Origin of the sequence: Saccharothrix luteola (assembly GCF_020859565.1) — a bacterium.
In the GTDB taxonomy this organism is placed as follows: domain Bacteria; phylum Actinomycetota; class Actinomycetes; order Mycobacteriales; family Pseudonocardiaceae; genus Actinosynnema; species Actinosynnema luteola.
In genome coordinates, this window is sequence record NZ_JAJHUO010000016.1 from 11,269 (window position 1) to 68,000 (window position 56,732).

At 72.3% G+C, this 56,732-nt stretch carries 55 protein-coding genes and 2 pseudogenes (1 of these 57 running past the window's edge); 32 read left to right on the plus strand and 25 right to left on the minus strand.

What is annotated here, in order from left to right:
* Positions 1-74 precede the first annotated feature (74 nt).
* Positions 75-1,046 carry an arabinan endo-1,5-alpha-L-arabinosidase gene (locus LNK82_RS22195; RefSeq protein ID WP_230568966.1) on the minus strand — a complete coding sequence of 324 codons (972 nt, stop codon included), beginning with the start codon at positions 1,044-1,046 and terminating at the stop codon, positions 75-77.
* Between the two features lie 313 nt (positions 1,047-1,359).
* On the minus strand, positions 1,360-2,217 hold the full coding sequence (locus LNK82_RS22200; protein WP_230568967.1) for an alpha/beta fold hydrolase: 858 nt from the start codon (positions 2,215-2,217) through the stop codon (positions 1,360-1,362).
* Positions 2,218-2,348: 131 nt separating this feature from the next.
* Between LNK82_RS22200 and LNK82_RS47835 the strand changes: the two genes are divergently transcribed.
* The 5 genes from LNK82_RS47835 to LNK82_RS22225 all read left to right on the plus strand — a co-directional run bounded on the left by LNK82_RS47835 (position 2,349) and on the right by LNK82_RS22225 (position 6,086).
* Entirely contained in the window at positions 2,349-2,915 is a 567-nt protein-coding gene (locus tag LNK82_RS47835; protein ID WP_230568968.1) for a CGNR zinc finger domain-containing protein, read from the plus strand.
* Between the two features lie 90 nt (positions 2,916-3,005).
* Complete coding sequence (locus LNK82_RS22210) at positions 3,006-3,293, plus strand: hypothetical protein (RefSeq protein ID WP_230568969.1); 288 nt, start codon at positions 3,006-3,008, stop codon at positions 3,291-3,293.
* Positions 3,294-3,335: 42 nt separating this feature from the next.
* Complete coding sequence (locus tag LNK82_RS22215) at positions 3,336-3,899, plus strand: YdeI/OmpD-associated family protein (protein WP_230568970.1); 564 nt, start codon at positions 3,336-3,338, stop codon at positions 3,897-3,899.
* Between the two features lie 302 nt (positions 3,900-4,201).
* Positions 4,202-5,662, plus strand: coding sequence for a family 43 glycosylhydrolase (locus LNK82_RS22220; protein WP_230568971.1), 1,461 nt, complete (start codon positions 4,202-4,204; stop codon positions 5,660-5,662).
* Positions 5,663-5,669: 7 nt separating this feature from the next.
* Positions 5,670-6,086 (plus strand): RbsD/FucU family protein, encoded by a 417-nt coding sequence (locus tag LNK82_RS22225; RefSeq protein ID WP_230568972.1) that lies wholly within the window; start codon positions 5,670-5,672, stop codon positions 6,084-6,086.
* Between the two features lie 192 nt (positions 6,087-6,278).
* Here the strand turns inward: LNK82_RS22225 and LNK82_RS22230 are convergent, their stop codons facing one another.
* On the minus strand, positions 6,279-6,473 hold the full coding sequence (locus LNK82_RS22230; protein ID WP_230568973.1) for a hypothetical protein: 195 nt from the start codon (positions 6,471-6,473) through the stop codon (positions 6,279-6,281).
* 3 nt (positions 6,474-6,476) lie between these two features.
* Here LNK82_RS22230 and LNK82_RS22235 point away from each other — a divergent pair, with 3 nt between their 5' ends.
* A complete protein-coding gene (locus tag LNK82_RS22235; RefSeq protein WP_230568974.1) occupies positions 6,477-6,803 on the plus strand; it encodes a TetR/AcrR family transcriptional regulator C-terminal domain-containing protein in 327 nt (108 codons plus the stop codon).
* Positions 6,804-6,838: 35 nt separating this feature from the next.
* Here the strand turns inward: LNK82_RS22235 and LNK82_RS22240 are convergent, their stop codons facing one another.
* Both LNK82_RS22240 and LNK82_RS22245 read right to left on the minus strand, forming a co-directional pair.
* Positions 6,839-7,177, minus strand: a complete 339-nt coding sequence (locus LNK82_RS22240) for a VOC family protein (RefSeq protein WP_230568975.1) — start codon at positions 7,175-7,177, stop codon at positions 6,839-6,841.
* Positions 7,178-7,303: 126 nt separating this feature from the next.
* Entirely contained in the window at positions 7,304-7,471 is a 168-nt protein-coding gene (locus LNK82_RS22245) for a hypothetical protein (protein ID WP_230568976.1), read from the minus strand.
* A 268-nt stretch (positions 7,472-7,739) separates the two neighbouring features.
* Between LNK82_RS22245 and LNK82_RS22250 the strand changes: the two genes are divergently transcribed.
* On the plus strand, positions 7,740-8,090 hold the full coding sequence (locus tag LNK82_RS22250) for an Hsp20 family protein (protein ID WP_230568977.1): 351 nt from the start codon (positions 7,740-7,742) through the stop codon (positions 8,088-8,090).
* Positions 8,091-8,148: 58 nt separating this feature from the next.
* Positions 8,149-8,352: a DUF2795 domain-containing protein gene (locus LNK82_RS22255; RefSeq protein WP_230568978.1), complete on the plus strand. Its 204-nt coding sequence runs from the start codon at positions 8,149-8,151 to the stop codon at positions 8,350-8,352.
* A 6-nt stretch (positions 8,353-8,358) separates the two neighbouring features.
* On the opposite strand, the gene LNK82_RS22260 is transcribed toward LNK82_RS22255, so the two are convergent.
* Positions 8,359-9,579: a DUF6239 family natural product biosynthesis protein gene (locus LNK82_RS22260; protein ID WP_230568979.1), complete on the minus strand. Its 1,221-nt coding sequence runs from the start codon at positions 9,577-9,579 to the stop codon at positions 8,359-8,361.
* 4 nt (positions 9,580-9,583) lie between these two features.
* Positions 9,584-10,141 (minus strand): hypothetical protein, encoded by a 558-nt coding sequence (locus LNK82_RS22265; RefSeq protein WP_230568980.1) that lies wholly within the window; start codon positions 10,139-10,141, stop codon positions 9,584-9,586.
* Positions 10,142-11,493: 1,352 nt separating this feature from the next.
* Between LNK82_RS22265 and LNK82_RS22270 the strand changes: the two genes are divergently transcribed.
* Positions 11,494-12,222 carry a helix-turn-helix transcriptional regulator gene (locus LNK82_RS22270; RefSeq protein ID WP_230568981.1) on the plus strand — a complete coding sequence of 243 codons (729 nt, stop codon included), beginning with the start codon at positions 11,494-11,496 and terminating at the stop codon, positions 12,220-12,222.
* 428 nt (positions 12,223-12,650) lie between these two features.
* On the opposite strand, the gene LNK82_RS22275 is transcribed toward LNK82_RS22270, so the two are convergent.
* Positions 12,651-13,340 carry a TetR/AcrR family transcriptional regulator gene (locus LNK82_RS22275; protein WP_230568982.1) on the minus strand — a complete coding sequence of 230 codons (690 nt, stop codon included), beginning with the start codon at positions 13,338-13,340 and terminating at the stop codon, positions 12,651-12,653.
* Positions 13,341-13,822: 482 nt separating this feature from the next.
* Positions 13,823-14,086 carry a hypothetical protein gene (locus tag LNK82_RS22280; protein WP_230568983.1) on the minus strand — a complete coding sequence of 88 codons (264 nt, stop codon included), beginning with the start codon at positions 14,084-14,086 and terminating at the stop codon, positions 13,823-13,825.
* A gap of 1,058 nt (positions 14,087-15,144) precedes the next feature.
* Here LNK82_RS22280 and LNK82_RS22285 point away from each other — a divergent pair.
* From LNK82_RS22285 to LNK82_RS22295, 3 genes are all read left to right on the plus strand, one after another.
* Positions 15,145-15,891, plus strand: coding sequence for a helix-turn-helix domain-containing protein (locus tag LNK82_RS22285; protein ID WP_230568984.1), 747 nt, complete (start codon positions 15,145-15,147; stop codon positions 15,889-15,891).
* Between the two features lie 111 nt (positions 15,892-16,002).
* Positions 16,003-16,497 carry a hypothetical protein gene (locus LNK82_RS22290; RefSeq protein WP_230568985.1) on the plus strand — a complete coding sequence of 165 codons (495 nt, stop codon included), beginning with the start codon at positions 16,003-16,005 and terminating at the stop codon, positions 16,495-16,497.
* Positions 16,482-17,249 carry a helix-turn-helix transcriptional regulator gene (locus tag LNK82_RS22295; protein WP_230568986.1) on the plus strand — a complete coding sequence of 256 codons (768 nt, stop codon included), beginning with the start codon at positions 16,482-16,484 and terminating at the stop codon, positions 17,247-17,249. The genes LNK82_RS22290 and LNK82_RS22295 overlap by 16 nt, the downstream gene beginning before the upstream one ends.
* 169 nt (positions 17,250-17,418) lie before the next feature.
* On the opposite strand, the gene LNK82_RS22300 is transcribed toward LNK82_RS22295, so the two are convergent.
* Both LNK82_RS22300 and LNK82_RS22305 read right to left on the minus strand, forming a co-directional pair.
* The gene (locus LNK82_RS22300; RefSeq protein ID WP_230568987.1) at positions 17,419-18,483 is read right to left on the minus strand and encodes a cobalamin-independent methionine synthase II family protein; all 1,065 of its coding nucleotides are present in this window, start codon (positions 18,481-18,483) and stop codon (positions 17,419-17,421) included.
* Between the two features lie 25 nt (positions 18,484-18,508).
* A complete protein-coding gene (locus LNK82_RS22305; RefSeq protein WP_230568988.1) occupies positions 18,509-19,489 on the minus strand; it encodes a hypothetical protein in 981 nt (326 codons plus the stop codon).
* 448 nt (positions 19,490-19,937) lie between these two features.
* Between LNK82_RS22305 and LNK82_RS22310 the strand changes: the two genes are divergently transcribed.
* The 13 genes and pseudogenes from LNK82_RS22310 (at position 19,938) to LNK82_RS22370 (ending at position 37,247) form a co-directional block, all read left to right on the plus strand.
* Complete coding sequence (locus LNK82_RS22310; RefSeq protein WP_230568989.1) at positions 19,938-25,694, plus strand: type I polyketide synthase; 5,757 nt, start codon at positions 19,938-19,940, stop codon at positions 25,692-25,694.
* A 1-nt stretch (position 25,695) separates the two neighbouring features.
* Positions 25,696-26,154: an acyl-CoA thioesterase gene (locus tag LNK82_RS22315; protein ID WP_230568990.1), complete on the plus strand. Its 459-nt coding sequence runs from the start codon at positions 25,696-25,698 to the stop codon at positions 26,152-26,154.
* Positions 26,151-26,657, plus strand: coding sequence for a flavin reductase family protein (locus LNK82_RS22320; protein WP_230568991.1), 507 nt, complete (start codon positions 26,151-26,153; stop codon positions 26,655-26,657). The genes LNK82_RS22315 and LNK82_RS22320 overlap by 4 nt, the downstream gene beginning before the upstream one ends.
* Before the next feature lie 34 nt (positions 26,658-26,691).
* Positions 26,692-27,714 carry an SDR family NAD(P)-dependent oxidoreductase gene (locus tag LNK82_RS22325; RefSeq protein ID WP_230568992.1) on the plus strand — a complete coding sequence of 341 codons (1,023 nt, stop codon included), beginning with the start codon at positions 26,692-26,694 and terminating at the stop codon, positions 27,712-27,714.
* Between the two features lie 65 nt (positions 27,715-27,779).
* Entirely contained in the window at positions 27,780-29,318 is a 1,539-nt protein-coding gene (locus LNK82_RS22330) for an acyl-CoA carboxylase subunit beta (RefSeq protein ID WP_230569109.1), read from the plus strand.
* 332 nt (positions 29,319-29,650) lie between these two features.
* A complete protein-coding gene (locus tag LNK82_RS22335) occupies positions 29,651-30,244 on the plus strand; it encodes a hypothetical protein (RefSeq protein WP_230568993.1) in 594 nt (197 codons plus the stop codon).
* Between the two features lie 165 nt (positions 30,245-30,409).
* Positions 30,410-31,381 (plus strand): carotenoid oxygenase family protein, encoded by a 972-nt coding sequence (locus tag LNK82_RS22340; protein ID WP_230568994.1) that lies wholly within the window; start codon positions 30,410-30,412, stop codon positions 31,379-31,381.
* Between the two features lie 157 nt (positions 31,382-31,538).
* On the plus strand, positions 31,539-32,084 hold the full coding sequence (locus LNK82_RS22345) for a TetR/AcrR family transcriptional regulator (protein ID WP_230568995.1): 546 nt from the start codon (positions 31,539-31,541) through the stop codon (positions 32,082-32,084).
* A 181-nt stretch (positions 32,085-32,265) separates the two neighbouring features.
* Positions 32,266-34,365 (plus strand): FAD/NAD(P)-binding protein, encoded by a 2,100-nt coding sequence (locus LNK82_RS22350; RefSeq protein WP_230568996.1) that lies wholly within the window; start codon positions 32,266-32,268, stop codon positions 34,363-34,365.
* A gap of 379 nt (positions 34,366-34,744) precedes the next feature.
* Positions 34,745-34,864: pseudogene (locus tag LNK82_RS47840) on the plus strand (PEP-utilizing enzyme); the annotation flags it as partial.
* Between the two features lie 6 nt (positions 34,865-34,870).
* On the plus strand, positions 34,871-35,869 hold the full coding sequence (locus tag LNK82_RS22360) for a putative PEP-binding protein (protein ID WP_230569110.1): 999 nt from the start codon (positions 34,871-34,873) through the stop codon (positions 35,867-35,869).
* A 144-nt stretch (positions 35,870-36,013) separates the two neighbouring features.
* On the plus strand, positions 36,014-36,673 hold the full coding sequence (gene lexA, locus LNK82_RS22365; protein ID WP_230568997.1) for a transcriptional repressor LexA: 660 nt from the start codon (positions 36,014-36,016) through the stop codon (positions 36,671-36,673).
* 151 nt (positions 36,674-36,824) lie between these two features.
* Positions 36,825-37,247: a DUF6292 family protein gene (locus LNK82_RS22370; protein WP_230568998.1), complete on the plus strand. Its 423-nt coding sequence runs from the start codon at positions 36,825-36,827 to the stop codon at positions 37,245-37,247.
* A 6-nt stretch (positions 37,248-37,253) separates the two neighbouring features.
* Here the strand turns inward: LNK82_RS22370 and LNK82_RS22375 are convergent, their stop codons facing one another.
* The 3 genes from LNK82_RS22375 to LNK82_RS22385 all read right to left on the minus strand — a co-directional run bounded on the left by LNK82_RS22375 (position 37,254) and on the right by LNK82_RS22385 (position 38,702).
* Positions 37,254-37,484, minus strand: a complete 231-nt coding sequence (locus tag LNK82_RS22375; protein WP_230568999.1) for a hypothetical protein — start codon at positions 37,482-37,484, stop codon at positions 37,254-37,256.
* 92 nt (positions 37,485-37,576) lie between these two features.
* Entirely contained in the window at positions 37,577-37,987 is a 411-nt protein-coding gene (locus tag LNK82_RS22380; RefSeq protein WP_230569000.1) for an STAS domain-containing protein, read from the minus strand.
* Between the two features lie 85 nt (positions 37,988-38,072).
* A complete protein-coding gene (locus tag LNK82_RS22385; protein WP_230569001.1) occupies positions 38,073-38,702 on the minus strand; it encodes a hypothetical protein in 630 nt (209 codons plus the stop codon).
* Between the two features lie 42 nt (positions 38,703-38,744).
* On the opposite strand from LNK82_RS22385, the gene LNK82_RS22390 reads away from it, so the two are divergent.
* Entirely contained in the window at positions 38,745-39,476 is a 732-nt protein-coding gene (locus tag LNK82_RS22390) for a MerR family transcriptional regulator (protein ID WP_230569002.1), read from the plus strand.
* Between the two features lie 32 nt (positions 39,477-39,508).
* Here the strand turns inward: LNK82_RS22390 and LNK82_RS22395 are convergent, their stop codons facing one another.
* From LNK82_RS22395 to LNK82_RS22425, 7 genes and pseudogenes are all read right to left on the minus strand, one after another.
* Entirely contained in the window at positions 39,509-39,784 is a 276-nt protein-coding gene (locus LNK82_RS22395) for a hypothetical protein (protein WP_230569003.1), read from the minus strand.
* A gap of 166 nt (positions 39,785-39,950) precedes the next feature.
* Positions 39,951-40,883 (minus strand): DUF6461 domain-containing protein, encoded by a 933-nt coding sequence (locus LNK82_RS22400; protein ID WP_230569004.1) that lies wholly within the window; start codon positions 40,881-40,883, stop codon positions 39,951-39,953.
* A 48-nt stretch (positions 40,884-40,931) separates the two neighbouring features.
* Positions 40,932-43,541 carry a CHAT domain-containing protein gene (locus LNK82_RS22405; RefSeq protein ID WP_230569005.1) on the minus strand — a complete coding sequence of 870 codons (2,610 nt, stop codon included), beginning with the start codon at positions 43,539-43,541 and terminating at the stop codon, positions 40,932-40,934.
* A gap of 89 nt (positions 43,542-43,630) precedes the next feature.
* Positions 43,631-43,849, minus strand: a complete 219-nt coding sequence (locus tag LNK82_RS22410) for a hypothetical protein (RefSeq protein WP_230569006.1) — start codon at positions 43,847-43,849, stop codon at positions 43,631-43,633.
* A gap of 286 nt (positions 43,850-44,135) precedes the next feature.
* Entirely contained in the window at positions 44,136-45,368 is a 1,233-nt protein-coding gene (locus LNK82_RS22415) for a hypothetical protein (RefSeq protein WP_230569007.1), read from the minus strand.
* Positions 45,369-45,757: 389 nt separating this feature from the next.
* Positions 45,758-46,357: pseudogene (locus LNK82_RS22420) on the minus strand (RNA polymerase sigma factor); the annotation flags it as partial.
* A 176-nt stretch (positions 46,358-46,533) separates the two neighbouring features.
* Entirely contained in the window at positions 46,534-46,947 is a 414-nt protein-coding gene (locus tag LNK82_RS22425) for a hypothetical protein (protein WP_230569008.1), read from the minus strand.
* 108 nt (positions 46,948-47,055) lie between these two features.
* Between LNK82_RS22425 and LNK82_RS22430 the strand changes: the two genes are divergently transcribed.
* The gene (locus LNK82_RS22430) at positions 47,056-47,607 is read left to right on the plus strand and encodes a hypothetical protein (protein ID WP_230569009.1); all 552 of its coding nucleotides are present in this window, start codon (positions 47,056-47,058) and stop codon (positions 47,605-47,607) included.
* A 10-nt stretch (positions 47,608-47,617) separates the two neighbouring features.
* On the opposite strand, the gene LNK82_RS22435 is transcribed toward LNK82_RS22430, so the two are convergent.
* The 3 genes from LNK82_RS22435 to LNK82_RS22445 form a co-directional block, all read right to left on the minus strand.
* The gene (locus LNK82_RS22435; protein ID WP_230569010.1) at positions 47,618-49,201 is read right to left on the minus strand and encodes a lipase family protein; all 1,584 of its coding nucleotides are present in this window, start codon (positions 49,199-49,201) and stop codon (positions 47,618-47,620) included.
* 132 nt (positions 49,202-49,333) lie between these two features.
* Positions 49,334-49,741, minus strand: a complete 408-nt coding sequence (locus tag LNK82_RS22440) for an STAS domain-containing protein (RefSeq protein ID WP_230569011.1) — start codon at positions 49,739-49,741, stop codon at positions 49,334-49,336.
* A gap of 213 nt (positions 49,742-49,954) precedes the next feature.
* Complete coding sequence (locus LNK82_RS22445) at positions 49,955-50,629, minus strand: response regulator (protein ID WP_230569012.1); 675 nt, start codon at positions 50,627-50,629, stop codon at positions 49,955-49,957.
* 109 nt (positions 50,630-50,738) lie between these two features.
* Here LNK82_RS22445 and LNK82_RS22450 point away from each other — a divergent pair, with 109 nt between their 5' ends.
* The 5 genes from LNK82_RS22450 to LNK82_RS22470 all read left to right on the plus strand — a co-directional run bounded on the left by LNK82_RS22450 (position 50,739) and on the right by LNK82_RS22470 (position 56,103).
* Positions 50,739-51,926, plus strand: coding sequence for a PucR family transcriptional regulator (locus LNK82_RS22450; RefSeq protein WP_230569013.1), 1,188 nt, complete (start codon positions 50,739-50,741; stop codon positions 51,924-51,926).
* A 226-nt stretch (positions 51,927-52,152) separates the two neighbouring features.
* Positions 52,153-53,274, plus strand: coding sequence for a sensor histidine kinase (locus LNK82_RS22455; protein ID WP_230569014.1), 1,122 nt, complete (start codon positions 52,153-52,155; stop codon positions 53,272-53,274).
* Positions 53,267-54,376 (plus strand): hypothetical protein, encoded by a 1,110-nt coding sequence (locus LNK82_RS22460; protein WP_230569015.1) that lies wholly within the window; start codon positions 53,267-53,269, stop codon positions 54,374-54,376. The genes LNK82_RS22455 and LNK82_RS22460 overlap by 8 nt, the downstream gene beginning before the upstream one ends.
* Positions 54,358-55,035 (plus strand): response regulator, encoded by a 678-nt coding sequence (locus tag LNK82_RS22465; protein WP_230569016.1) that lies wholly within the window; start codon positions 54,358-54,360, stop codon positions 55,033-55,035. The genes LNK82_RS22460 and LNK82_RS22465 overlap by 19 nt, the downstream gene beginning before the upstream one ends.
* A 426-nt stretch (positions 55,036-55,461) precedes the next feature.
* On the plus strand, positions 55,462-56,103 hold the full coding sequence (locus LNK82_RS22470) for a hypothetical protein (RefSeq protein ID WP_230569017.1): 642 nt from the start codon (positions 55,462-55,464) through the stop codon (positions 56,101-56,103).
* On the opposite strand, the gene LNK82_RS22475 is transcribed toward LNK82_RS22470, so the two are convergent.
* Positions 56,084-56,732 carry the 3' portion of a hypothetical protein gene (locus tag LNK82_RS22475; protein ID WP_230569018.1) on the minus strand. The gene runs 1,400 nt beyond the window's last position, so only the last 649 of its 2,049 coding nucleotides appear in the window; the start codon falls outside the window, past its right edge; the stop codon is at positions 56,084-56,086. The genes LNK82_RS22470 and LNK82_RS22475 overlap by 20 nt on opposite strands.

Genomic DNA, 56,732 nt, shown 5'->3' on the forward strand with positions numbered 1-56,732 from the left:
GTGGCCGCGGAGCGGCCCCCCCCCCCCCCCCCCCCGCGGGCGGGGGGGCGGGGGGGCGGACGGCCGGTGGACGATCATCGGACGTACGGCCACCCTGCGGAATCGAAGGCCAGCAGGTTGATGCCCAGTCGAGACGCACCGTCGTCACCGTAGTAGTGGTAGACGAGGATGTCGCTGTCGACGTCCGAGAACACGTCCTGGTGCCCGGTGCCGTGGACGCTGCCCTGGCCGGCGAGGATCTCGGTGCCGCCGCCGGAGGTCATGGCCGTGCCGTTGCGGGCGACGTAGGGCCCGGTGACGCTGGTCGACCGGCCGACCATGACCCGGTAGGTGCTCTGCGCGCCGCGGCAGCAGTAGTCGAACGACACGAACAGGTAGTAGTAGCTGCCGCGCTTGATGATGTTCGGCGCCTCGATCGCACCGCCGTTGCGGCCGGCGATGGCGCGGACGGTGGAGTCGGAGCGCAGGCCCGTGGACGGGTTCAGCGCGATCATCTTGAGGCCGGACCAGAACGAGCCGAAGCTCAGCCACCAGCGGCCCTGGTCGTCCACGACGAGGTCGGGGTCGATGGCGTTGTAGTTGTCGCTGGTGCGCGTCTCGATGACCAGGCCGCGGTGGGTCCACGTGCCCGCGTTGCCGCTGGGGCTGGTGGCCAGGAAGATCGCCGACCGGTTCGAGCCGAACGACGAGGCCGAGTAGTACATGTAGTACTGCCCGTTGCGGTAGGAGATGTCCGGCGCCCAGAGGTTGCGGCTGCCGTTGGTGTAGGTGGTGGTCCAGGAGGCTCCGTTGGGGAAGGCGGCTCCCGCGTTGCGGAAGGCGGTGCGGTCGGTCGAGGTCTTCAGGCCGATGCCGTCCGCGGTGTGCGCGACCAGGTAGCTGCCGTCGGGCCTCTTGACGACGCTGGGGTCGTGCACCCGGATGTCGCCGGTGACCACGCCGGGTCCCGGGTAGGCCGACGCCGGCGGCGCGGCCACGACGGTCACGCCGGTGATGGCGAGCGCGGTGACGACGGTGGCGAGAACGCGTTTTCTCAATGCAGCCACGGGTTCCTCGAAACTCTCGGGGTGGACTGGACGCGGCGGCGTGGGTGTCCTGAGTGGACTACAGCGGTGCTGGGAACGGGGAGGCTCGGCGTCTCGACCCGGCAGCGGACGGCCTGCGCGGACTCATGCGTCGCCTCCTTGCGAGCAGGAATCGTGACGCGCCTCCGGTCACCTGCCGGATCGCCGGACCGGGAGCGCTTCCGGGGCACCGTAGCGCAGGCCGCTCACGGCGGGCAAGCCTGTCTGTTAGCGATAACAGGCAGGCTTGCCGAGTTGAGACGACTGTCGCTGTTAGCGCTCACAGGCCAGCTGATCAGCCCAAGACCCGGCCGAGGAAGCCGCGGATGTACCCGGCGATGGTGTCCAACTGGTCCTCCAACGCGAAGTGGCCCGAGTCGAGCAGGTGGATCTCGGCCTCGGGCAGGTCGCGCCGGTAGGCCAGCGCGCCGTCCGGGCCGAAGATCTCGTCGTTGCGCCCCCACACCGCGAGCAGCGGGACCTGCGTCTCGCGGAAGTACCGCTGGAACAGCGGGTACGCGTCGAGGTTGGTGCGGTAGTCCCGGAACAGGGCCAGTTGCACCTCGGCGTTGCCCGGCCGGTCGAGGAGGGCCTGGTCGTGCGCCCACGTGTCCGGGTCGATCCGGCTCGGGTCCTTGACGCCGTGGGTGTGCTGCCAACGCGTGGCGTCGAGCGTGAGCAGGGCCCGCACCGCCGGTTCGGTGTCCGGGCCGGGGTTCGTGGCGTAGGCGAACAGCGGCTCCCAGAACGGGGTGAAGCCCTCGGTGTAGGCGTTGCCGGACTGCGTGATGACGGCGGTGACGCGGTCGGGGTGCCGTGACGCGATCTTGAAGCCGATGGGTGCGCCGTAGTCCTGGACGTACAGCGCGTGCCGCCGCACGCCGAGGTGGTCCAGCAGGCCGAGGGTGATGTCGGTGAGCGCGTCGAACGTGTAGTCGAACTCGTCGACCGACGGCGCGGCGCTGTGGCCGAAGCCGACGTGGTCCGGCGCGATCACGCGGTAGCGGTCGGCGAGTTGCGGGATCAGCTCGCGGAACATGTGCGAGCTGGTGGGGAAACCGTGCAGCAGCACCAGGACCGGCGCGTCGGCGTGGCCCGCCTCCCGGTAGAACACGCGCTGCCCGTTGATGTCGGCGTACCGGTACGAGGTCATCGGCTGCTCCTGACTGGGTCGATCTAACTGTTCTAACTCATTTCAACGGTTAGGTATGGCGCCTAGGCAAGCACGCGCGTGTTAACCTGTCAAGCGACTCAGAACGGTTAGATCCGGGGGAGGTGCTCGCGGTGCTCGGTGCCGATGACGCCGTGACCGGCGCGTTGCTGGCCAAGGGGTGGCCCGCGCGCCCGCTGGTGGACCAACCGCTGGGCATCGACCTGCTGAACACCCGGTGGGTGGTCGGTGGTGTCGCCTACGACCTGCTCGACCACGACGACCTCACCGCCGCGTGGCTCGCGGACCGGGAGCTCGAGCCCGTCCGGCCCGTGCCGCGGCGGCCGTTGCGCGAGGCCCGTGCCGCGGTGGCCGCCGTGATCGCGGACCCGGCCGACCACACCGCCCTCAACGCCCTGCTGGACCACGGCCGGGTGCGGTTGACCGTCGACGAGCGCGGCCGGGTCGAGCACGACGACGTCCCCGACCCGCGGTGGCGTGCGGCCTGGGCGTGCCTGCGCGACTTCGTCGTGCTGCGCGAGGCGGCGCCGGACCGCGTCCGCAAGTGCGCGAACCCGGAGTGCGTGCTGCACTTCCAGGACGTCTCGCGCACCGGCAGGCGGCTGTGGTGCTCGATGACGGGCTGCGGCAACCGGCTGAAGGCGCGCCGCCACCACAACCGGGTCCGCGCCACGTCGTGACCGCAGTCGGTCCGCCCCCTGACCGCGGGGGTCCCGCAGCGTCGTGACCGCACGCGCGTCAACCGGCGGCCGTTGGGGTATGGCAAGGCCATGACGCACCAGGAACCGCTCGACCTCGGCGCGACAGACCTCCCGGAGGCCGAGGAGGCGCGCGTCAGGCGTGCGCACGACCTCGACCGGCCGGAGGTGTTCGACCGGCGCAACGACGTCGACCGCAGGTCCCGGACCAGGGCGAACCTCCTGCCCGAGGAATCGCGGACCGGCAGCGCCGACCCGCAGGCCCAGGCGCGCGAGGTGCTGCGCGACTCCGACGTGCGCACCGAGGTCCCCGAGTCCGCACCCGACACGATGGCGGAACGGCGCGAGTCCGATGCCTGAAAGTGCTCACTCGGTGAGCACTTTCACCCGCACGATGGGTCCATGAACGCGCTCACCGACACCCGGACCCTGGACTTCGCCGACGCCGCCGAGTGGGAGTCGTGGCTGGCCGGGCACCACGGCACGAGTGACGGCGTCTGGCTCAAGATCGCCAAGAAGGGGTCGGGCCGCACGTCGGTCACCATCGCCGAGGCGCTCGACGTCGCCCTCTGCTTCGGGTGGATCGACAGCCACCGCAAGGGCCTCGACGCCGACCACTACCTCCAGCGCTACTCGCCGCGCCGACCGGGCAGCTCGTGGTCGCGGGTCAACGTCGAGAAGGCCGAGGCGCTCATCGCCGCCGGGCGGGTGCGGGAACCCGGCTTCGCCGCGATCGAGGCGGCCCGGGCCGACGGCCGGTGGGACGCGGCGTACCAGCGGCAGCGCGACGCCACCGTGCCGGCCGACCTGGCCGAGGCGCTGGCGGGCGACCAACGCGCGCGCGAGCGGTTCGAGCGGCTCGACCGGACGGGGCAGTACGCGTTGTTTCTGCGGCTGATGAAGGCGAGGACGCCGGCCGCGCGCGCCGTGCGACTGCGGCGGATCGTCGACGAGCTGGCGGTCTGACCCGGCGAGTCCACAGTGGATCTCGAGTGGGGGCCGGGTGGGCGGACGGGGGAGAGTCGCGTCCGCTCACCCGGCAAGTCGGTGCTCGCGCTGTCGGCGAAGGTAGCGCAATGTTATCGCTAACACCAGCCCTGGCTGTCGATCAGGCCGGTCACCAGCCGCTTTGGCGTGCGAATGTCGCGCGGACGTGGTTCGACGGTTCGCAGACCTCAATCGTCTCGTAAAGAGGTATTGAGGCGCGAGGACCTGCGCTGTTAGCGTTAACAGCGCCGCATCCCGACGCGCCACGATGGAGTGGACCGATGAACAGTGCCGTTCCCCGGTGGGCAGCCCGCAGGCTGGCGGTGGTCGCGGTGGTGGCCGTGACCGCGCTGGCGGGCCTGGTCGTCACGCCCGCCGCTCAGGCCTCGCCGGCCGTGCAGTACACGAACCCGTTGGCGAACCAGCGGGCCGACCCGCACATCTTCAAGCACACCGACGGCTACTACTACTTCACCGCGACCGCGCCGGAGTACGACCGGATCGTCCTGCGCCGCGCGACCACGATCCAGGGCCTGGCCAGTGCCCCGGAGTCGGTGATCTGGCGCAAGCACTCGTCGGGTGAGATGGGCGCGCACATCTGGGCGCCGGAGATCCACTTCATCAACGGCAAGTGGTACGTCTACTTCGCCGCCGGCCGGACCGACGACATCTGGCGGATCCGGCCCTACGTGCTGGAGAACGGCAGCGCCAACCCGCTGACCGGCACGTGGACCGAGCGCGGCAAGGTCAACGTCCCGTGGGACAGCTTCTCCCTGGACATGTCGACCTTCGTGGTCAACGGCGTGCGGTACCTGACCTGGGCGCAGGCCGAGCCCGGCATCTCCACGAACTCCAACCTCTACCTCGCCCGGATGGGCGCCACCCCGTGGTCCATCACGGGGTCGGTGGCCAGGCTGACCGTGCCGACGCTGGCGTGGGAGACCCGCGGCGGGGTGAAGGTGGCCGAGGGGCCGTCGGTGATCGAGCGCAACGGCCGGGTCTTCCTGACCTACTCCGCCAGCGCCACGGACGCGAACTACTGCCTCGGCATGCTGACCGCGTCGGCGTCCGCCGACCTGCTCAACCCCTCGTCGTGGACCAAGAGCGCGAACCCGGTGTTCGCGTCCAACGCGTCGACCAGCCAGTACGGCCCGGGGCACAACTCGTTCACCGTCTCCGAGGACGGGCAGAGCGACATCCTCGTCTACCACGACCGCAGCTACCGCGACATCTCCGGCGACCCGCTGCGCGACCCGAACCGCCGCACCCGCGTGCAGAAGGTCTACTGGAACGCCGACGGCACGCCGAACTTCGGCATCCCGGTGGCCGACGGCGTCACGCCCGTGCGCCTCAAGTCCTACGACTACCCCGACCGCTTCATCCGGCACTGGGAGTACCGGGCCCGGGTCGAGGCAGGGGTGAACCCGCTGGCCGACTCGCAGTTCCGCGTCGTGACGGGCCTGAACGGCTCCGGCACGGTGTCGCTGGAGTCGACCAACTTCCCGGGCTACTACCTGCGGCACCGCAACCACGAGATGTGGGTCGAGCGCAACGACGGCAGCGCCGTCTTCCGCGCCGACGCCTCCTTCCACCGCCGCGCGGGCCTGGCCTCGGGCTCCGCGGTGTCCTTCGAGTCGACCAACTTCCCCGGCCAGTACATCCGCCACAACGGCACGACCGTCAACCTGACCACCGCACCCGACGCCGTCGCACGCGCCGACGCCACGTTCATCCTGGAGTGACCGAAAAGTGCTGCGCTTCCCGTTGATCCACCCGCCGCTGCTGCACGCCCTGGCCACGGCGGGCCACGGGTCCAAGGTCCTGCTCGCGGACGCCAACTACGCGCACCGGACCAACGTCCACCACCGGGCCGAGGTGATCCACCTCAACCTGCGCCCCGGCCTCGTCACGGTCGACGAGGTGCTGGAGCCGGTGCTGTCGGCGATCCCGGTGGAGGCCGTGCACACCATGCGGCCCGACGACCTGGGCACGCCGGCGGCGTGGGCGGACTACGAGCGCGTGCTCGGCCCCGACCTGCCGCTGCAACCGTTGGCGCGGCAGGACTTCTACGCGGCCTGCCGTGCGCCGGAGCTGGCGGTGTGCGTGGCCACCGGTGACGGTCGGCACTACGCGAACGTGCTGCTGACGGTCGGCGCCATCTCCTGATCCCCGGTCCCCGACCCGCGTGCGCCGGCGTGCGCGCGGGTCGGGGACCGGACCCGGTGCCGGTCACGGCACGAGCGACCCGAGTCCGGTCGGCACGCCACCACGTCCGCGTCGACCCTGACCGGCAGGTCGGCGGTGGTGTGGCCGTTGACACCGCGTTGACCAGCCGGTGGCCGCGGTCGCGCAGCGCGCTCACCCGGTCCGCGCCGAGCGTCCCCCGGTCATGCTCGCGCCGGCCGCGACGACGACCGGCCCGGACCCCGGCACGCCCTGCCCGCCGCACGCCTCGGCGGGCGGGTTCACCGGCGGCCGGACGTACGTCAGGCACTCCATCCGGTCCGGCCGGGGGAGGGCGATGTCGAGGACAACCTCGCCGAGCTCGCGCACGCGGTGCTGGACTTCTACCAGCGGTCGATCCCGATGCTCGCCGCGCTGCTCTCGGACCCGCAGCGGATGGCGGCCCACCGGGTGGCGATGAGCAGGCACGGCGGCGGCCCGGAGAAGGCCGCCACGCCGTTCGCCGAGTACCTGGAGGCCGAACGGGCGCTCGGCCGGATCGCGCCGGACGCCGATCCGGACGCGGCGGCGTCACTGCTCGTCGGGGCGTGCTTCCAGGAAGCGTTCCTGCGCTACTACGCCGAAGGTCCCGACGCCGCCGCCGCACCACGCGCGCACGCCGAAGCCCTGGCCCGAGCGGTCGTCAGGCCGCTGCGCTGATCCTGCGGCACGGCGCCCGCCGATGACGGGAGCGCTCAGCCCAACGGGCTGTGCAGGATCGCCGCCCACCCGTCGGGCCCCACGGCCACGCAACGCCGCTCGTGCGGGCCGGTGGTGATGTCGCCGACCCGGAACCCGAGGGCCTGCGCGCGAGTCCGGGCCTCGTCCAGGTCGGGCACCTTCACCAGCACGGCCGGGCCGTCGTGGACGCGGTCCGCGCCGGACAGGGCGAGTCGCCCGCCCGCCACGTCGAACTGCGCCCAGCGGTCGCCGTCCACGAACGTCGGCGCGACGCCGAGCAACGCGGACCACCGCTCGACCGCGCCGGCGAGGTCGTCTGTCGGGACAACGGGAGCGATGCGTTCAGCGGTCACGTGATCGACGCTAATGACGCCCCACCCCGCGGTCAACGCCGCGGCGGGGGATCGAGCAACAACGAACAAGGCACTTCGGACGGTTCAGGGGTGAACCGTCTGAAGTGGATGGTCTGCCGCCGCGGGCTACCGCGGTTCGTCGATGCCGGGCACGGTCACGTCGTCGTCCGCGGGCGGCTCGGGATCGCGCCACTCCTCGGCCCGGCTCGGGCGGTTGCCGCGCAACGTGCCTTCCAGCTCGTGCTTGAGCTGCTCGTCCTTGATCGGGCCGTGCTTGCTGCTCTCGCGGTGCATGGGCGGGTCCCTCCTCCATGCTCCTGGGGACGGTCGCTTGCCCGGGAGGAGTACCCCGGCGCGTTCGGCCGAATCGCGTTCACCCGTCAGCCTTCGCCACGGACGGTGGCGGTTCACCCGTTCGACCGAGCATGGAGGGTCCCCGACCGGGGTATTTCCCACTGTGAGGACCAGGTAAACGGGAGGTGGCGTCGTGGTCGAGCGGCTGACAGTCCGACGCCGAGACCCCGGCACGGGACCCTGCCGAGGGCCGGATCCGGTGGCGGAGATGGACGTGTGGTGGGACCGGATCGGCCGGAACCTCGGCCGGGAGTGGGACCTGGCCACGGCCGACGAGCGGCCCCTCCTCGTCGACGTCGCGGTGACCGAGCAGGCCTACTTCTTCGCCACCCTGCTGCAGGACGTGCGACCGCACGACGTGCGGGTGGAGATCCGCGACCTGGACCTGCGCCCGGACGGCACGCCGATCCGGCGCGACCGGGTCGGTATCACGGTGCGCCCGGCCGATTCCCCGCGCGGCTACTACTACTGCGCGACCGTGCCGGCCGGGGTGGACGTGGAGCGGATCGACGCGTGGCTGCTCGACGGGATGGTCGTCGTGCGCGTGCCGACCCGGTAGGCGTTTCGCGGCCGGGGGCGCGGGTACCGCACCGGCAGGCGAGAGAGCTGGAGGAGTCATGGCCGGGACGCTGACCCGCGACCACCTGAAGGACTGCCTGACCGACGTCCACTTCCCGGCGAGCAAGGACGACCTGCTCGACGCGGCGATCCGCAAGGGCGACCCGACCGCGGTCCAGGCGCTGCGGGCGATACCGACGACGGACTACGCGAGCCTGCACGAGGTGTTCGGCGCGGTCGAGTTCGGCGACGAGCCGCGGTAGGGGCCGTCAGCCGGACCAGGCCGCGAGCCCCGAGCGGGACGGCGTGGCGCCGGGGAAGGCGGCCGACAGCGTCTGCGCGTACCGGCGTGCCTCGGGTGTCGTCAGGTCCGGCGGCGTCAGCCACGGCGCGAGGTGGGGTCGCGCGTCCGGTGGCGGTGCGCCGCCGAGCACCAGGACGTCCGACGACCCGGGTGTGACGGCGTAGCCCAGGCGTGCGGCCTCCTCGCGCACCACCGCCTCTGCCTCGGCCGCGCGCCGCGAGTCGTCCGCCACGACGGAGAACGGCCCGCCGATCGAGGCGACTTCCGCGCGCAACGCCGCCGTGTCGGCCTCGGTCAGCCCGGGCCACGGCAGGTCGCCGCGCTTGCCGGTCAGCTTCGCCGCCAACACCGCCGACGCGTAGTCCGGGCCCTCCGGGCCGCGGACGTCCGGACCGGTCCACGCCACGCGGCCGGTGTCGACCGGGACGGTGGTCCGCGTGCCCGCCCGGTCCAGCCACAGGTCGCTGCGCCCTTCCGGCAGCCACACCAACGCCCACCGGCCCGTCGTCCCGTCGCGCGGCTGCGCGGGCACCAGGGCGTTCGGCGCGTTGCCGACCGCGAGCGGTGCGTCGGTGGTGTGCACGATGTTCCAGCCGGGCATGTGCGGCACGACGAGGACGTCCACCGGGCCCTCGCCGAGCGCCACGCGGGTCAGCAGCGGGTCGCCGGCGGCCGGGGTGGCGAGCTGCCCGGCGATCGTGACCTGGCCGAGGCCCGCCAGCAGGGTCAGGCCCAGCGCCGCGCCGACGACGCGCACCATCGCGGTCGGCGGGCACAGCGCGAGCCAGGACGCCGCGACGAACGCGGCCATCAACGTGATGTAGGCGAACGACGACGGCGGTCCGGCGAACCACGTGCCGGCGGCCACCGTCGCCAGGACGGCGGCCACCACCACGAGCCGGCCGATCACCGGCCGCTCGACGCGCAACGCGGGCGGCACGGCGAGCAGGCCGATCAACGCCACCGCGGCCAGCGGCGGCATCCACGACGCCTCCGCGATGAGCAGCACCACGACGCCGCCGATGCCCGCGAACCCGGTGACCGCCCGCCGGGTCGACAACCCCGACGCGGCGGGCGCGAACGGCCGGACCAGGGCCCAACCCGCGACCACGGTCACCGCGCCGAGCAGGATCAGCCGCAGGAGGGTGAAGCCGAGCGGCAGGCCGACGGCGCCGTGGTTGTGCACGTGATCAGGCCGACGCGCCGACCGCGCACGAGCACTGCATCTGCGCGCGCTCCTCCCGCGACGGCCGCATGTGCAGCACCATCGCGATGACCATCGGGATGAACACCACGGTGTTGTAGAACAGGTGCAGCTCCACCCGCGGGATGATCAGCTGGATGATGCTCGTCGGCGCCGGCTTGCCGAGCAGGTTCGTCGAGGCGGACGCCTGGATGATCAGCAGCAGGTGCTCGATGTGGTGCCAGAACTGCAGGCCGAGCGCGACCGTCCACCACGTCTTCGAGCGGCCGACGAACCCCTTGCGCAGCGCGAAGAGGAACACGAGCATGATCAGCGCGTAGCCGTAGTGCATGACCTCGGACGTGACCAGCCACGGGAACCACAGGCCCAGCGCGCCCTTGGCCTGCGGCACGGGCCAGCCTAACGCGTAGATCTGCACGGCCTGGGTGATGTGCTCCACCCAGTGCGCGAGCACGATCAACGTGAAGGCGTAGAGCGCCGGCTTGTGCCGGATCGTGTTGAGCGGACCACCCGTCGAATGGGTATGGGCTTGAGTGTCGACCATGGATTCCTCCTGCTGCGCCGGCCTCGATCGGGCCAATTGCCCTGACCAGCGACGATACCGGGTTCGGGGCGCGCCAAGAACGCCATCGTGCGGAGTGCGCAATCGTGGAGAAGGCCACTGGTCCACGCGCCGGTACGGTGGCCGTCCCCGATGACCGCGCGGCAACCGCACGTCGACTGTATAGCGTTCCTATGCTCTGCTCGTCTTCTCGTTTGCGGTTGCGGGAACCGCTCCGAAGGCCTCACCAGCGGAAGAAATGCACACGTTCGCGGGAAGCGGGGACCGCGGTGCGGGTGCTATGGCGCCGGGGCGTCGCGAGCGTCGGATCGCCCCTGGTAGGAACTTCATACCAATTAGTTGCTTTTTAGGACCAAGATCGGTAGCGTGTGGTTCACGACGTCGACTGCGGACCGAAGCTTCGGGGGGTGCCAGTGGCCGCGACCTGTCAGGTCGTGTCGCCGCGCACCGGCCCGGTGGCCGGGCTCCGCGCCGATGCCGTGCTCCGACTCCGCGACGGGACCCCCAGCTCGTCCGAGCGGAGCGCTCGGGCGGTCCGCTGAGCGACCGCCGCTGGCGCGGATGGGCTGGTACCGGCCCATCCGCGCGGCCGCACGCGCGTGGCCCGCGGGCCCCAACCCGCCGGGCGCGCCGTGCCGTGCGGTCCGCCGGAGGGCGCGCCCGCCGTCCGGTGGTGAGCCGGATGTGCCTTGCCGCGTCACGGAATTCCGCCGCCGTGCCCTGACCCCGGACGAGGTCGGCGGTGGCCGGAAAGTGGCCGTTGTGCCGCGATCAGCCGTTGTCCCACCGTTCCCCGGGGTGGTGGTGGGCGCACCTTCGCGATTGCGGCATTTCGGCTGAAACGCGCCGCGGCCGGTCGCCGCCATATCCGTCGGGACGGCCGCCGGCCGCCGATCGGGTGGTCGGCGCTCCGACCCGGGCGGCTGAGCCGCGATCGCCGGCATCACCCGGAAGGCGCAGTATCCGAGTCCAGTTGATGACGGAATGTGAGTCCAGTGCGGGCGGTAAATGGAGCCGAGGAGCGTTCACGATTCCATCGGATGGGGCAAGGGATCATCACCGGACGTGCTCGTCAACGCCATCTCTGCTGCTTGTGCAGGCTGTCACGGCCCTGGTAGCTTGCCCGAAATCGTCAGCACCTGGGGACACTGGGGTTTCACTGGGGGTTAACTGGCGGTTCACTGGGGAACTGCCGCTCGCCGGCGCGCCGATTCATAGCGTTGCGATGAATCGGCCACCTGTCGGGACGGCGGGATTCACCGGTCATTGACTACGAATTGGGGGTCGTAGTGGACGGTGTAATAGAACGGGCGGTTGGTCGGGTCATCGACTTCATGCACGAGCACCTGGGCGAGCAGTTCACGATGGACGACATGGCTCGAACCGCCATGTACAGCAAGTTCCACTTCTCACGAACCTTTCAGCGCGTTACCGGCGTCTCGCCGGGTCGTTTCCTGGCCGCGATCCGGGTGCAAGAGGCCAAACGGCTGCTCGTGTGCACCTCGTTGACCGTCACCGACATCAGCCACCGGGTGGGGTACACGAGCGTCGGCACGTTCAGCTCGAAGTTCCGCGCCGCCGTCGGTGTGCCGCCGACGACGTACCGCCAGCTGGGCGGGCTGACCGAGCCGACCCCGTTGGCCAAGCGGGGTCCGGACACCCGCTCGTCCACCGTGCAGGGGGAGGTGCGCGTGCCGCTGGGGAGCCCGCCCGCGATCATCTTCCTGAACCTGTTCCCGGAGCGGGTGCCGCGGGGCAAGCCGGTGCACTGCTCGATGCTCCAGCGGCCGGGACCGTACGTGCTCACCAACGTGCCGCCCGGCACGTGGCACCTGCAGGCCCACTCCGTGGCGCTGGGGTGGGGCGCGGTTTCGGGCCGGGGGTCGTTAGGCCGGAGCAGGGCGCTCAACGTGGCGTCCTGCGGTCCGGTGTCGGTCGGGCCGGGCGCCCGGGTCGAGAACGTCGACCTGAACCTGCGCCCGATCGACGCGCTCGACCCGTCGGTCCTGCTCGCACTGCAGTACATCCGCACCGTGGCGGTGGACGCGGCCGCCGCGAGCTGACGGCGACGTCCGCGAGTACCCGCCGTCCCGGCTGGGGCGGCGGGCTTTCGGGACGATTCCGCGCGGGCGAACGGCCCAGTGATCCGCGAATGGCCCAATGCCCCTTCGGGGTGCCGTAGCTACCGGCGGCGACGCGGAATTCCAGGGGCCAGGCCGGTTCACCCGACTCGCTCCGGATCGTGGGGTGAGTCGACCACGCGATGGTGTTCACCCGATTGCACGCCACGGCACCACGGACACGACGCTTGGCCAGGCCATGCTCGGGCGCGGATGGAGGACGACCGCGCGCACCGCATGGTCCCGGGAAACCTTCACGGCGCTGTCGACGGACCGGAAACGGACGTCCTGTATGTCCGGAGTGGACGGTGCGCGACCTCATGGTGCGCACGTGAGGCCCCTGTGCCCTGTCCGCCGAGCCGGGGACGCGGTCAGCGCCGGGTGCCCGCGCCCGCCGGCTCCGAGTCGGCCCCGGCCTCGCGCGGCCTGCGCTTGGTCGACGCCGCCATCGAGGCGGCCACCAGGGCGGGATCGTCACCGACGCCGATGAGCAGGCCGTTGAGGATCGAGTCGTAGCAGCGGTCGGCGTCGACCGGGTCGATCAGGTAGCCGCCGAGCTCGAGGTTGACCAGGCCGTGCGACGCGATCCACATCTCGTGGGCGATCAGCAGCGGGTCGCTCTGGCTGAACCGGCCCGACTCGATGCAGCGGGTGGCGCAGTCGACGACCGTGACGAGCGTGTACCGGCCGTACTGGCGGTCGTCCTCGGTGAGGGAGAACCCGGCCAGCGACTGCCCGCCGAACATCACCGCGTACAGGTGGGGGTTCGCCTTGGCGTTCTGCCGGTAGGCGTAGCCGAGCAAGACCATGTCCGCCACCGGGTCGTCGGTCCGCCGCACCCGGGCGAACTGGCGCTCCAGGCGGGCGAAACCCTCGTGCACCATCTCCCGCACGAGCCCGCTCATGCTGCCGAAGTGCGTGTAGACGGCCATGGTCGACGTGTTGGCCTCGGCAGCGATCTTCCTGGTGGACAGCGCCTCGGCGCCGTGCTCGGCGAGGAGCCTCGCCGCGATGTCGACGAGGGCGGCTCGGGTTCCGGGATCCAGCTTGCGAGGACTCACCTTGACAGTGTTGCACAACGCCGTTATTCTTTGTGTAACGTTGTTATGCTAACCTGCGGCATCCGTGTGACTTTTCCTCGCCCCCATCGAGGGGTCACCGGCACCCGGACGAGCCCGCCGTTCCGGTCGGACGCACCCCAGGTCCGCCCGGAACGGTCGGATCGTCGCGGCGCGTGGTCAAGGGTCTCGGAGCGTGTTCGCGCTGATCGGTCGCGCGGCCGGCGGGCGGACGGCCCCGTCGGCGGCGCCGCGGCGGCGTGGCCGCGCCGACGCCCGGCATCGCGGTGACGCGGCGTGGTGGTCGTGCTCCGATGTCCGATCCCGCCCACCGCGGGGACCGTTCGGCAAGCCGAACCGGCGTCCGCGACGCTCTTGCGGTGCGGAGCTTCGTCGCGGTGGAAGCGCATGCGGTGTAGAGCGAGTGGGGAAAGCCAAGCGGGCGAAGGGGAACGGCCGACGACCGTCTACATCGGAGCGTCCCGTCACCGCGCCGACGGGCGCGGTGTGGGGCGAGGCAGCGGTCGGGGGATTGCCGCTGCCCCGCCCGTGGTGGAGCGGGCGACTCGGCAGGCCGAGCTCTCCTCCACCACCGCGGGCGCCACCGCGGAGCCGGCCTGGGGTGCCGAGTCCGCGATGGGCTTGATGAAGCTGGTCGTCCTGGCGGCCACGGAGATCGACGACGGGGACGTGGGGTCGGCGGAGCCGCAGGCGGCCCGCGGGCCGCCGACCCGCGGTTCTGCGCTCATTCCCACCTTCCCGTTTCCGGCCCCGGTTGTCGGCTTCGCCGGCGCCCGGTTGTCGGACGTTCGCCCGTGGCTTCGGTCGACGGTTCGGTTGATGTAAGGGAACCATCCCTAGCACCGTGTCCCGGCAACGCTAACGCAGGTCGCATCGGTCAAGCAAGGGGCGCTCTCACGGGTGCTCCCGGGTCGACCGGGGAATGGGGGAATCGGTCGCGAAGTCGCCGGGCATAACGCCGGGCAGTGGGCTTTCTGGGGTGGTCGACAGGCCGGTTTACGCGGTCGTGCGGAGTCCGCGGACCGCGGTGCCGGCCTGCGGGATCCCGATGTGGGGGCCGCTGCGGAAGCCTGATGGCGGTGTCCCGACTTTTCCGCCGAGTGCCGCCACCGCGGTCCCGACTCGCTGGTAGGCTAATGGAGGGAATGGTCGGGTGGAATGACCTGGCGGTGGTTACTGGCAGTGATGCCGGCCGACTTGGCATCGCTCATCAGGGCCAGGGGAGTGGTGGCCGGCGCAGTCGGCGGGATGCCTCGGGTGACAGCGCGACGCCGTTCGCGGCGATGGTCGCGACGCTTGTCAGGTGATCTGTCCCACTGCCGGCCGGCACGTGTCGGGCTCGACGGGCGTGGTTCCCGTCGGAGCGGGCAGGAGCCCTCGGGGCACGCGCACGAGAGGTCACTCTTGGTGACCAACGGCGGGCGACTTCGGTGGTCGGATGCGTCCGCGTGCGTCCGTGTGGTCCTGCCGGTTAGCCGTAACGGCCCACAGTCGTCTCGCAGATTGCGGTTCTCGTTCCCGGGTAATTACCAGCGGCACCCGGCCCTGCTAGCGTCCTTCACGGTGCGGAGTTATGGGGGCTTCGCACAAAGGCCATCTGGGGTGGTGAAGATCGGGCCAGCGAGAAGTGCCGCCGTATTCACGAAAATGGGTGGGTACGGATAGGTTCGCGCCGCACCGTCGCGGCTTTTCCAACGGCTCCCATCAGCCGGTTCGCGTTGATCCGGCTGTGGTGGCGCCGTGCCGCGAATGATCCGATCGCAATTCAGGCCGAAAGGTAAAGACTGTGCACGATGCCGTCCGTCGCGCCATCAAGCTGATGCGCTCGAACTACTACGAACCACTTACGCTGCGCGATGTCGCAGCCGCCGCGCTGGTGAGTCCGTTCCACTTCTCCCGCTTGTTCCACGCGACCGTGGGCATGCCGCCGGGCCGGTACCTCGCGGCCGTCCGATTATTCGAGGGCAAACGGCTGTTGTTGACCACGTGGATGACCGTCGCCGACATCGTCTCCACGATCGGGTACAGCAGCGTCGGCACGTTCACCACCAGGTTCACCCGCGCGGTCGGCCTCTCGCCGACCCAGTACCGCAACCCCGAGGTCAGCGGGCTGCTGGCGGCCGTCGCGCTGCCGGACTTCGACAACCCGCTGGAGACCGGCTCACGCGTGTTCAGCGCGATGCCGACGCCCCGGTTCGGCGGTAGCGGTTCGGTCGTCGGCACGCTGGAGGTGCCCGCGCACGCTGACGCCTCGGTGGTCACCGTGGGGATCATCGACGACCTGATCCCGACCATCGGTCCGGCGCCCAGCACGCTGGTCGAAGGTCCGCTCGACCGCGAGCTCGTGGTCGGCGCCACGGCCACCCGGTGCATCGCGGTGGCGTTGCGCGGTGCGCACCCCGGTCCCGGGGTGGTGCTCGCCGGTGGGCCGGGGCACACGATCGCCGTCGGCGCGGGGGAGCACCTGCGGGTCAACGTCCGGCTGCGCGATCGGGCGCAGGAGCCCGCGGCGGTCGGCGCGGGGTGGCGGTAGGCGCCGTTCCCGGCGCCCGCACCGCAAGCGTGGAGTAGATCGGTTCGCACCCGGGGAGCATCCTCGATCGGGCCGCCGGCCACGGCGGCCGGACAGCGACGGGAGGACACGTTGGCCAACCTGCACCGGCCGCCGCGGCGCCGGCTCCTGGCACCGTCCGGGTCGGGAACCGGGTACACGGCGAGCGGCCTCACCGGTGGGACACCGGCGGTGGGCGTCGGCCGGACGTCCTCCACGGGTTGTGCCGATGTGGTCGAAGCACGTCGACGGCTCGACGTCGAGCGCTCGTCGCGGGACCGCCGGTTCCGCCGAGCCACCCGCGACGGCTCGGCGACGTGCGCCGCGGTCCGCGACGGCCTGCCGTCGGGCGGTCGGCGGAGCGTGGCCGAGTTCCACACCGGGTGGGCGCAGGGAGGCCGCGTCGAGCGGGGCGTGCCGGACCTGTCCGGTGACCACGCGGACCCGGCCGCGGCGCGCGGCCGGTCGGCGGGGGTCCGACCAGGGTTGACGGCGGGCCACCGGGAGCGGGCGACCGCCGCGGCCCGGGGCGCTCGTCGAGACCGCTTGACCGAGGGGGATGGAGGAGTGCTGTGCAGAGTGCGGTAGAGCGCGCGATCGACACGATGTGGAACCGCTACCACGAGCCGCTTTCGCTGGACGACATGGCGGACACCGCGATCTTGAGCAAGTTCTACTTCTCCAGGGTCTTCCGGACGCTGACCGGCACCTCGCCCGGCCGTTTCCTCACCGCGGTCCGCCTCACCAAGGCGAAGCAGCTGCTGCTGGAGACGTCGTTGAGCGTCACCGAGATCTCGTACATGGTGGGGTACAACAGCCTCGGCACGTTCACCAGCCGCTTCACCCGCAGCGTCGGCGTGCCGCCCGCCCGCTACCGCGCGTTGTCCTTCGGCGGCATGCTGTCGCTGTCGTCGTTCTCCGGACCCGCGAACGGCACCCGGGCCGGCGCGGTGGCGGGGTGGGTCGGCGTGCCCGAGACCGGGACGCCGGTGCGCGTGTACGTGGGCGCGTTCAAGGACCCGATCGCGCAGGGCATCCCGGTCGCGTGCGACGTCCGCGACGGCGCGGGGCCGTACCGGCTGGAGGCGATGCCCGAGGGGAAGTTCCACCTGCGGGCCGCCGTGGTCGCGGTCGACGACCTCGACCCGAACCCGTCGAAGAGACGGCCGCTGTTCGTCGGCGCCACCGAGGCGGTCACCGTGTGGACGGGCCGGACCGCGGAAGCGGACATCGAGACCAGGGCGTCGTGCGCGCTGGACCTGCCGATCCTGCTGGCGCTGCCCGAACTGGACACCCGCAACTCGCCGGACGCCCAACTGGCCGTGCCTTCTCCGCGCTAGCACGCTGATGCTCCTCCTCCTCGAAACCGGCCCACCTGTCCGCTCGGCGCGCCACCGGCCGCGCCGAGCGTCCCGTGTGGACAGGGGTGCCCGAGCCGCCCGGGCGGGGCTCGCCGACGCGACGACGCCGGCACGACCGCACGGCCGTGCCGACATCGCGCGGCGCCGATCAGACCCCGAGCGCCTCCGTGGCCAGCCTCGTGCCCTCGACGCGCGCGGAGACCTTCGCGAACGCCGTGTCACGCGAGGTGGAGGTGTCGTCGGCGAACGGGGCGAACCCGCAGTCGTCGCACGTGCCCAGTCGCTCCACGGGGATGAACTCGGCCGCCTCCAGCACCCGGTCCCGCACCTCCTCGGGCGTCTCCACCCGGGGATCGATCGGGTCGGTCACGCCGATGAAGATCCGCGCGTCGGCCGGCAGGTGCTCCTTGATGACCGCGAGCACCCGACGGCGGTCGGGCTCGCTCGCCAGCTGCACGTAGAACCGGCCGGCCTTGATCCGGAACAGCTCCGGCAGCAGCTCGGCGTAGTCGACGTCCGCGCTGTGGGTGGAGTCCCAGTCGCCGCCGGGGCACGTGTGCACGCCGATCCTGGCCCGGTCCGCCTCGGAGAACCGCTCCAGCACCGCGTTGTTGAGCGCGACGAAGTCGCGCAGCAACCCGCCCGACGGGTCGAGCTTGAGCGACAGCCGGCCCTCGGTGAAGTCGAGCTGCACCACGGCCGCGCCCTCGTCCAGGCAGGCGCGGATGTCGGCCTCGGTCTCGTTGACGAGGTCGGCGGTGAACTCGTCGCGCGAGTAGCCGTCGATCCCGTCGGCCGGGTAGAGCAGGCTCAGCGCCGACGGCGCGATCACCGGCTGCTTCACCGGCAGCGACGTGAGCCGTTGCGCGTTGCGCAGCTGGTCCACGGCGTGCGCGGCGTAGCGGAACGGTCCGCTGGTGAGCACGGGCAGCTGGCGGGTGTGCCCGTCGGCGAACGGCACGACCGGCCCGCCCGCCGCCAGGTCGGGAATGCCCGCCACCGGGTAGGTCAGGAAGCTCGGCTTGTCCTGCTCACCGTCGGTGACCACCGGCGAACCGGTGGCCTCGAACCGGCTCACCGTGTCGGCTAACGCCTTCTCGGTCAGCGCGCGCAGCGCGGCGGCGTCGATGCGGCCTTCCGCGTGGTCGCGAAAGCCCTGCACGAGCTCCGCGGGACGCGGGACGCTGCCGATCGGCTCGGTCGGAATGCCCATGGTGTCCTTGTTCCCCTCGAAGTGATCAGGCCCAGGGAGCCGTCGGGTACCAGGGGATGATCTCCCGCCGGGCCAGCAGCCTGATGTCCCAGTACATGAAGGTGAAGACGCCGGCCACGATCAGCGCGACGGCCGTCACGGTGGCGATCCTGCTCGGTTTGGCGGAGAGCCACCGCTGCAAACGGCCGCCGGTGAAGTAGGCCAGCGCGAGGAACAGTAGGGCCATGATGATGATGTTGCCAACCGACTGGAGGGTGAACGCGGCGGCTCCGTACAGGGGGTTCCCGCTCTCCGCCGCGTCGCGGAACATCTGCCGGAACAGGCCGAACGGGCGGCCGATCAGGAACCCGCCGATCAGCACGCCCATGAACACCATCGGGGCGTTGGGGAACCGCTGGGAGATCTTGCGGAACGGGTCGCGCACCAGGCCGAGCGCGGCGAGCCCCAGGTAGACCATGACCAGCCCGATGACGCCGAACACGATCAACGACTGGATGCTGCGGCTGCTCAGCGTGCCCGGCGCGTTGGCCGCGGTGGAGAACTGGGGCATGCGCGTGCCGATGATGCCGACCAGCACGCCGTAGAGCGCGGACACCGGGATCATGCCGACGGACAACCACCCGATCGGCTTGAGCGTGGCGGCGAGCTTCGCCCACCGGGTCTGGGTGGAGCCGAGCATCGGCGCGACGGCGCCGAAGGCGGCGATGTTGCACGCGGTGAACGTGCCCGCGATGCCGCTGACGAACGCGAACGCGATGCCCGCCGCAATGCCCTGGATGGGTGTTTCCTTGGCGTCGTGGCCCAGCAGCGTGTTGGCGACGTTGTCACCGATCACCGAGTCGACGAAGTGCGCCGACCACACGACGGTCAGCAGGAAGCCCGCGATGGAGGCGAGCAGGACGATGAGCCCGCGCCTGCGCGGGAAGTTGCCGGTGACGAACGTCGACGTGCCGACGGTCGGTGTTGGCTCCAGTCGTTCTTGTCGGGTGGTGCCGGTGCGCGCCATGTGATCCCTCTCCGGAGCGGTGCGGTGCGGTCGACGGGTGCCTGGTGACCAGCGCCTTTGGTGGGGCCCGGGAAGCATCTCAGTGTGATGCAACGTGGATTTCTTCGATCGTGCGCACTTGCTGGGCCGAACGGATCCACCTCGTCGGGCCACGGTCCGGGCGGCCGGGGTGCTCCGCGGATCCGCCGGTCCCCCGGGGTGGGTCGGAGGCGGACGGTCGAGGTGGGCGGGCGCGGCGGTGTGACCGGGCCGTTGCGCGGAGAAATCGAATCACGCTGTTATGGAAAAGCGCAGGTCAGAGGGCAAAGTAGGAGAAGCAAGCCGTCGGTTGGTCGTGCAGTATTAAGTCGAGCACATTTTCCGAAGTGCCGTGGGCCTTTGTCGTGTATGCGCACGGCCGTTTAACGGATTATCCCGAATCCCCGATGTCCACAAAGACGGTGAAAGCATGAGCAGTGAGCGGATCGCAATCGTCGGCATCGGCCTGCGCTACCCCGATGCCGGTTCCACAGGGGAACTGTGGGAAAACGTACTGGCCGGTCGTCGGGCCTTCCGCAGGCTGCCCGACGAGCGGATGAACCAGGCGGACTACTACTCCCCCGACCCCGAGGCGCCCGACCGCTTCTACAGCACGAAGGCCGCGGTGCTGCGCGACTTCGAGTTCGACCGCGTCCACTACCGCGTGGCGGGCAGCACGTTCCGCTCCACCGACCTGACGCACTGGCTGGCGCTCGACGTGACCGCCCAGGCGCTGGCCGACGCGGGTTTCCCCGACGGCGAGGGCCTGCCGAAGCGGTCCACCGGCGTGGTGCTGGGCAACAGCCTCACCGGTGAGTTCTCCCGCGCGAACATCATGCGGCTGCGCTGGCCGTACGTGCGGCGCACGGTCGCCGCCGCGCTGGCCGGCAAGGGCTGGCCCGAGGACGAGATCGCGGGCTTCCTGAGCGAGCTGGAAGTGGACTACAAGGCCCCGTTCCCGGAGATCAACGAGGACAGCCTGGCGGGTGGCCTCGCGAACACGATCGCGGGCCGCATCTGCAACTACTTCGACCTGCGCGGCGGCGGCTACACCGTCGACGGCGCGTGCTCCTCGTCGTTGCTGTCGGTCGCCACGGCCGCCAAGTCGCTGGTCGAGGGCGACATGGACGTGGCCATCGCGGGCGGTGTCGACCTGTCGATCGACCCGTTCGAGGTCATCGGCTTCGCCAAGACCGGCGCGCTGGCCAAGCGCGTGATGAAGGTCTACGACAAGGACTCCAACGGCTTCTGGCCGGGCGAGGGCGCCGGTTCGCTCGTGCTGATGCGCGAGGAGGACGCGCTGGCCAAGGGCGCGCGCATCTACGCGACCATCGCCGGCTGGGGCGTCTCGTCCGACGGCAAGGGCGGCATCACCCGCCCCGAGGCCGACGGCCACCGCCTGGCCCTGCACCGCGCCTACGGCCGCGCGGGCTACGGCCTGGAGTCGGTGTCCTACTTCGAGGGTCACGGCACCGGCACGGCGCTGGGCGACGAGACGGAGATCGAGGCGCTGTCCTCGGCCCGCCGCAACGCCGACCCGAACGCCCGGCCCGCCGCGCTGAGCACCGTCAAGGGCAACTTCGGGCACACCAAGGCCGCGGCGGGGGTCGCCGGACTGATCAAGGCGGCCCTCGCCGTGCACCACCAGGTCATCCCGCCGGGCACGGGCCACTACGACCCGCACCCGAAGCTGACCGCCGACGACGCCGTGATGTACGTGCCGGTCGAGGCCGAGTTGTGGCCGGAGGACCAGCCGGTGCGCGCCGGCGTGTCGGCCATGGGTTTCGGCGGCATCAACACCCACATCGCCCTGGAGGCCGCGCCCGACGCGCCCCGCCGCGAGCAGCTCGACGTCCGCACGAAGGCGTTGGTCGCCGGTCGCCAGGACGCCGAGGTGCTGCTGTTCGACGCGCCCGACCGCACGACGCTGAAGGACCGCGTCGCCGAGGTCGCCGCCCTGCTGCCGAAGCTGGCGTTCGCCGAGCTCGGCGACCTGGCCTCCGCGCTGGCCGCGCGGCTGACCGGCTCGGCGCTGCGCGGCGCGGTCGTGGCCCGCACGCCCGAGGAGGCCGAGCGCAAGGTCGAGAAGCTGATCGTCGCGGTGAGCGAGGGCGCCACGCTCTTCGACGCCGCCGACGGCGTGTTCCTCGACGAGCGGACCGCGGAGCCCCGCCTGGCGTTCCTGTTCCCGGGCCAGGGCTCGGGCCGGGGCGTGGTCGGCGCGATGCGCCGCCGCTTCCCCGTCGCCGAGGAGGTCTTCCAGGCCGCGGGCCTGCCGACCGACGGCGACCAGGTCGCCACGGAGGTGGCGCAGCCGCGCATCGTCGCCGGTTCCCTCGCCGCGCTGAACGTGCTGCGAGAACTGGGCATCCAGGCGCACACGGCGGTCGGGCACAGCCTCGGCGAGCTGTCCGCGGTGCACTGGGGCGGCGCGCTGAGCGCCAACCGGGTGCTGTCGCTGGCCGCCGAGCGCGGTCGCGTGATGGCGAGCGCCAGCAAGGGCGGCGGCGCGATGGCCGGCCTCGGCACGACGCCCGAGCGCGCGCTCGAGCTGGCGGCCGGCGAGGACGTCGTGATCGCGGGCTACAACGGCCCGGCGCAGACCGTGCTGTCCGGCCCGGCCGAGGCCGTCGACCGGGTGTGCGCGGTGGCCCGGGCCGCGGGCGTGCAGGCGACCCGGATCAACGTCTCCCACGCGTTCCACTCGCCACTGGTGTCCCCGGCGGCGGAGGCCATGGCGGAGCGGCTGGTCGACTTCGACTTCGGCCGGCTGATCCGCCCGGTGCACTCCACCGTCACCGGCGACGTGCTGGACGCGGGCACCGACCTGCGCGAGCTGCTGCGCGACCAGATCACCCTCCCGGTCCGGTTCCACGAGGCGGCCGGCAAGGCCGCCGCGGTGACCGACCTGGTCGTCGAGGTCGGCCCCGGCCGCGTCCTCACCGGCCTGCTGGAGGAGATCGCGCCCGACAAGCCCGCGCTCTCCGTCGACACCGACAGCGGTTCGCTCACCTCGCTGCTGACCGTCGTGGCCGCGGCGCACGTGCTCGGCGCGCCCGTCCGCACGGAGGTCCTGTTCAACGACCGGGTCATCCGCGACCTGCCGCTGGACGGCTCGATGACGTTCCTGGCGAGCCCCTGCGAGACGGCCCCGGCCCTCGACTCGAACGTGCGCTCGGCCGAGCAGGCCGCCTCCGCGGCGGCCAAGGCGGCGAAGTCCGAGGCGACCACGGGTTCCGACGGCGAGTCCACGCTGGAACTGCTGCGCCGCCTGGCCGCGGAGCGCGTGGAGCTGCCGCTGGAGGCCATCACCGCGAACACGCACCCGTTGGACGACCTGCACCTGAGCTCCATCACGGTCGGCCAGCTGGTCAACGAGGTCACCCGCAGCCTCGGCCGCCCGGCCCTGGAGGGCACGACCAACTTCGCCACCGTGCGGATGGGCGAGCTCGCCGAGCTGATCGACAACCTGGCCGACACGGCGCACACCGACGAACGCGACAACGGCGAGGTGCCCGGCGTCGCGCCGTGGGTGCGGCCGTTCCTGGTCGAGCACGTCGAGCGCGAGCTCCTGGCGGCGACGCCCGGACCGGTGGGCGAGTGGACCGTCTACGCGCCCGAGGGCCACCCGCTGGCCGAGCCGCTGAAGGCCGGGCTGCCCGGCGACGGCGTGCTCCTGCTGCTGCCGCCGGAGGGCGGTGACGCGCACGTCGGCCTGTTCCTGGAGGCCGCGCGCGACGTGCTGGCGTCCGGTCGCAGGCTCGCGGTCGTGCAGCACAAGCTCGGCGCGTCGGGCCTGGCCCGCACGCTGCACCTGGAGGCGCCGCACATCCCGGTGACGCTGGTCGACCTCGCCGACGACACCGACGCGGTGCGCCGGGTGGCGGCCGAGGTCGTGGCCACGACGGACTTCTCGCAGGCCCGGTACGACGCCGACGGCGTGCGGACCGTGCCGGTGCTGCGGGCGGTGTCCGGCCAGGCCGAGGGAACGCCGCTGGACTCGGACGACGTGCTGCTGGTCACCGGTGGTGGCAAGGGCATCACGGCCGAGTGCGCCATCGCCATGGCCACCGACTCGGGCGCGTCCCTGGCGCTGATCGGCCGGGCCGACCCGGCCGCCGACCCCGAGCTGGCGGCCAACCTCGCCCGGATGACCGCGGCGGGCATCAAGCACCGCTACGAGCGGGCCGACGTGACCTCCACCGAGCAGATCGACGTCGCGGTGGCCAAGTTCCGCGCCGAGCTGGGCGAGGTGACCGCCGTGCTGCACGGCGCGGGCCGCAACGAGCCCAAGGCGCTGACCGGACTGTCCGAACAGGACTTCCACGCCACGCTGGCCCCCAAGATCGCGGGCCTCAACGCGGTGCTCGCCGCCGTCGACCCGGAGCGGATCAAGCTCCTGGTCACGTTCGGCAGCATCATCGGCCGGGCGGGCCTGCGCGGCGAGGCGCACTACTCCACGGCCAACGACTGGATGAGCGAGCTGACCGTCGACTTCGGCGTGAAGCACCCGCAGGCCAGGGTGCTGGCCCTGGAGTGGTCGGTCTGGTCCGGTGCGGGCATGGGCGAGCGGCTGGGCGTGGTCGAGGCGCTGATGCGCGACGGCATCACGCCGATCTCCACCGACGCGGGCATCGCGGTGCTGCGCGAGGTGCTGGCCGACCCGACCGTGGGCCCCGTGCTGGTGGTCTCCGGCCGCGCCGCGGGCCTGCCGACGTTGGAGATGGCGAGCACCGAGCTGCCGCTGGCCCGGTTCGTGGACCGCGTGCTGGTGCACTACCCGGCGGTCGAGCTGGTCACCGAGGCCGACCTGTCCGACGGCAGCGACCCGTACCTGGGCGACCACCTGCTCGAAGGCGACCTGCTGTTCCCGGCGGTCATCGGCATGGAGGCCATGACCCAGGTGGCCAGTGCCCTCACCGGGTACGACGCGCCGCCGATGCTGGAGGACGTGGAGTTCCTGCGGCCGGTGGTCGTGCGGCCGGGAGGCTCGCTGACGGTGCGCATCGCCGCGCTCGCCCGTGACGCCGAGACGGTGGACGTGGCGATCAGGGCCGAGGACACCGGGTTCTCCGCCGACCACTTCCGGGCCCGACTGCGGTTCCCGCGGCCGGCGATCCCCGGCGACGTGGTCGACGGCGCTCCCGCGCTGCCGCTGGTGCCGGTCGACCCGGTCACCGAGCTGTACGGCAGCGTCCTGTTCCAGGGCAAGCGGTTCCAGCGGTTGCAGGGCTACCGGCGGGCGAGCGCCCGGCACGCGGTGGCCGAGGTCGCCACGACGTCCGTGGCCACCTGGTTCGCGCCGTTCCTGCCGCAGGACCGGATGCTGGCCGACCCGGGCACGCGGGACGTGATGATGCACGCCATCCAGTGCTGCGTCCCCGACGCCACGCTGCTGCCGCAGAGCGTGGAGCGGCTCTACCTGGCCGCGCCGGTGGACCAGTTGGCCCAGTACGTGGTGCTGGACGCCCGCGAGCGGTCGCAGGACGGCGACAGCTACACCTACGACCTCGACGTGCGCGATCCCGAGGGCCGGCTCGTCGAGCGGTGGGAGGGCCTGGTGCTGCGGGCCGTGCGCAAGCGCGACGGCGCGGGACCGTGGACGCCGACCATGCTCGGCTCGTACCTGGAGCGCTCGCTGGAGCGGGTCCTGGGCGGCAGCCGCGCGGTCGTGGTCGAGCCCGACCCGACCGACGCCTCGCCGGAGCGCCGCGCGCAGACCGCGCTCGCGCTCAGCCGGGCGCTGGACCGCCCCGTCGAGGTGCGCTACCGGCCGGACGGCAAGCCCGAGGTCGACGGCGCCGAGGTGTCCGCGTCGCACAGCGCGGGCGTCACGTTCGTCGCGGCGGCCGCGGGCGGCACCCTCGGGGTGGACGTCGAGGAGGCCGTGGCCCGGTCGGAGGAGGACTGGTCCGGTCTGCTCGGCGACGACCTGATCGCCGTGCGCGACCTGCTCGCGTCCGAGGTGGGCGAGACGGCGGCCGTCTCCGGCACCCGCGTGTGGAGCGCCCTGGAGTGCCTGCGCAAGACCGGTTCCACCACGCAGGCGCTGACCGTCGACCGGGTCCACCCGGACGGCTGGGCCGTGCTGTCGACCGGCGACGCCAAGGTCGCCACCTGGGTGACCACCGTCATCGACCGGGCCGAGCCGGTGGTGTTCGCGGTGCTCGTGGGCAAGGAGAGCTGACATGACCGACTACTACGAGATCCGCCACACGGTCGGCTTCGAGGAGACCAACCTCGTCGGCAACGTGTACTACGTGAACTACCTGCGGTGGCAGGGGCGGTGCCGGGAGATGTTCCTGAAGGAGAAGGCGCCGAGCGTGCTGCAGGACCTCCAGGACGACCTCAAGCTGTTCACCCTCAAGGTGGAGTGCGAGTTCTTCTCCGAGATCACCCTCTTCGACGACCTGTCGGTGCGGATGCGGCTGGAGGAGCTGACCCAGACGCAGGTCCAGTTCAGCTTCGACTACGTCAAGGTCACCGGCGGCCAGGAGGTCCTGGTCGCCAAGGGCAGGCAGCGGATCGCTTGCATGCGCGGCCCGAACACCAACACGGTGCCTTCCCGGGTGCCCGAAGACCTGCGGAAGGCGCTGGCGCCCTACGCCGAGGCCCCGGCGCTGGCCCGCGCCGGGCTGGGGGGATGACGGACATGTACGAGGCGGCACCCACGATGGAGGAGACCTCGCTGCGGGACGCCATGTCCCTGTTCGCGACCGGGGTCACGGTGTTGACGGTCGGTGGCGAGCGCGCGCACGGCATGACGGCGAACTCGTTCACCTCGGTGTCCCTCGACCCGCCGCTGGTGCTCTGCTGCATCTCGCACTCGGCGGTGATGCACGACGCGATCGCCAACGCCAAGAGGTTCGGCGTGTCGATCATGGGCGCGGACCAGCGGGACACCGCGAAGTACTTCGCCGACAAGCGCCGGCCGCTCGGGCCGGAGCAGTTCGACGCGGTGGACTGGATCGAGGGGCCGCACACCGGCGCGCCGCTGCTGAACGGTTCGCTGGCCTGGCTGGAGTGCGAGCTGGTGCAGTTCTACGAGGGCGGGGACCATACGATCTTCGTGGGGCAGGTCCTCAGCTCCAGCCGCGGCGCGGACGCGTCGGCGCTGCTGTTCTACGGCAGCTCGTTCCACCAGGTCTGACCCGCGGGTCCGCCCGCTTCGGGAGGGAGTGCACATGCTGGTGACCGTCACCGGTGGTACCGGTTTCGTCGGCTCGCACACGGTGGCGGAGCTCGTGCGCGCCGGCCACCGGGTCCGGCTGCTGGTCCGGGATCCGGACCGGGTGGACGCCGCCACGCGACCGCTGGAGGTGCCGCCCGACGCCGTGGACGTCGTCGTCGGCGACGTGACCGACGAGCGGTCGGTCGACGCGGCGGTGCGCGGCGCGGACGCGGTGGTCCACGCGGCGTCGGTGTACTCGTTCGACCGGCGCAGGCGGGCGGAGATGCTGCGGACCAACGCACACGGCACGGAGGTGGTGCTCTCCGCCGCCCGCCGTGCCGGTGCGGGCCGCATCGTCCACGTGTCGAGCATCGCGGCGCTGTTCGGGCCCGGTGTGCGGGTGATCCGCGAGCAGTCGCCGGTCGGCACGACCCGGGAGCCGTACGCGGCGACCAAGGCCGCGTCGGAAGCCATCGCGCGGCGGCACCAGGAGGAGGGGGCGCCGGTGGTCGTCAGCTACCCGCCGCCCCTCCTGGGGCCGCACGACCCGAAGCTCGGCGACCAGGTGGAGCGGCTGCGCAACACGTTGCGCGGGATCATGCCGATGTGGCCCTCGGGCGGGCTGCAGATCGGCGACGTCCGGGACACGGCGGCGCTGCACGCGGCGCTGCTGTCCCCGGACGTGACGGCATCCGATCCCGTCGGTCGGCACTTCGGGCCCGGGCACTACCTGACGATCAGGGAGTACCTCGACGGGATCAGGAAGGCCACCGGGCGCGCGTTGCCGGCGGTCTTCCTGCCCGCCGCGATGATGACGCCCGTGGGGCGGCTCGTCGACCTGGTGCAACCCTTCTGGCCGTGGCACATCCCCGCCGAGTACGGCGCGATCGCCACGGTCGGCGCGGCGGTCCGGGTCGACCCGGCCGCGAGCACGCTCGACCTCAAACCCCGTCCGTTCGCCGACACGGTCACCGACACGGTGCGGTGGCTCGCCGACACCGGTGCGGTGACCGATCGCCAGGCAGGCCGACGATGACCACTTCAGGGATCGACCAAGTCAACGGGCACTCGGACTTCCGGCCCGAACTGCCCATCCGCACGATGGACCTGTTGCGGGAGCGCAACGACGACCTGCGCGACCGCGCGGTGTCCAACGCCGAAGCGGTGCGCCGGCAGCGCTCGCTCGGCAAGCACACGGCGCGCGAGCGCCTGGACATGCTGCTGGACCCGGGTTCGTTCACCGAGATCGAGCTCTACCGGCGGCACCAGGCGCACGGCCTGAAGGTGTCCGAGCACCGCCCGCACACCGACGGCGTGGTGGCGGGCTCGGGCACCATCGAAGGGCGGCGCGTGTTCGTCTACGCGCAGGACTTCACCATCTTCGGCGGTTCGCTCGGCCAGGCGCACGCGGCGAAGATCCACAAGGTGATGGACATGGCCATCGACACTGGTTCGCCGATCATCGCGTTGAACGACAGCGGCGGCGCGCGCATCCAGGAAGGCGTGATGGCGCTCGACGGCTACGGCGGCATCTTCCGCCGCCAGGTCGAGGCGTCCGGCGTCATCCCGCAGATCGCGGTGGTGCTCGGTCCGTCCGCGGGCGGCGCGGCGTACTCGCCCGCGTTGGCCGACTTCACGTTCATGGTGCGCGGCACCGCGCAGATGTACCTGACCGGTCCCGACGTGGTGCAGGCCGTGTCGGGGGAGAAGGTCACGCACGACGAGCTGGGCGGCGCGGCGGTGCACGGCGAGCTGTCGGGTGTGGCGTCGTTCGTGCACGACGACGAGGAGTCGTGCCTGGAGGACGTCCGCTACCTGGTGTCGATGCTGCCGTCGAACAACCTGGAGTCACCGCCCGCTCTCGGGGCCGTCGGCGCGGTGGACGACGTGCGGCCGGAGTTCGCCTCGATCGTGCCGGTCGAGCCGAACAAGCCCTATGACATGCGCACGCTCATCGAGGAGCTGGTGGACGACGGGGAGTTCCTCGAAGTCCACGAGGGGTGGGCGCGCAACGTGGTGGTGGCGTTCGGGCGGATCGACGGCGCGGTCGTCGGGCTGGTCGGCAACCAGCCGCTGGTGTTCGCGGGCGTGCTCGACATCGAGGCGTCCCAGAAGGCGGCGCGGTTCGTGCGGTTCTGCGACGCGTTCGGCATCCCGCTCGTGTCCCTTGTGGACGTTCCAGGCTTCCTGCCGGGCACGGCGCAGGAGCACGCGGGCGTGATCCGGCACGGTGCGAAGCTGCTGTACGCCTACTGCGAGGCGTCCGTGCCGCGCATCCAGGTGATCGTGCGCAAGGCGTACGGCGGCGCGTACATCGTGATGGACTCCCGGTCCATCGGGACGGACCTGGCGCTGGCCTGGCCGACCAACGAGATCGCGGTGATGGGCGCGGAAGGCGCGGTGAACGTCATCTTCCGCAAGGAGTTGGCCGCGGCGGCCGACCCGGACGCGTTGCGGGCCGAGCTGCTGGCCGAGTACTCCGAACAGCTCGTGCACCCGTACTACGCGGCGGAGAGGGGCCTGGTGGACGACGTGATCGACCCGGCCCACACCCGGTCCGCGGTCGCCCGGGGCCTGGCGATGCTGCGCGACAAGCGTCGCCCGACGCCGGCGCGCAAGCACGGCAACGTGCCGCTGTAGCCCGCGGCACCTCCCGACGGCACCTCGTCCCACAGCGAGGTGCCGTTGCCGTGTCCGGGTTCAGCGCGGCCACGTGACCCCCGCGCTGGAGGTCTCGAACAGCACCCGGGCATTCCCGGCGCTCCCGGACCGCAGGCGGGAAGTCGCCCTCCACCGACGTGACGTCCGCGTGGTCTTCGCGGCTACGCAGCCCGTCCACGCTCGGGGGCTCGTCGTTGAACACCTCCTCGTCCGCCGGGCCGGGGAAGTCGGACAGCGAGACGGGTTCAGCTGCCGCTCGTCCCGGACGGTCTTCCGGCCAACGCCGCAGGGGTCCCGCCCGTCCCATGGACATGATCGACGAACGCGGACACATCGACGCGACACGGCTGCCCGAGGACGTCGTCGCGCTCATCGACGCCCTCGGCCCCGGCGAGAGCCTGGTCGTCACGCGAGAGGGCAGCCCGATCGCGACGGTCACCGCCGGACCGCGCGTGGACGCCGGGCCGGAGTCGGCGGTGCACGACGTGACCGTGGTCGCCACCGCGATGAAGCTGTCCAGGTCGGCCCGGGCGGCGCTGTCGGCCGCCCTCGGCGAGGACTACATCGTGCTCGACCTGCACGCGGCGCCGAAGACGGCCGACGTGGTGCTGGCGCCGGCGAGCAGCCCGCAGCTGATCGGCCTGCTCCGGTCGATGTTCCCGAAGGCCCGCGTCATCGTCGCCGAGGTCGAGGACGACGGCCTCGCGGTCAGCTACCACGGCCCGGTCCGGCGCATGCTCGACGCCGGCGCCGACGGCTACCTGACCTCGACCACCATCCCGCGCCTGGCGCGCCAACTCGACCACGACGTCACCAGGCGCCGCCAACTGGACGCAGGCGGCGGCACGAGGATCGGGATCGAGTCGTCCGCCGGCGCGCCCGACCCGCTGGGTGACCAGTTGTGACGGCCGGCCGGGCCACCGCGTCCCACGCGCCGGACGGGGGATTGGCGCAATAGGCCGTCCGGGTACACGTGCCGTGAGGGGCCGGATCGGCTTGACGGGGTTCCATAACGCCGCTATAAATAGTAGTAAGACAGTGTTATGGAATGTGGGGACGGGGTGGTTGGCGTGGTCGCGTCGGTGCGGGAGGTCGCGGAGGCGCTGGTGGTGCGTGGTGCGCTGCCCGCCGAGCTGGACGGTGCTCTGGTCTGGTCCGGCAAGTTCGGCGTGTCGGGTGTCCGGCTCGGGCGCGACGGCGCGCGGTGGTACCGCGGTCCGAGGCCGGCCGCGCTCGCGCCGGCGGACCTGCCCTCCGGCGCCACGATGGCCCGCCCGGTCTTCGACGGCGAGGTGTGGCACACGGCCATGTCGCACCCGGACCTGGGTTACGCCGAGCACGTCACGCTCGGCGACGACGGCGAGGTGCTGCGGGCGGAGCCCTTCCCGCTGGACGGCGCGCCGCGGATGCGCGCGGTCGGCGTGACGGACCGGTTCGTGGTCGTCTTCGACTCGGCCCCGTACTACAGCCGCGCCGCCGACCTCGTCGGCCTGCGCGACCCGTACTCCGGCCCGGCCACCGGCCCGACGCGCATCGGCCTGCTCGCCTACGGCCGGCCGCTCTGGTTCGAGGTGCCCGACGGCGAGGTGCTGTCCCTGGTCAACGCCTACGAGGACCTCGGTCGCGTGGTCGTGGACGCCGTCTGGGCGCCGGGCGTGCTGCGTCGCCACACGCTGGACCTCGCCACCGGTGGCGTGCGGCAGGTCGAGCTGCCCGCGATGGACGTCGGCGTCGTCGACGACCGCCTGGCGGGCCGCCGCCACCGCTTCGTGTTCGGCACGGCGGGCACCGCGATCGTCCGCCACGACGTGGCGCTGGGCTGCACGTGGCGCCGCGAGCTCGGCGCCACCCCCGGCCGGCCGGTGTTCGTGCCCGGCGGCGAGGACGAGGGCCAGGGCTGGGTGGTGGCCGTCGCGGGTGACGAGGTGCTGGTGCTGGACGCGGCCGACCTCGCCGGCCCGCCCGTCGCGGTGGTGCGCCTGCCGTTCGGGGTCGAGGCGTCGCGCCACACCACGTGGCTCGCGGGCCGCGGCGAGGGGTGAGCCGAAGCGGTGCGGTCGCCCGCACCGAGTGGATCTCTCGGGGAATAGTGGGGCCAGTGGTGCGGGAGTAGACTTTAGGGAACCGTCCCTAGCATGGCGATGGCGAGGGGAACCCGTGCATCGAACCGCTGCTGAGACCCGGTCCCACGTACTGCGAGTGGCCGGGGACCTGTTCTACCTGAGGGGTATCCGCGCCACGGGCGTCGACCTCGTCGCGGCCGAGGCCGGGGTCGCGCCGACCACCCTCTACCGCCTGTTCGCGTCCAAGGACGACCTCGTCGGCGCCTACGTCGAGCGCGCCGACCTCGAGTTCCGCGCCCAGTTCACCGCCGCGGTCGAGGGGGCGGGCCCCGATCCGCGCGACCAGATCCTCGCGGTGTTCGACATCGTGCTCGGCGAGCTCTCCTCGGACACGTTCCGCGGTTGCAAGTTCCTCATCTCGATGGCCGAGTTCCCGGAGCCCGAGCTGCCCGCGCACCACAACGCCCTCGTGGCGAAGTCGTGGACCAGGGAGCGGATGCGCGAGCTGACCGACAAGCTCGAGGTCGAGGACCCGGACGCGCTGGCCGACCAGTTGATGCTGGTCTTCGAGGGCCTGCACGCGTCGGGCCAGTCGTTCGGCCCGGACGGTCCCGCCAAGCGGGGACGGGGTCTGGCCGAAGCCCTGCTGACGTCCGCCGCGCCGCGGTCGAGCGGCTCCTGACGCCTGCCCCTTCCCGCCCGTCGTGAGAGGTCGTCGACGCACGCCGTCGGCGGCCTCCGCTGCTTTCTCCGCACTTCTGCGGATTCGCCGTGCGCGGGTCGTGCCGAGAATTGTCAAGCCCACCTGCGGGAATAGCTTCGGGAATGCGCGGACATCCATCCTGGTCGACCCCGGTGCGGCCTTGGCGTCGGGCGCGGCGGTGATCGTCGCGTCGAACGCGTCGAACGTCCGGCGCGGCCAAGCGAAATTCCGAGGAACGATTGGGTCACGCGGCACTCGCGGCATGTCCACCTCGCATGATCGACGGTATTCTACTTGCCGATCACCCAATGCGCGGTCTGCACCGGCGCGGCTTCGGCCGCGCCGGTCCGGACTTCGGCGGGTAGCGCCGGAGGGAAACAGAGGTGGCATGGTGAAAAGCTCGGACCGGTTCCGCCGGGTGGTCGTCGTCGGAGCGGGTCTGGCCGGCACCGCGACCACCATCCGATTTCTCCGGTTCGCCCGCGAGCCTTTGGAGGTGGTCCTGGTGGAACGCCGTCCGGACTACCGCAACTCCGGCGTGGCGTACCAGCGCGAGAGCAACCACTGGCACCACGTGTTCAACATCCAGGCGGGCCGCATGTCGGCATTCCGCGAGGACGTCGACGACTTCATCCGCTGGGCCAACCACGAGGCCGACCGGTCGGACTGGCCGGGGGACTGGCGCGACTTCGAGTTCACCGAGTCCGGTCCCGCGCCGCGCCGGATCTACCAGGACTACCTGGAGAGCCGCCTCGCCGAGGCCGTCCGCGAGGCGGCGGCGGGCGTGAGGCTGGTCGAGGTCGACGGGGAAGCGGTCGACGTGGAGGTCTTCGGGGACCACGCGCACGTCGTGGTGGAGGGCTTTGTCGACCTGCCCGACGGCGCCGGGAGCGGGCCGGTGGTCCTCAAGGCCGACCACGTCGTGCTCGCCACCGGGTTGGAGACGAAGTACCCGGCGTTCGCGGCCGAGGTGCTGGAGCACCCGGCGTTCGTGCGCAGCCCGTATTCCAAGAGCGGTATCGAGCGGTTGCTCGACGTGCGCAAGGACGGCGTCGTGGCCATCGTCGGCACGCTGCTCAGCGCGTACGACTCCGCGACGCTGTTGTTGCGCCAGGGGCACGAGGGCCGGATCCACATGATCTCCGGTTCCGGGCTGACGCCCCGCACCTATCCGCCGGACCACCGGCACCAGGTCCTCGAGTTACCGGCGCCGCAATTACTCGGTGACCACTACGAAGGGCGGGAAGAATTCGTCCGCCGGTTCCGGGAGGAATGGGACCGCGCCTGCGCGATCCTCACCCGTGAGCATCCCGAAGTATCTCCGGTCGTGGTGACCGAACGGGTCGCCAAGTCGTGGGAGCCCTATCTGCCCGCGATCCTGGAGCGAATTCCCACGGACGAGCTCCGCGCGCTGCTCGACAGCTACGGGAGCCTCTTGGCCGTGCTTCGGGTCAGCGCAATGGCTTATACCACGAATATCGTCGACGCGGCCATGGGCGAAGGCGGGCAGATCGTGCTCACCACCGGCCGAGTGCAGCAGATCCGGGCGACCGGAACGGGCACGCTCGTCCTGTCCGTCGCGGGGCAGGGCACGACGCGGACGATCGAGGCGGACCTCGTCGTCTCGAATTTCGGGCGCGAGACGAACTACGAGCGCGCCGACTCGGCGCTGTGGTCGAACCTGCTGCGGAAGGGAATCGCCGTCCCGCACCGGCGCACCGGGCGCGGTCTCGAAGTCGACCCCTGCGGCCGACTCCTCGGACCCGACGGCACGCCCTCCGGTCCCGTTTCCGTCGTCGGCAGCCCGCGCGAGGGCGACGAGATCATCCGGAACGGTCGGACCGGCGCGTTCACGTTCAACCTCGCCGCGATCAAGAACCACTCGGTGGAAGTCGCGGCCACCACGCTGCACCGGCTCGAATCGTGTTTCGACGAGAGCGCGGTCGCACTGGTCGGCGCGTTGACCGAAACGGCCGATCCCGAATTGCGCGAGGCCGTCTCGCATTCGGTCATGCTCGACGTCCGGCGAATGGCCACCCGCCGTCGCGACGACCGCCACTCGCTGGCCGCCCTGCTGGAGGAGTCCCTCCAGCGGGTCCGGGCCCTGATCACGCGCGACGACGCCACGCCGCCGACCGACCGCGCCCTGCGGTTCGCGGTGAGCTCGGCCGCCACGACGAAGCTGACGGACCTCTCCGTGACCCCGCGCGAACTCCGTTTCCTGCTCGGCCTCGAAGAGGCGGTGGAGCCGGTCGGCTGAACCGGGCCCCGCTCCACCATTCCTACGCGACCCCGACCCCGCCGACTACTCCGCGATTGCCCGGGAACCCCCGGCCGATACGGCACGAATGGACCACGACCTCGCACGAGAGAAGATGCCGCGCCGGTCGGCCGACTGCGAGGCTCGTGACCATGGTTCGTCGTGTTCGACGCAAACCCGGGGCCGACGTCGTGCGCCACGACGTCGGCCCCGAAGGTCGGCAGCCAGGCCGACTCGTCCGCCAGGTCCGCACATCGGCCGGAATCGGTAGGAGGGTGCTGTGAGCCCGCGCGAGATCCCAGGGGTTCTGCTCGTCGGTTCGCCGTCGACGAGTGTTCGCGGCATCGCCAATCACACCGGAAGACCCCTGCCCGGTTCCGTGCTCGTGGTCGAAGTGCTCGGCCCCGAGTTGTACGACACGATCGTGAAGTCGGCCGCCGTGGTCTGTTCCGGTGGCGGTCGGACCGGTCACATGGAATCCCTGTGCCGGTCGCGGGGAATTCCGGTGCTCCGGATTCCGCACGACGAGCTCGCCGGGCTGGTCGGCGAGGTGACCGTGCGGACCGACCGCGAGTCGGTGACCCTCGGCGATGCCGACGTCGCGGCGCAATCCGTGGAATACCCCACCGTCACCCCCGAAGACCTCCGCTCCGTCTGCGTCGTCATCGCGGACGCGACCGACATCCAGTCGACGAATGCGATCCAACCCCGCGTCGACCAGGTGACCTCGTTCTTCATCCGCGAGGAGTTCGTCTGCCTCTCGTCGGGGCTGAGCCCGCTCGACGCGCTCCGCGCGGGCATTCCCGAGGCCGAGCGCTACGGCGCCGCGATCGGCGCGGAGCTGTGCGCCATCGTCAAGGAACTCCTCCCGGGCCAACGCCTGGTGATGCGGCTGCTGGACCTCCGGTCCGACGACGCCGCGCAGATCACCAACGTGGTCGACGTCGACCACGAGTCCAACCCGGAGCTCGGCCTGCACGGCGCGCGGTGGCTGCTGCACGAGCCGCACTACCCGCACGCGTTCCGGGCCCTGCGCGCCTACGTGCGGGAACGGCTCGGGCCGGAAGTGGACCGGGTGAGCTTCGCGGTGCCGTTCATCAACGACGAGGACGAGTTCCTGCGCCTGCGGGACCGGCTGGAACTGCCCGACGACGTGCCGCTGTCGGTGTTCGTGGAGACCCCCGCCGCGGTCCACTCGGTGACCGGGTTCTGCCAGGCGGGCGCGAGCGAGATCTTCATGGGCACCAAGGACCTGACCCAGTTCTACCTCGCCGCGGACCGGGGCAACCACCGGGTCGCCTCCTCGTACCAGACGCGGCACCCGGCCGTCATGTCCGGGCTGCGCCAGTCCGTCGAGGCGGGCAGGCGGGCCGGGGTCCCGGTCCACGTGTTCGCGCTGGGGGCGGACGTGGGCTACTACTTCAAGCACCTGCCGACCGACCGGTTCATGATGTGCACGGCCGAACTGCGGCAACTCGCCGTGGAAGCCCACGAATCGCGGTGACGTGACGCGGCCGGAGTGGCCTCCGACGTCGACCGCCAGGTCGGAGGTCACTCCTTCGCCGTGCTCACGGGGTTTTCCGGGCGACCGGTCCGGTGACCCGATGCCTTCGCGCGGCCGTCGGCGCTCCGCTCTATCATCCCGCAGGTGACCGCCTACGACGATCTTGACGCCTTCGAGCACCTGGACACCTCGACCCTCCCGCCGCGCCAGCAGCGGATCCTCGTCGCGATCCGCGACTGGGTGGTCAGGCACGGGTACTCGCCGAGCACGCGGGAGATCGGCGACGCGGTCGGCCTGCGGTCGTCGTCCTCGGTGTCCAAGCACCTGGCGGCCTTGGAGGAGAGGGGTTTCCTGCGGCGCGGGGCCGCCGTGTCCCGCCCGATGGACGTGCGCCTGTTCCTGCACGAGCCGTCGACGCGGCAGTCCGCCGACTCGGTGCCCGTGCCGGTGGTCGGCCACATCGCGGCCGGCACGCCCATCGCGGCCGAGGAGCACGTGGACGACGTCCTGACCCTGCCGCGCGAGCTGACCGGTCGCGGCGCCGTGTTCGGCCTGCGGGTGCGCGGCGACTCTATGGTCGACGCGGCGATCTGCGACGGCGACATCGTCGTGGTGAAGCAGCAGCCCGAGGCGCACTCGGGCCAGATCGTGGCCGCGATGATCGACGGCGAGGCGACCGTGAAGGTCTACCGGCGTCGCAACGGCCACGTGCTGCTGGAGCCGCGCAACCCGGCCTACGACGTCATCGACGGCGACCGGGCCGAGGTCCTCGGTGTCGTCGTCTCGGTGCTGCGCAGCGTCTGAAACCTCGCGCTACGACGATCAGCGGACACTCGACGTCACCACGTGTCATCCGAATGGCCTAATGCCCTCGGTCGTCGAGTGGATGCAGACTGGGCCCAATTGAGATGGCGCACCTGCCGCGGCGGTGCCCGTCGCGGGGTGGAGGTCGTCGATGGTCGGGATCGAGGCGGACGGCCCGGAGGACCGGGGCCTGCGGCAGTACCTGCGGCTGATCGCCAGGAGGCTGGGCGTCGACCTGGAGTCGTGCTGGTACGAGTGCGCGCCGGACGCCACGGCCTACATCGCCCTCGACCAGCGGGTGCCGCGGCACCCGGACAAGGACCTGGCGCTGGTGTGGGACGAGCACACCGGGTGGTGCGCGGGGATCGAGGTCGGCCGGGGAGCGGACCTGGTCGCGTTGACCTACCTCGGCCCGCCGGTGCTGCCGTCGCCGGAGGCGGTCACGGTGTTCGTCTCGGACCTGGTCGCCGGCCGCCGCCCGGGCCGGTCCGTGCCGCCCGCCATGCCGATCGAGGACCACCTGGCCGACCTGCTGGTCGAGTACGCGGACCGCGCGCCCGTGAAGGCGCTCTGAGTCCGTTCAGTCGGCGGGACCGCGCAGCGTCAGCACGACCCGGAGCACGTGCTCGACCGCGGACGGGAACGCCGCGCCCCGCAGCTCGCCGCGCGTGGCGAGGTTCCGCGAGGCGAACTCCAGCATGCGGTCGTGACCGACCCGGCGGACCACGAGCGCGGCGATCTCCTCCAGGTCGAGCCCGGGGTTGTCCAGTCGGGTCAGGGCGAACTCGACCACGAGCTCCTCGTCCGTCATGACCGGCTCCCTCCGCTCCTTCGAGCGTAGTCGAGCCGGGGGCCGGTGGACTTCTTCGTGCCGGCGGTTCCGATTGCTGGGCCGGGGTGGTCTCACGACGACCACCACGAGAACCCGGTGTCGGTCTCCTGCCCGGACGGGGCGCGCACCGAGGCCAGCGCCTCGTCCTGGGTGCGGTGCAGCCGCAGCAGGTCTTCGGTGTCGGTCATGCGGATCGGTCGCGCCACCGTGCGCCTGCCCGCCACCACGGCGAACCCGGCGCCCACCACGTCGGCGCGCTGGCGTGCCTCCACCAGCACCGCGATGCCCATCGACCCGAAGAACCCCACGTCGCCCAGGTCGACCACCAACGCGGACGCCCGGCCGTTGAGGCAGGTGAACAGCGCTTCGCGCACGTCGCGGAAGCTGTCGACGTCGAAGTCGCCGTGCACGGCGGCGATCACCACGCCGTCGTCACCCACGTCCTCGACCGTCACCGGCTGCTGATCGACATCCCCGTGCACGGCCGCTCCTCCACCCCGCTCCCCGGCTGCGACGCCGTCACCCACCATTACCCGCTCGACGCCCGACCGACACCGCCACTGGGACTCAGGGCGTGCGCCACCCGAGCTCCCGCCACCCGAGCACGCCGTACCAGACCAGGATCGGCAGGTGGAGCGCGTAGCCGACCTGCTCCAACGCCACCGACGGGCCGGCCACCCCGGTCGTCCAGGGCAGCACCGCGGCCACGAGACCGGACAGCGCGGCGAGCACCCCGGCACGGCGCAGACCGGCCGTCACGGGCAGGAGGAGGGCGGCGGCCGCGGTGGCCGCCACCCACAGCAGGCCGGCCAGGTCGACGGTCCACTTGGCCACGAGCAGGACCGCCCTGGCCACCTCGACGGCGGCGGGCTCGGCGGCCAGCTGGGTCGCCGCCAGGTTGCCCGCGTCGTGGAGCAGGCCCGCCAGCCCCGCGCACGCGAGCAGCCCGGCCGGCAGCGTCGCGCCCCGCCGGGCGGCCATCGTGAGCGCGGCGGCGACGAGGGCCGTCCAGCCGATCACGTCGAGCCCCAGTTCGACCAGGTGCAACGCGGTCCGGTCGCGGATCGCGGCCAGCGCGGCGGCGGGTTCGGCCGGGTTCAGGGTCAACCCCGATGGCACGACGACGGCCGCACCGGCGACCATGGCCGTGAGGGCGGTCAACAGCAGGACACCGGTGAGCCGGTGAGTGGTGGTCATGGCAGGCGACCGTAGGAACCTGACGCAGGGGCAAGGTCAACCATGTGGCGCATCGGGCAGCTGGCGCGGATGGTCGGTGTCTCCGACCGCACCCTCCGCCACTACGACGAGATCGGGCTGCTGCGCCCGGCCGCCGTGGACCGCGCCACCGGCTACCGCTGGTACGGCGTGGCGGAGCTGACCCGGCTGGAACGCGTGCGCGGCCTGCGCCGCCTCGGGCTGCCGCTGCGGCAGATCGTCGACCTGGTCGACGCGCCCGACACCCACCTGCGCCAGGCGCTGACCGAGCGGGTGGACGCCCTGCGCCGCGACATCGCCGCCCTGTCCGAGGCCGTCGCCGCGGCCGAGGACCGCCTCGCCGTCCAGACCGCGATCCTGCCGCAGCGGACCACGGTGGCGGCACGTCGCGTGCGCGTCGAGCGCGTCGAGGTCGGCCACCCGTCCGAGCTGGGCGCCTGGTGCTCGACCACGGTGCTGACCTGGCTCGACCGCGACCCGACGAACCTCGCCCCGGTGACCGGCTTCGCGGCGGCCGTGGCGACGGAACGCGGCGGCGAGCCCCTGGTGCTGCCCGAGCGGACCGTCGTGCGCGCGGTGGCGCCGCCGACGTCGGGGGTCGTCCGCGCCGGGCGGGAACTGTTCGACTGGCTGCGCCGTCACCACCTGGCCGTCGACGGACCGACGGTGGAGGAGCACCTGGTCGACGGGGACGGCGACACTGCCACCGTGCTGGAGATCCCGGTGCGGCCCGCACCGGCCCGTCGGTCGAGGTAGGTGAACCTCCACAATGGACGTGGTGCGCGGGATCAGCTCTTGCACTCGTTGAACGTGATCACGTCGGTCTTCTTCTCCGCCTTCGCGCACGTGAAGAGAATTCCCTCGGTGCCTTCGAGCTTCGACGAGTACTCGACCTGTGCCGCGCGACCCGCCACGGTGCAACAGATGCCGACCGGACCCTTCGCCTCCGCCGGGTTGAGACCGGCGGCGATCAACGCGGCCTTGACATCGGCGTTGTACGCACTGGCGAATCCGCCGCATTCGGCCGCGTCGAGCCTCGGTGCGGGTGCGTGCGTGTCGGCCACGGCCGCCCGCCCCCGATCACCAGGCCGAACGCGCACAGCGTGACGAGTGCCCTGTGTCCCAAGCGTGTCATCAACCCAATCCTTCGTCGACCCTCGGTAGCGGCTTCCCCGGTACGTGGTGGCTGTCGAGCTGGACCGTCCATCCACAGAGGACTGAGACCGCCGGTCAGCGCGTGAGGTCGGGGCGCAGCGCCGCGCCCAGGGCGAGGGCGAGCCAGCCGAGGTCGTTGCCGCGGCGGCGTTCGGCGTCGGTCATCCGGTGGCGTCCGCCGTGGTCGTTGAGCGACCAACTGGCGCGTTGCGACTCGGTGAGCCAGGCGCGGACGTGCAGGCCGAGCGGGCTGTCCGGGGTGACGACGACGGGTTCCCCGCGTTCCGCCGCCGCCAGCGCCACGGCGAGGCCCGGGGTGTCGGCCAGGCCGTGCAGCCCGGTGAGCCGGCGCACCTCGGGCACGGCGTCGACGGGTTCGTCGCGACCGGGCCGGGAGGCCGGCCGCTTGCGCGCCTCGGTGAACCACGGCTCGATGTGCGCGCTGGTCAACGGGCCGGTCAGGGCGTCGAACGGGGGCAGCACGCCCGTGATGTGCTCGACCAACCGCAGGCTCTGTCCGATGGCCTCGTCGAACGAGGCATCGTCGTCCTCGTCCACGCTGAAGCCGAGGTCGAGCATCCGGGGGAGCAGGCGGTCGGGATCGGCGCCGTGCCGCCTGTGCGGGAACGTCGGGTCGAACTCGGTGACCAGTTCGCCGTCGACCGCGTAGCCGAACGCGGGGGACGCGTAGTCGTGCCGCAGCACGCACACCGCCTCGGTCCCGCGCGACACCGCCTCGACCAGGCTCGAACCCTCGAACCCGTTCGGCTCGAACACGACGGTCCACGTGCCGAGCGACAACGCGGACGCCACGGTGGGGTAGCCGTGGTCGAAGTCGTGCAGGTCCCCGATGTCGGCCACCGTCCGGGTCGCGACGGTGTCGGGCAGCCCGCCCATCCGGCGCAGCGCCTCGGTCTCGTCGACGCCCTTGACGAAGGTCAGGCAGAAGACCTCGGAGAGCACCCGCTCGTCACCGGGATACGCGTCCGCCCACGACACATCGCTCACACCAGCCCCCTGGAAGCCGCCGCAAAGCGCGTGAGCCTAGCAGCGGGCTCAACCGCTGCCGAGGCAGACGAACGGCCGCCGCAGCGGGTCGACCGCGATGGCGTCCGCCAGCGCCACGGCCGGTCGGGCGCCGGCGGCCAGGCTGCGGTGGTAGTCGTCCATCGCGGCGGCGCACGCCTGGTCGCCGACCCGGCTCAGCGGGGCCACCACCATCTGCGAACCGCTGGCGAGCAGGGCGCTGGCGAAGCCGAGGGGCTCGTCACCCGGCCGGATCCGGTTGAGGGCGAGTTCGCACGCGGCCAGCACGACCTGCCGGGGCGGGTGGGCGAGCCCCGCCATCTCGTGCGCGTAGAGCGGGCCGTCGCTCAGCTCCAGCCGGGAGAACAGGGCGTTCTCCGGCTCGTGGACGCCGTGCGCGGCCAGGTGCGCGATCCCCGCGCCGGCCAACGCCTCCAGCACCGTGGCGACCGACGCCTGCCGTCCCGACATCAACGCGGCGGTGGCGTAGTGCGCGCCCAGCTTGTCGATCTCACCGACGGCGGCGGGCAGGCCGGGTCCGCGCACCAGCACCGTCCGCCCGGCGGGCCCGCCCTCGGCGCGGTCCGCGGCCAGCCACGCGGTGGCCGAGGGCGCCACGACGGTCGGTCGTCCGCGCAGCGTCGGCAACACTCCCCACGGCACCGCGTACAGCGCGCCGGTCGGCACGACGACCAGCTCGCGTTCGCCGATGAGCTCGGCCAACGGCGCGAACAGCTGCGCGTCGAGCCGGTCGGCCTGCTTGCGCGCCGACACCGACATCACCCGCAGCAGCGGTTCCGGCAGGTGGTCGGGCGCCAGCGCGTTGAGGTCCGCGTTCAGCATCCGGGCGCTCTCCGCCGCCCGCTCGGCCGACCCGAGCCGGGCCAGCCGCACGTCGGAGCCGACCACGACCACCGCGACGAGGTCGTCCTCGGACGCCGCGAAGCTGACCAGGGCCCGGTCGCCGAGCCGTGCCACGACGTCGGTCAGCCCGGCGACCGGCCGCGGCCTGCCCCACCGGCCGGTGTGCCAGCCGAGGCGGTTGGCCTCGCGGAGGCGTTCGGTCCGGCGGGCGCGCAGCGCGGCGGTCGAGTGACCGTCGTGCTCGGCCTGGTGGATCGACTGGGTGAGGCTGCGCACCTCGGCGATCCGCTCGGCCAGCTCGGGGTTGTCGACGCGGGTCAGCGCCTCGTAGCGGTAGGTCTGGGCGCGCGTGCGCTCCAACCAGGAGAACAGCCGGCGCGCGTTGCCGCCGTCGAGCACCAGCCGGACGGCCAGCTCGGCCAGCTCCCGGCCGTGCAGCGCGGTCCCCGACAGCAGGTCGAGACCGCCCATCCGGTCGCGCACGTGGTCGAGGTCCGTCAGGCCGGCCCGGATCTCGGCGAGCGCGACGCCCCGTCGACCGCGGGCGACGGCGAGCTCGGCCCGGCACAGCCGGCGCAGCATGCGGTAGTCGATCGGGGCGAGCTTGCCGGGCCGGGGCACCCGGTCGAGGATGGCCTCCGCCGCGCCGACGTCGCCGCGGCGGATCTCCAGCCGCGCGGCGAGCATCCGGGCCAGAGCCGCCTGCTCGGCCAGCCGCGGCACGGGCAGCGAGTCGGCGAAGTCCACCGCCCGCCTGGACAGCGACCGGGACACCCGGCCGGACCGCAGCGCCAGCCGGGTGTCCACGCGCAGCCCGATCAGGGTCGCGTTCGCGACGCACGTCTCGCAGCCCCAGCGCCGCATCCGCTGCCGCGCGGACGAGGCCATGGCGCGCGCCAGGTCGAGGTCGTCGGTCATGTACGCGGCCGCGGCCCGGTACAGCTCCACGTTGCCCAGGTACCGGGGCACGCCGCGCTCGGCGCGCAGCAGGGTCAGCACGGTGTCGAGTTGGCTGCCGGCCTCGTCCGCGAGCCCGGCGGCCATCAACGCCTGCCCGCGGTGCAGGCCGAGCAGGACCGGCACGTCCAGGCCCTCCTCGCGGTAGGAGCGCTCGCTCGCCTCGTAGCGCCGCAGGGACGCCGGCACGTCGCCGACCCGCAACTCCAGGAGCCCGAGTGCGAAGCTCGCGTCGGCCGCCCGGCTCGGCAGGCCGTGCTCGGTCGCCAACGCGAGCGCCCTGGTCAGGTCCTGTCGTCCTTGAGCGATCGATCCCAGCCTCGTGTGCGCGGTACCCCTGCTCCACAGCGACTTCACGATCAGCTCGAACAACGCGGGCGTGGGCTCACCGGACGCGAGCCTGCGCTCGTAGTTCTCCAGCGCGGAGTCGAAGAGGGGGATCGCGTCCTCGATCAACCCCGCGTTGAGCAGCAGCAGTCCGCGGTTGTGCTCGACGCCCCCGCGCAGTTCGTCCTTCACCAGCGGATCCGCCACGTCCTCGACCAGCAGCCGCACCCGGGCCAGCCCGTCCAGGCCCGCGGCCGGGCCGGAGGTCTCCGCCTCCAGCGCCGCCAGCGTCGAGGACAACCGGATCCGCGTCACGTGCCACTCCGCCCGGGTGGCCGGATCGGTGGGATCGACCGCGTCCGCCAGGCTCTGCCCGCGTCGCAGCAGGCGTACCGCATCGCGATGCCGTCCGGCGCACGACGCGTCCACTCCGCGGCGGTGCAGTTCGCGCGCTTCACGGATGACAGCGGTCTCGTCGCGGGCAACGGTCACGGGCACCTGTCCATGACATCACAGAACGCAGCCGAAAGACGTCCGCCGGCCAGGAGATCCGGCCGGCGGACGTCATGACGTTTGACAGGTCAGCGCGTCGGCGCCTTCGTCACGCAACCACCACTCACGCACCGCGGCGACAGCTCGCCGTTCTCGTACGTGTGCTCGTGGTCGTGGCCGTTGTGCCCGTGCTGGTCCTGCCCGGTTTCCGGCGTGACCGGAGTCGTGGTCCCGCCCTGGTGGACGTTCTCGACGGTCTCGACGTTCTCGTCCACGAAGTCGTTCTTGGTCTCGATGGGCGTCGACAAAACGATCTCCCTCCCCTGATGATCTGTCTTGGCCGTGCCTAGCGACTCATGTGATTGCTCTGAGTCAAGTTCGGCGGACCCCTCGTACCGCTCGAACAGGGCAATAGTGGCACAACGGCTTAACGAGGTAGAGGGAATTTCGCACATTGGGTAGGCAATCCGCCGTTGTCGTGCGTAAACGCCCGCAACTGTCACCCATTCAGGTAACGCACCACGGCGGTAGTTCGATCACCGAGGCCGACGACAGCGGCAGGTGTGCCGATTCGTCGGTGGCCGATACCGGGCCTCAGCGGGCCGCCAGGTGCACGTCGATGCCGCGGTGCAGCGAGAAGACCAGGCCGAGCGGGTTGCGGTGCTCGTCCAGGAACGCGCGGGCGAGGTCGCGGACGACGTCGCCCAGCCTGGTGCCGGGCACCAGGAAGGCCTCGAACAGCCGCGTGGCGTACTCGCGGGCGAACGCGCGCGGCAGGTCGACCTGGGGCGCGACCAGGCAGCGCGCGCCCCGGAGCAGCAGGTGGTGGCCGAACGCCGGGTAGAACGCCGACGCGCCCTCGCCCGCGCCGACGACCACCACCGGCCTGCTCGCCAGCCCCGTCGCCAGCCAGGAGACCAGTTCGGCGCTGTCGATCTCCTCACCGTCGCCCAGCACGAGGCACGCCCGCCGGTCGTCCTCGTCCACCCGCCCGCGGCAGCCGAAGTAGACGACGTCGTCGGCGAAGCCCGGGCTCCGCAGGGCGTCGGCGAGCTCGGCCTTGGTGGTGCGGACCGTCGTGGCGGCCCTGGCGGAGAGGAACCCGATCAACGGGCGGACGCACGGCGTCGGGGGGTGGTCGCCGTCGACCCCCTCGTCGACGTTCATGCCCACGGTGAGGCCGGAGCCCTTGACCGGGATCCGGCTGTCGAAGCCGGGTGAGCGGGAGAAGTTGTGCTCGACCAGGTGGCGGTAGCCCCAGAAACCACGCGGATCCCAGCGGTAGTCGTCGTCCCACACCGAGCCGTGGTCGTCGAGCGGGACGTAGAGCAGGCCCCACGGCACGAACAGGTCGTCGGACTCGACGGTGACGACGTGCTCGCCGGTGCGCAGCGCCGCGAGGAGGAGGTCGCAGACCTCCTTGAGCCCGGCGTCGCCGTTGCGGAACAGCAGGGCGAACAGGTCGTGACCGGCGCGGGCGAGCGCCAGCGCCGCCTCGTCGACGTCCCGGCCCGCGAGGTCCCAGTCGTCCACGAACGGACGGCGGGTCGGCCGCACGCCCGGCTCGACGTGCTCGACCAGCCCGGCGCGCCACCGCGCGCGCAGGTCGCCGACACCCGCCTCCAACGCCGACGCGCCCAGGTGCACCCGCCCCTGGCAACCGCCGCCGTCCGGCCCGAACGCGCTGCCCCAGGCCTGGACGAGGTAGCCGTCGTCCAGGCGCGCGAACCGCAGGTGGATCGTGCGGTCGCGGTTGTCGCGCGTGTCCGGGACGGACCGGAGCCGGTCGCTGTGGTCGACCGTGACCGTGCTCGCCAGCTCGCGCATCAGGCCTCGGCCTCACCGACGGGCAGGTCGGCGCGGACCTCCTGGAGCAGGTGGCCGTCGCCGAGGTAGACCCGGAACACGAGTTCGAGCGTGCCCCGCTCGACCGGCACCACGCGGAACCGCACCGCGGCCGCGTCGAAGTCGTCGGGCAGCCGGAACACGCGGGTCAGGGGTTCGACGGTGGCGCCCTCGGCGTGCAGCAGCACGCGCACCACCTCGGGAACGGGCGGGGCGTCGTGCCCGGACGTCGTCAGGGCGTCCCGGACCACCGTGTAGCCGAACTCGACCTCCGCCGGCGCACCGACGACCACCGGCGCGCCGGAGCGCAACCGCACCCGCGGGTCGCGGGGCGGGTGCTGCGGCCGTGCGGGGGACGGCAGACCCGGCCACCCCGTCTCGGCGTCGAGGTGGGCGCGCAGCACGTCCAGGCAGCGGTTGCCGGTCGGGCCGGCGCTCCCGCGCGGTGCGGACAGGGCTCCGGCGACCGAGCGGTACTCGGCCCGGCCGGAGAGCGCGGTCAGGCGCAGGAGTTCCTGGCACCGCCGGGACAGGCGGCCGAACGCCCGCCACAGCCGGTGGTCCCGGTCGTCGAGCAGCACGGCGTCCTCGGGCAGGCCGTACTCGCCGACCAGCTCCGCGGACCCGTCGCTCACCGCCGCCGCACGGCGTGCCGGTGTCCAGGTCCGCTGGGCCTCGCGGCGCGTCGTGACGACGAGCCACGAAGCCAACGCGCGCGGGTCGGTCGGCCGTTCGAGGTCGCGCAGCAGCGAGAGCCAGACCGTCTGCACGACGTCCTCCGCCGTGGCGCGGTCCAGCCCGTTGCCCCGGGCGACGTGCCACACCAGCGGCGTGAGGTCCGCGATCAACGCGTCCAGCGCCCGGCGGTCGCCCTCGCGCGCGGCGATCAGGCAGGCGGCGTGCCGCTCCGCGCCCACCAACTCCGGCCAGTGGGGTTCGGGGTCGAATCCGGTCCGCTGTGTTCCGGGCAGTGCCACCACTCCCTTTTCCGGGGTGAACAACGCACGTTCGACCGCTACACCACCACGAGCGCGCGACAAGTTGCCCGCACTAGTGCGGTCGACAACTCCCGAGTTCCATCGGAAAGCCTTGTGGTGAACGCGAAAAGCCCCGCCCTCGGGAGCGAGGACGGGGCGGGGCGGAGGGGCTAGGGCTGGTCGGGCCGGTAGCAGTCCTCGAAGCCGTCGGGCTTGGGCTGGTTGCCCGCGAACGCGGTCACGACGTCCTGCTGCTTGAGGTTCTCGGGGTAGCCGGGCCAGTCCGGCTCCTGCCCGTTGACGTGCAGTTCGTCCAGCCAGTAGCCGGATTGCCCGGACACCTTCGCGAACTCCAGGTCGCAGCCCTTGACGCGCACCGTGACCTCGATGGTCTTCTGCGACGACTTGACCGTCCGCTTGCCGATCTTCTTGGACTTCTTCTCGGACTCGCTGCGCGGCTCGCCGACCGCGGTGAAGCCGGCGGCCTTCAGCTCGTCGACGAACTTGTCCTCGTTGCTGGAGCACCCGACCAGGGAAGCGCTCAACCCCAGTGCCAGCAGCACGGACGCGACCTTCGTGTTCATGCGCAAAGCAAACCCGGAGTGGCGAAACGTCCGCGCCCACCCCACCCAACCGTTACCGCGCCGTGACGTGGAACCGATCGCAACCGCCGGCCTCCTCGGCACGTCCCAGTGACCGTGACGACGCTGCCGCCCGCCAGGGGATCGAACGCGACGAGCCACGCCGAGCCGGGTGCGAACCGGGCCACGCGGTCGGGGGTGGTCCTCGTCGCGCTCCTCGCGCTGGTCACGGGGTGCTCGACCGCCGTGACCGGCGCCGGCTCCGGGGCGGTGACCACGACGGTCGAGGCGGAGCCGACCACCGAGCCGACCGCGGAGCCGACGACCGAGTCGACCCCGGAGCCGACTGCCGAGGCCGACCCCGTCCCGCTGCCGACGATCGACGAGGGCGCGCCCGCCCAGTACTGCGACGACCCGTTCCCCGGCGCGCTGGGCAAGCCCATGCTGGCCGTCGTCGTGGAGACGCCGTCGGGCCGGCTGACGTGCGACCAGGCCGCCGCGGTGCTGTTCGACTACTACGCCCGACGCCGCGACCCGACCCCGGGACTCGCGCCGCTGGTGATCGGCTCGATGACGTGCAACCAGGTCCCCGAACCGGCGCTGCCGCAGGTCGTGTGCGCGGACGAGGACAACCTCGTCTACTCGATGTGGCCGCAGACGTGACGCTGAGGGCTCAGAACCGCCCGAACAGCCACTGACCCGGCTTGTCCGGCGTCGGGTCCAGGCAGAACTCCCTGGTGGCGCGGATGATGTCGGCCGTCCCGACGGTGCCGCGGCGGTCGGCGTCGAGGCGTTCGAACAGGGTCCGGGCGTCGGGGTCGGGCAGGCCGCACCGGGTCATCAGGGTCAGGAACTCGTCGCGTTCCACCACGCCCGAGCCGTTCGCGTCGACCAGCGCCAGCACGGCCGCCGCGAGCGGGTGCAGCGTCCGGTCGAACGCGGTGTGCGCGGCGCGGCCCGCCCAGGCGAGGAACTCGGCCTTGCTGACGCGGCCGTCGTCGTCGGTGTCGGACTCGGCGGCCAGCGCGCGCCACAGGCCCCGGTAGCCGAGCCGGACGGCCATCGCGGCGGCCGAGCGGGGCGGGTGGCCGAACGACTGGACCAGGCGCAGCGCGAAGACCTCGTAGTCGTCGCGGCGCAGGTAGCCGTCGCCGGTCGCGTCCAGGAGGTCGAAGCGGACGGACGGCGTGGCCGGGGTGCGGGTGTGGCCGGTGACCTCGGCCGCCCAGTCCGTCGCGTCGGGGTGGGCGGCGGTGAGGATCGTGCCGTGGTCGGCCTCCGCGTACGTGGTGAGGTGGACCGTGCTGCCCGCGGTGGCGATGTCGTCGGCGAAGTCGTGGACCACGGCGGGCGGCACGATCTCGTCGAGCCCGGCCGCGGCGAGGAAGACCGGGCGGTCCAGGCGGGTGACCGGGACGCGGCACTCGTCCAGCACCCTGGCCACGTCGACGTGGCGGGTCAGGTCGGTCATGCCGGTCTCGTGGTTGGTGATCGTCCTGGTGGCGCGGAGCATCTCGACCAGGGACACGCGTTCGGCCAGGTCGACCAGGGTGAGGCCGCGCTCGGTGAGGAAGCCGTCGGCGAAGCCCGGGTACCGGGTGCGCATGCCGGCCAGGACGATCGGCACGAACGCGCACACGGGCCCGGCCGCGTCGCTGGTGCGGGTGGCGATCACGCGGACCAGGTGCACGGGTGGCGCGAGCGCGACCGTGCCGAGGAAGTCCAGCTCCGGCGCGTACTCCGTGGCGACCAGGGCGGTGAACAGCGCGGCGTGGCCGCCTTGCGAGAAGCCCGCGACGAGCCACCGGCGGTCGAGCGGGTGGTCGAGCCGCCGGGCGGCGCGGACGATGTCGATCACGTCGTCGGCCACCGCCTCGCCGTTGAGGTACGGGTGCGGGCCGGGGGTGGCGAGACCTTCGTAGTCGGTCGCGGTGACCGCGTAGCCGGACGCGAGCCAGGCGGCGATGTGCGCGCGTTCCAACCGGAGCAGGCCGGTGCGCGACGGCGCGGTGCGGTCGGACAGGCCGGTGGTGCCGTGCGCGTAGCTGACGACGGGCCAGCCGGCGGCGGGAGGCGTGCCTTCGGGGACGAACACCGACCCGGTGACGAGGCGGCCCCGGCCGTCGTGCCCGACGCCTTGGTAGAACACGCGGTACGCGGCCTCGGCGTGGTCCGGGCGGAACCGGCGCGGGAGCGGGTCGGCGCGGATCAGCGCGCCGGGTCGTCTGCCGGGTTCGGTGCCGGTGGGTGCGTTCATGTCACCCGGACGGTAGCGGCTGTCGGCTGACCGATCGGGTGAACTCCTGGTTCGCTCAACGTGGTCACCCGTGCGTTGGGCCGTCCCGACCGCAGGGGTACCGGTCGGGGGCCCGCACCGGCTCCGACCGGACTACCGGTTCGCCGCCCGGCGCGCCGACGGCACGTCGTCGTCCCGCAGCGCGGAGAGCGCGTCGGGCAGCGTGGGGTGGATGTCGACCGTCTGGCTCACGAGGGTGATCTCCAACGGGCGCAGGACGGCCCGCCGGTCGGTCGCCAGCGCCAGCGGCACGTTCAGGCGTTGTGCGCGCACGACCGCCTCCACCACCAACTGGATGCCGGCGGAGCCGAAGAAGTCGACTTCGGCGAGGTCGAGGACGAAGCCGGCGGGTCGTCGGTCCAGCTGGCCGGTGATGGCCGCCCGGACCGGCTGCTCGCAGGCCATGTCGATCTCACCGATGACCGCGACCACGGCGATGCCGTCGTGATCGGCGGTGCGGGTGCTCGTCAGGGGTGTGGATTCGGTGCGGGTCTCACTCACGGGGCACTCCTCGGTTGGTACCAGAACCAACAACCGAGCTTCTGCTCAACCCGATTCGTCGCTCCGCAACTGCGCGTGATGGCGGCTGGACATCGACCACGATACGACCCTGTCCGGGCAACCACAACCGCCCACCTGCGCCGACGTGCGCTGACCTGCGCCGATGCGGTCCGGGCGGGTAGCGGGGCCGCCGGTGCGTCGACGTGGCGGTGGTCAGGGGTCGAGGCGGTAGCCGGTGCCGCGGACGGTGAGCAGGAGGGTGGGGTCGTCGGGGTCGGTCTCGACCTTGCGGCGGAGTCGGCGGATGTGGACGTCGAGGAGCCGGGTGTCGCCGAAGTAGTCGTAGCCCCAGACGCGGTGCAGGAGTTGTTCGCGGGTGACGATCCGGCCGCCGGCGGAGGCGAGTTCGACGAGGAGCCGGAACTCGGTGCGGGTGAGGTGGATCTCGGTGCCGTCGCGGTGGACGGTGCCGGTGTCGGGGCTGATCCGCAGTGGTCCGGCCTGGAGCGCTTCGTGGTGCCGGCCGCCGCGGCGGCGCAGCAGGGCGCGGATGCGGGCGGCGAGGACGCTGGCGACGAGGGGCTTGGTGACGTAGTCGTCGGCGCCCGCTTCGAGTCCGGCGATGACGTCGGCGGCGTCGGTGCGGGCGGTGACGATGATGATGGGCAGGTCGCCGCGTGCGCGCAGGGTGCGGCAGACCTGCAGGCCGTCCACGCCGGGCAGCACGAGGTCGAGCAGGACGACGTCGGGTCGGGCGGTGGTGAGCAGGTCGAGCGCCTGCTCGCCGGAGACGGCGTCGGTGACGGCGAAGCCCTCGTCGGCGAGGGCGAGGCCGAGGGCCTGCCTGATGTGCTCGTCGTCCTCGACCAGCAGCACTGAGAAGTCCATGTCCCCCGCGATCCTGCCGCACGTCGTCCGCGCGTGCCCGGATCGCAAGCCGAACGCAAGGTTCACCCGCGCCGTCCCCGGGTCGACCGCGGTTGTCAGACTCCTCCGCATGGCACGAACCAGGCGGGCGGCACCCACGCCCGAGCACGGGGGCGACCCGTTGGCAGGGGTGGCGGAGACGGCCAGTCAGGACGCGCACGGCGTGCCCGCCGACCTCCTCAAGGGGTACCTGGAGGAACTGGACGAGGTCAGCACGACGAGGCGGCAGCTCCGGCCGGACCAGCTCCGGGTCCGCCGCGACGTCGGCGCCAGGGCGGCGGAGCGCGGCGTCACCCTGCACGGGGTGATCGACCTGCACCTGAGCGCCACCTGGCTGGCGTGGCGGTCGTTGTCCGGTGTGCTGCGGGCAACGGATGCCGACGCCGTCCGCGCCGCCGGCGAGGCGGTGTTCAAGGCCGCCGACGCGGCCGTCACGGCGATCGCCGAGGGCTACGAGGAAGCGCAGCGCTGGTCGGTGCGCCAGGAGGAGTCGTTCCGCCGGGAGTTCGTCGACGACCTGCTCGACGGGCGCAACCTCGGGCAGCTGGCCGAGCGGGCGGAGCGGTTCGGGCTCCGGCTGGCCGGCAGCAACGTCGTGGCGGCGGTCCGCTCGGCGCGCCCGGTGGTGGACGGCGGCGAGGTGGCCCGGGCCGTGGAGACGTCGCTGGGCCTGCGGCTGGACTCCCGCGGCGTGCTGGTCACCACCAAGGAGGGCCTGCTCGTCTGCGTCGCGCCCGGGACGATGACCGACGTGCCGGGCGAGTTCGTGCGCCAGGTGGCCGCGGTCCTGGGACCGGACGCCGGCTGGCGGGTCGGCCTCGGCCGCGCCCACTCCGGTCCCGGCGGCGTGGTCCGCTCGTTCGAGCAGGCGACCCACGCCCTGGACATCGCCGAACGGCTGCACCTGCCCGGACACCTGCACAAGGCCGCCGACCTGCTGGTCTACCAGGTGCTGCTGCGCGACAGCGCCGCGTTGGCCGACCTGGTGTCGGTCGTCCTGCAACCCCTCCGCGGCGCACGGGGCGGTGCCGGGCCGCTGCTGGACACGCTGTCGTCCTACTTCGCCAACGGCCAGGTGACGGCCGCCTGCGCACGCGAGCTGCACCTCGGCGTCCGCACGGTGACCTATCGCCTCCAGCGCGTCGCGGAGCTCACCGGGTACACCGTGGACGATCCGACCCAGGCGCTGTCGCTCCAGGTCGCGGTGCTCGGCGCGAAGCTGCTCGACTGGCCGTCGTCCGACGACCCGGCCCGGTGACGGCGGCCGGGGAGGGCGGCACGTCGAGGATGCCGCCGATCGGCGGCGGACGACTCGACCGTGCGGCGGAGGGCCGGACCGCCGTCCGCCGCGTGGCGTGGAACCGCCCGGGGCCCGCCGTCCAGCGGGCCGGAAGCCCTGACCTGGGTGTCCGATTCGGACCGGGATGCCGGTAACGTCGCCCCGGCACGAGTACCGGGGGCGAGTGCGAGGCGAGGTGCGGGGCATGGCAGGGCAGGCCGAACTGCTGCTGCGCCGGTTCGGTCGTCGGTACGCGGCGGTGGTGCGACTGGCGACGGTGCTGCCCATCGGCGCGATCGCCATGCTGCGGGTGACACCGGAACACCTGCCCGCCACCGCGTCGGCGGTCGGCGTCGCCGTGGTGTGGACCTGCGGGTACGCCTGGTGGCTACAAAGGACCGATGGCGGCCTGCCGGTCGCGGTGGACGTGGTGGTGCTGCTCGGCGTGTGCCTGAGCATCGTCGCGACCGACGCCGTCGAGCGCACCAACGTCGGGTGGATCAGGCTCCTCGTCACGTTCGCCTGCGTGACCTACCAGTGGCACACGTCGCCGAGGGCGGGAGCCGTCGCGGCACTGGCGGCCGGCGCGGCGCTGGCCGCCTCGGTCACCGCGGCCGGGTCGCCGGACCGGGACCTGGTGATCTCGCAGGTGTGGATCCTGGTGGCGGCCGGGCTGTCCCGCGCGGCCTGGCAGGTGGTCCGGCGGGCCGCCGAACGGGCCGACCGCACGGCCGCCGACGCGGCCCGCGCGCGGCGGGAGTCGTCGGTGGCGGCGGCCGTGCGGGCCGAGGAACGGGAGTTCGCGGCGGCGCTGCACGACACCGCCGCCGCGACGCTGCTGATGGTCGGCAGCGGGCAGGTGCGCGCGGACAGCGCCTGGCTGGCGCCGCAGGCCCGCCGCGACCTGGACCGGCTGCGCTCCGGCCGCGCCGACGCGTCCCGGCGCACCGACCTCGTGCGGTTGCTGGCCGACGAGGTCGAGGCCGTGCACCTGGACGTCGACTTCGACGCGCCCGCCCGGCTGCCGCTGCCGTCCGACGTGGCGGCGGTGTTCGCCGACGCGACCCGTGAGGCGCTCAACAACGTCCGCCGGCACGCGGGCACCTCGCACGCCTCCATCCGGCTCGGCGGCGACGAGCGGCGGTTGCGCCTCGACATCGCCGACGGTGGCAGGGGTTTCTCGCCCGACGCCGTCCCGGCGACCCGGCGCGGGCTGCGGGAATCCGTGCACGGCAGGTTGAACCGCATCGGCGGCACGGCCACGGTCCTCTCCACCGTCGGCGCGGGCACCGTCGTCCGGTTGGAATGGCGTGGTCGTGGTGAGTGACGCCGTCGGCGTGCAGACGCGGGCCCAGCTCCTGTTCGGCCTGCGCGTCGCGACCCTGCTCGTGACCGCGGTCGTGGTCGGGGTGCTCGGCCTGGTCAACCTGCTGCGCCGCTGGGAGTCCCACGACTTCCCGCTCGTGCAGCTGTCCGCGTTCGCCGCGCTGGCCGCGGTGCTCGTGGGCGAAGCCGTGCTGCTCGCCCGGCGCCGGCCGTGGGGCAGGCTCCGCCCGCTCGCCGTCGCCGTGGTGCTGGCCGCGTCCGCGCTGGCCGCCGTGACGCTGCCCGAGGATCGCACCGCGAGCGCCGTCGACTGGGCGTTCGGCGCGGCCAACTGGGTCGGCCTGGTCGTCCTCCTGGACCGTCCATTGGGGACGGTCGTGGCGTTCCTGTCGGCCCACGAGCTGATCGCCCTGTCGAACATGCTCCTGTTCTCCGACGTGGACAAGGGCGACCTGGCGCGGCTCGCCACGGGCTCGGTCACCGTGATCGGCTTCCCGCTGTGCCTGGCGGTGGTGGCCACCGTGCTGCACCGGCTCGGCTCGGACGCCGCGACCGCCGCCGCCGAGGTCGAACGGGTGCGGACCGCGGAGGCCGTCGCGGCGGAGTCCCACCGGCGCAGGCAGCAGCGGTTCGCCGAGCTGTCCGCCGGCGCGATCCCGCTGCTGGAGGGCCTCGCCGACGGCTCGCTCAGCCCCGAGGACCCCTCGGTGCGGCGGGGTGCGGCGATCGAGGCCGCCCGGATGCGGCGGCTCGGCGCGGAGACGGACGTGGTGACGAACCCGTTGCTGCACGAGCTGCGGCACTGCGCGGACGTCGCCGACCGCAAGGGCGTCGTGGTGGAACTGGAAGCGCGCGGCGACTGGCCGACACCGCCCGTCGCGGTCCGGCGCGACCTGACCGACGCCGCGCTGACCGCGCTCGCCACGGCCGGCTCGTGGGCCCGCGTCACGGTGGTCGGCGACCAGGGGCTGGTGTCGGTCAACGTCGTCGCGGACTGCGACGAGGTCGCGCCGCCGACCCCGGCGGCGTCCGACGTGCGGGTCGAGGTGCTCGGCAACGGTGCGACGGTCTGGGTGGAGGCGACGTGGCAGCCGACGGCGTGATCACGGCGGTGATCGTGGACGACCACGCGGCCATCACCGCGGGCGTGCGGTACTGGTGCGAGCAGGCCGTGCCGCCGATCCGCCTGGTCGACGCGGGCACCCGGCTCGCCGACGTGTGGACGGGTCCGGGCGCCGAGGCCGACGTGGTGATCTTCGACCTGGAGCTGACGCCGGGCCGGCCGGACTTCGCGGAACTGCGCAGGCTGGTGGACAACGGCCGCCGGGTGGTCGTCTACTCGCAGCACGCGGACACCGCCACCGCGCTCAAGTGCGTCGACCTCGGCGCGCTCGCCTACCTGACCAAGCGGGAGGGGCTCGACCACCTGATCCCGGCGATCAGGGCCACCGCGCAGGGACTCCCGTACACCGCGCCGTCGTTGTCGGGCGCGCTCGTCGCCGACGACGCCCCGGACCGGCCACGCCTGTCACCGCGCGAGGTCGAGGTGCTGCGGGCGTGGTTCACGTCGTCGTCGAAGGACCTCGTCGCCGCCAAGCTCAACATCACCGTGAAGACGGTCGACACGCACATCGCCCGCGTGCGGGTGAAGTACGCGAACGCCGGGCGGGCGGCCCGCACCAAGAGCGAACTGGTGAGCCGGGCGCTCGACGACGGGCTGGTCACGCTCGCGGAGCTCAACCGAACCGTTACCCCGTTGTAGGGCGTTCACCCGACACCGCGGGGGCGGGCGCCCGCGTACGGTCGTGATCCGGAGGTCGTCGGCGGGTTTTCGCCTGCGCACCGCGCCTTCTGTGGGGTAGGCGCGGTCCGCGGTCGGGCCGCCGCGCTGCCGGGAACATTTCGCCGGGACAACGCGGGTGGTATCGCACATGGGACACACGACGGCCTTGGTCGAGGAGATCGGATGACGCACCCCGGTGCGCCACAGCAGTTCCCCCAGCACGGCCACCACCCGCAATTCCCGCCACCGGGGCAGCTACCGCCACCCGGACCGCACCCGCCGCAGTGGGGACCGGGCATGCCGGGGGGACCGGGCATGCCCAACGGGCAGTGGGGGCCCGGGGGACCGGGCGGGCCGGGAATGCCTGGCGGGCATGGGATGCCGGGGGGACCGGGTGGGCCTGGGATGCCTGGCGGGCCGCCGGCCCGGCGCGGCGGGAAGGGGCCCCTGATCGCGGTGCTGGTCATCCTCCTCGTGCTGGGCCTGGGCGTCGGCGGGTACTTCGTGTACGTCGAGCTCGAAGGCGACAGCCAGGCGAAGCCGGTCGTGGACACGTCCGAGGACCTGGAGAAGGCCCCGATCGGCTGCGCGATGCTGGAGGAGGCGGAGGTGGCGCCGCACATCCCCGGCCGCATGGACTACAGCGCGGGCGGCGCGAACCCGGGCACGGGGCAGTTGCACGACCAGGGGCAGTGCACCTGGAACAACTCGGGCAGGCTCGCCAAGGACAACGTCCGCGGCGCCTTCGTGATCGTGACCAGCTACGTCTACCACGCCAACCACCAGCTGTCCGGCGTGGACAAGGCGAAGGAGCATATGGAGGACCAGGTCCGCACCGGCGTCGCGGTGCACGTCGAAGGCGCCGACGAGGCCGAGCTCGTGGCGCAGGAGAAGGTCAAGTGGACCGCGGAGATCGTCGTCCGCTACCGCAACGTCGTCTACTCCGTCACGTACTCCAACCAGACCGAGGGAGCGAACGTGAAGGCAGGCGCGACCACCCTGGCCGCCACCGCGATCGGCAAGGTGGTCAAGGCTCACGAGGACTGACCGGGCGTCGGCCGGACGCGGCCAGGTGACGCCGCAGGCGGGTGTGCCGGAACTGGTAGACGCCGCCGGTCTGCCGCAGCACGCCACGTCGGTGCGCGTCGTCGAGGAACCGCATCAACCGCCACGGGAGCCGGCCGCGCAACGCCCACCACGCCAGGGAGGCCGCGTACAGCACCGAGGCGTTGTTGACCACGCAGCCGAGGCCGGTGCCGAGGCCGAAGCTCAACGCCGCGGCCACCAGCGAGGCGTCGACGGACTTGCCCAGGGCGACGATGGCGAACACCAAGGGCAGTTGGAACGCCACGGCCCAGGCGAACAGCCACACCGCGGTCGACGCGACGTCACCTCGCAGGGACCGGTCCGGCCGGGGCACGCTGAACCGGTCCGGCGGGCTGGTCAGCCAGGCGCCGATGCCCAGGGCCACGGCCACCATCACGCCGAGCGCGAGAGGCGCCATCCACACCTCCCGGCCGCCGCCCGCCCCGTGCACGACCGCTGCCCCGACCACGGCGGCGACCGCGATCACCAGGCCGAGGGCCATCCTGGACACGACGGCCTTGCCACGTCCGTGCAGGCGCAGGCCCGTCCGGTGCGGCGGGCGGTCCACCGACAGGGCGATGGCGACCAGC

What these genes read in the sequence shown, in the direction of transcription:
- LNK82_RS22245 (WP_230568976.1), bottom strand. Translation starts at nt 7,471, where the DNA reads ATGCACCGCGAGAGCAGCAAGCACGGCCCGATCAAGGACGAGCAGCTC.
- LNK82_RS22215 (WP_230568970.1), top strand. Translation starts at nt 3,336, where the DNA reads ATGAACGCGCTCACCGACACCCGGACCCTGGACTTCGCCGACGCCGCC.
- LNK82_RS22265 (WP_230568980.1), bottom strand. Translation starts at nt 10,141, where the DNA reads ATGGTCGACACTCAAGCCCATACCCATTCGACGGGTGGTCCGCTCAAC.
- LNK82_RS22435 (WP_230569010.1), bottom strand. Translation starts at nt 49,201, where the DNA reads ATGAACGCACCCACCGGCACCGAACCCGGCAGACGACCCGGCGCGCTG.
- LNK82_RS22250 (WP_230568977.1), top strand. Translation starts at nt 7,740, where the DNA reads ATGGACGTGTGGTGGGACCGGATCGGCCGGAACCTCGGCCGGGAGTGG.
- LNK82_RS22200 (WP_230568967.1), bottom strand. Translation starts at nt 2,217, where the DNA reads ATGACCTCGTACCGGTACGCCGACATCAACGGGCAGCGCGTGTTCTAC.
- LNK82_RS22425 (WP_230569008.1), bottom strand. Translation starts at nt 46,947, where the DNA reads ATGAACACGAAGGTCGCGTCCGTGCTGCTGGCACTGGGGTTGAGCGCT.
- LNK82_RS22255 (WP_230568978.1), top strand. Translation starts at nt 8,149, where the DNA reads ATGGCCGGGACGCTGACCCGCGACCACCTGAAGGACTGCCTGACCGAC.
- LNK82_RS22415 (WP_230569007.1), bottom strand. Translation starts at nt 45,368, where the DNA reads ATGCGCGAGCTGGCGAGCACGGTCACGGTCGACCACAGCGACCGGCTC.
- LNK82_RS22335 (WP_230568993.1), top strand. Translation starts at nt 29,651, where the DNA reads ATGATCGACGAACGCGGACACATCGACGCGACACGGCTGCCCGAGGAC.
- LNK82_RS22370 (WP_230568998.1), top strand. Translation starts at nt 36,825, where the DNA reads ATGGTCGGGATCGAGGCGGACGGCCCGGAGGACCGGGGCCTGCGGCAG.
- LNK82_RS22390 (WP_230569002.1), top strand. Translation starts at nt 38,745, where the DNA reads ATGTGGCGCATCGGGCAGCTGGCGCGGATGGTCGGTGTCTCCGACCGC.
- LNK82_RS22210 (WP_230568969.1), top strand. Translation starts at nt 3,006, where the DNA reads ATGACGCACCAGGAACCGCTCGACCTCGGCGCGACAGACCTCCCGGAG.
- LNK82_RS22385 (WP_230569001.1), bottom strand. Translation starts at nt 38,702, where the DNA reads ATGACCACCACTCACCGGCTCACCGGTGTCCTGCTGTTGACCGCCCTC.
- LNK82_RS22280 (WP_230568983.1), bottom strand. Translation starts at nt 14,086, where the DNA reads ATGAGCGCAGAACCGCGGGTCGGCGGCCCGCGGGCCGCCTGCGGCTCC.
- LNK82_RS22315 (WP_230568990.1), top strand. Translation starts at nt 25,696, where the DNA reads ATGACCGACTACTACGAGATCCGCCACACGGTCGGCTTCGAGGAGACC.
- LNK82_RS22220 (WP_230568971.1), top strand. Translation starts at nt 4,202, where the DNA reads ATGAACAGTGCCGTTCCCCGGTGGGCAGCCCGCAGGCTGGCGGTGGTC.
- LNK82_RS22300 (WP_230568987.1), bottom strand. Translation starts at nt 18,483, where the DNA reads ATGGGCATTCCGACCGAGCCGATCGGCAGCGTCCCGCGTCCCGCGGAG.
- LNK82_RS22310 (WP_230568989.1), top strand. Translation starts at nt 19,938, where the DNA reads ATGAGCAGTGAGCGGATCGCAATCGTCGGCATCGGCCTGCGCTACCCC.
- LNK82_RS22270 (WP_230568981.1), top strand. Translation starts at nt 11,494, where the DNA reads ATGCACGAGCACCTGGGCGAGCAGTTCACGATGGACGACATGGCTCGA.
- LNK82_RS22330 (WP_230569109.1), top strand. Translation starts at nt 27,780, where the DNA reads ATGGACCTGTTGCGGGAGCGCAACGACGACCTGCGCGACCGCGCGGTG.
- LNK82_RS22450 (WP_230569013.1), top strand. Translation starts at nt 50,739, where the DNA reads ATGGCACGAACCAGGCGGGCGGCACCCACGCCCGAGCACGGGGGCGAC.
- LNK82_RS22445 (WP_230569012.1), bottom strand. Translation starts at nt 50,629, where the DNA reads ATGGACTTCTCAGTGCTGCTGGTCGAGGACGACGAGCACATCAGGCAG.
- LNK82_RS22470 (WP_230569017.1), top strand. Translation starts at nt 55,462, where the DNA reads ATGCCTGGCGGGCCGCCGGCCCGGCGCGGCGGGAAGGGGCCCCTGATC.
- LNK82_RS22325 (WP_230568992.1), top strand. Translation starts at nt 26,692, where the DNA reads ATGCTGGTGACCGTCACCGGTGGTACCGGTTTCGTCGGCTCGCACACG.
- LNK82_RS22305 (WP_230568988.1), bottom strand. Translation starts at nt 19,489, where the DNA reads ATGGCGCGCACCGGCACCACCCGACAAGAACGACTGGAGCCAACACCG.
- LNK82_RS22320 (WP_230568991.1), top strand. Translation starts at nt 26,151, where the DNA reads ATGACGGACATGTACGAGGCGGCACCCACGATGGAGGAGACCTCGCTG.
- LNK82_RS22455 (WP_230569014.1), top strand. Translation starts at nt 52,153, where the DNA reads ATGGCAGGGCAGGCCGAACTGCTGCTGCGCCGGTTCGGTCGTCGGTAC.
- LNK82_RS22375 (WP_230568999.1), bottom strand. Translation starts at nt 37,484, where the DNA reads ATGACGGACGAGGAGCTCGTGGTCGAGTTCGCCCTGACCCGACTGGAC.